Origin of the sequence: Wolbachia endosymbiont (group A) of Cydia strobilella (assembly GCF_964026745.1) — a bacterium.
Classification (GTDB): Bacteria; Pseudomonadota; Alphaproteobacteria; order Rickettsiales; family Anaplasmataceae; genus Wolbachia; species Wolbachia pipientis.
The window spans coordinates 807,402-865,072 of the sequence record NZ_OZ034694.1; the positions used below are offsets into that span (position 1 = coordinate 807,402).

Consider the following 57,671-nt stretch of genomic DNA (forward strand, 5'->3'; position numbering starts at 1 on the left):
AGTAAATAAACTCTTACCCGAAAATAGCGAGAATAAGCTTATATCAGCTATGCGTTATATACTCCTTGCTCCTGCAAAACATATACGCTCCTTTTTAGTCGTAGCTTCATCGCGAGTGTTTAACGCGGAAGCTAAAAAAGTAATATCAGTTGCTGCAGCAATTGAATTTGTTCATGCTTACTCTCTAATTCACGATGATTTACCGTGCATGGACAACAGTGATACTCGCAGAAGCCAGCTAAGCTGCCATAAAAAATTTGATGAAGCAACAGCAGTGCTTGCCGGAGATGCACTACTTACTCTGGCTTTTGAGGTATTATCTTCGTTAAATGAGAAACGCTGTGAGATCATAAAAGTTCTTTCTCAGGCAATAGGAATTAGGGGAATGGTGGGAGGACAGGCTTTAGATATTAACAGTGAGCATATAGATTTTAGCCCCCAACCCTCTGTCATTCAAGTAGCGGACACTGGGATCCAGAAGGCTTTGCCTACAAGCATTTCGTGCAAAAAGCCATGCGATAGTGGAGCTGAACATGAAATGGATTCCAGTGTCAGCTACTTGCATGACACCCTTTCTACCTTAAAACTACAACATTCGTACGGCTGTATGTATGACGCTGGAATGACGTCGGGCCAAGCTGATAAAATAAAAGAAATTCATTTGATGAAAACCGCAAAACTATTTGCAGCTTCATGTGAAATAGGTGCTATAATAGGGGGTGCTACAGACAAGCAACGTAAAGCGTTATATAACTATGGAATAAATCTAGGGCTTATCTTTCAAGCTAAGGATGATATTGAAGACTACGAACAAGATAAAACAAATAATCTTATGTCTGTGCTTGGTAAAAGTGAAGTAGAGGACTATATAGACGGCCTCTTTAAACAAGGCTTGGATAATTTGAGTGCGCTTTCAGGGGATACTAATTATTTATATGATTTATTGAATCAAGTAAAGAAAGATGGTTAGAAAAATTATATTACAAATGCTTATTTCCGTAGTAATGATTCTCACTTTAACTTCTGCTTTTGTGTTTACTATTGTCTATATAAACAAAGGTAAACCGGAAAAAAAGGACAAGCTTTATGAGATAAATGCCACGCATGGTGGTTTGATACAGACGATAGCACATTACCTAGTGAAGCCAATACTTGAATCAGCACTTGACCGCTATATTGAAAAGCATGGGCTGACAGAATATTTAGAAGAAATAACGCAGCAAAAGGAAGAAGATTCAATAAATTTTTATGAAATTACTGAAGGCAGTGGCAGCAAGGCTTTTTGTGGCCAGGAAGTCCTATTGCAAATATATAAAATTTCTAATAATAACTCAGCAACACTCCCTAGCAAAGTTTCTGATGTTACTTTGAAAATAGGTCAAGATGACCTAAAAGAAGTGAGTTTAGGGGTAATAGGTATGAAAGAAGGCGGAGAGCGTGTAGTTACTATTGCCAATGAGAACAAAATGAATTTTAATTCTTATTACGTCAAACTGATCGGAGTAAAGGATAAATATCCCGACTCAGTAAATAATCTGATGGTTTTTAATGACTTAATTAACAAGACTGGAAAACAAGTAAGGTGCGGTGATGAGATATCGGTTAAATATAGCGTAAAGGAGCATAATGGGGAATATATAGTCAAAGATCAAACAGTGCAATTTAGGGTTGGCGATAAAAAAATACCACTTGCTATAGAGCTTGGAGTTGTGGGAATGAGAGCTGGTAATAAAAGAACTATTCTTTCTCCGCCTGACCTTTTGACTATTACTGACGATATGTTAATAAAAGACATAGATTATGATGAAGAAAATATCTCAATAATTGACTTAAGCTTAGATGTTAAGCAAGAGGTCGCAGCACACCATTCTACTGTTGAAAAACAGCCTAAAGAATATAGCTGAAATTTTAGGTCTACTGGCTAATCTTCTGAACACTCTCTATACTACTTAAAGTAGGCTTTTCGTTTTTCCTAAAGTATAAACTTAGATAAATCAAGCTGCTTCGAAATTGACTCAAGTTTATCTTTTACATACTTGCTGTCTATAATGAATTTTTCGCTATTTTTCTCAGAAGCAATGAAACTTATTTCATCTAAAAGCTTCTCCATGACAGTGTGAAGCCTTCTTGCGCCTATATTTTCCACTTGCCTATTAACTGTAAACGCTATTTCAGCTATGGTTTTTATACCATCATCAGTGAACTCAAGTGTCACATTTTCTGTTTTCATTAAAGCTATGTACTGCTTTAACAAACTAGATTCTGGTTCCTTTAATATTCTTATTAAATCCTCTTGAGTAAGTGCCTTAAGTTCTACCCTGATCGGTAATCTGCCCTGCAATTCCGGTAAGAGGTCAGATGGTTTAGACTGATGAAAAGCACCAGATGCAATAAATAATATATAGTCTGTTTTTACATGGCCATACTTAGTTGTAACAGTTGTTCCTTCAAGTAATGGTAACAGATCGCGTTGCACTCCTTCTCTGTTTACTTCACCTTTTACTTCTGTACGCGCTGCAATTTTGTCTATTTCATCCAAAAATACTATACCGTCATTACTAACAAGATCAATGGCTTCTTTGATTATCTTATCTTCATCCATTAGCCTTTCACTTTCTTCATTAATTAATATTTCACGCGCTTCTTTTACCTTCACCGTAATAGTTTTTGTTTTTTTGCTCCCGTTAAACATCTTGCCCATTATTTCTGTTACATTCATCACACCAACTTGCCCACCTGGCATGCCTGGTATATCGAAAGTAGGTAACATACTCTTGCTCTCTCTGACGTTAATAGAAACTTCTCCGTCCTCAAACTCTTTATTCCTCAACCTTTCTCTAAAAATTTTTTTACTCTCTTCGGTTGCATTTTCGCCTACCATAGAGTTTACTATTGTTTTTTCAGCTAAAATTAAAGCCTTTTTAGCTAAGGCTTTACGGGCTTTCTCTTTAACTAAAACTATTGCTGCATCAACTAAATCGCGTATTATCGAATCAACGTCACGTCCAACGTACCCTATTTCAGTAAACTTCGTTGCCTCAATTTTTATGAACGGTGCACCGGCAAGTTTTGCTAAGCGACGAGCTATTTCAGTTTTACCAACCCCTGTATGACCGATCATCAATATATTCTTAGGTATGATTTCATCACGCAATGGAAATGGAACCTGATTGCGACGCCAACGATTTCTGAGCGCAATAGCAACAGCACGCTTTGCATCATCCTGTCCGATTATGAATCTGTCCAATTCTTTAACTATCTTCTGTGGTGGCAGGTCATCTAACAAAACTTGAGTGCTGTCATTAACTTGAACATCGCTGTCATTTGAATCAAAACCACTCTTAGTATCTTTATAGAGGTTATCTTTTTCATCGTAGGTGTCACTACTACAAGACCGCCCTTCTGAAAGGGTTATGGGCTGATTGGAAAAATTGGTGCATAAAGTTTTTTGCTTGGAAGACATATCACTCCTCTATCTTTTCAATAACTACATTATGATTTGTATAAACACATATATCGCCAGCTATCTTCATAGCCTTTTTCGCAATTTCCTCTATTGATATTCCTTTAATGTCAATTAAAGCTCTTGCTGCAGATAGAGCAAAATTTCCCCCAGAGCCAATAGCTGCGACTCCATCTTCAGGTTCAAGAACATCACCTGTTCCCGTAATTACTAATGAAATAGATTTATCTGCAACGATCATCATAGCTTCTAATTTCCTCAGATATTTATCCATTCTCCAGTCTTTTGCAAGTTCAACACATGCTCTCATTAATTGCCCTGGGTGCTTGTCAAGTTTAGATTCTAATCTTTCAAAAAGAGTAAATGCGTCGGCTGTTGCCCCGGCAAATCCAGCAACTACGGAATCACCAGAAAGACGCCTAACTTTTTTTGCTCCAGATTTTATAACAGTGTGGCCCAGTGAAACTTGTCCGTCACCTATTACTACTACACTTTTATCTTTTCTAATTGATAATATAGTAGTGCCATACATTTTATTGTTATCGTGTTGAATCATTTTTCTATCACTTTAAATAAGAATCTCATTATACTTTAATCTTTAGTCAAATTTACTAAATATGTTCAACTATAGCTTATAATATAATACCTTCCTTATAACATTTAAAGTGCAGATGCAAAACATAATTCACCCAGATTTGGAAAAAAGTATAAATAATTGGTTCGAAGCAAAATTTAATGGCCTTACATCGCCATTTTATAGCTCTATAGATCTTAGAAACTCTGGCTATAAAATCGTTCCAGTAGACGCTAATTTATTTCCTGCGGGGTTCAATAACTTAAGTGAAGAATCAAGAACGATGGCAGCAAGATTGATAAAAAGCTATTTTAAAAGACATCAATACAAAAAGGTTCTTATAATACCGGAAAATTATACACGCAATAAAATGTATATAGAAAACGTATTTGTTATAGAGAAAATACTACAACTCGCAGGTTTTGAGACTAGAATTGGCCTTTTATATAATGAAGTATACAATTTAATAGAACAGTATGAAACTGTTGTGAAAGAAAACTCTCTGCTAAAGACAACTTCAGGATTTGTGCCTGATGTTATTATACTGAACCGTGATATGACGAGCCACATTCCAGACACGCTGAAAGACGTAAAGCAAGATATAGTACCAAGCCCACTATACGGTTGGCATAGCAGGCAGAAATTTAAGTATTTTGAAATCTATCAAGAATTAGCATCTGAGTTTTGTGGCAAATTTAAAATAGACCCATGGCTAATTTCTGTGCTTACAGAGAGCTGTGATGGAGTTGATTTTGATGATGATTTGTCACTAGGAGCAGTAGCAACTAAAGTTGACCAAATATTATCTCTAGTGCAAAAAAAATACGAAGAATATAAAATAAAAACACAACCTTACGTTTTTATCAAAGCAAGCAATGGCACATATGGGATGGGCATTATAACAGCAACAAGTGGAGAGGAAATATTAAACCTCAATAAAAAAAAGCGTCATAAAATGAAAAAGATAAAAGAAGGAATAGCAATCAATAGCGTTATTATACAAGAAGGTGTACCAACCATTGACATGTTTAAAAGCAGTTCTGCAGAACCGCTAATATACTATATAGGAGATACTTCAACATGTTACTTATACCGATGTAATAGCAGAAAAGATGTATATTCTAGCTTGAATGCCACTGACTGTGAGTTTCATGATGTTAGCCAGGTTGTAGAAGGTAAAATTCTATCACTTTGGAGTATTGTTAGCAAATTAGCAGTACTAGCGTTGGCAGTAGAAATAAAATCTTTTCATCCCTAATTCTTATACCTCTACAGTGCTGTCATTAGAATGACCGTTTATATTATGAACATCATCAAGTTCAGTGGAAGGATCATCATTGACAGGTTGATTAAACAACTTATCAAGTTGAACTGCAAGAAATACTGCACTATATATTATGCTGACTGTTACGCTTAAGTTGAAATTATAGATTATACCACTACCCAAGTTTATTGGTATAGTTGGAGTTTCTATCCTTCTTAATATGAAGTTTAATAAACCTAACGACAAAGTTAATGTGCTGATAATAAGGTCCTTCTTACACTTAGCAGACTTTTCAGGATCCTTATTATCCAGATATTTCTTGCATGTATAATAATAGCTTATAGGTTCTGAAATGAACAAAAATAGGATCGTTGATGTTGAACTAATATAACTTGTTACATCTGCATTACCTCTAGCCAAAAAATGGATGACTTTCAACATCATCAATGCTTCTATGGTGCTGCTTGCAAGGTTAGCCGATTTACCCAAAATTTTTGCTAATTCTTTTTTACCCTTAGGGTCTTTATAATCTTTTACCAAATCCCGTAAGATAAATGCAGAATGGGCAATGTATAGGGTAGATGTCGGAAATTTCACCCATCGGGCAACATTCTTGATAAAGGAGATATTGGATCTATTATTGTCAATGAACTCGCAGCAAAATTGCAGTGAAATCTTACACAATAGGGCTGTTAAACCTGTTGTGATGCAGATTACCTTTCTGATATCATGATTATAAGCATCATGTACCTTTTGTGCGGGTGTGTTAGATTTCTTTTTTAGCTTGTTTAGCATAAAATAGTTAATAAAATAATAACTTTCTGTTATTCTATCACATAAAATCCTAAAAGAAAAGCCCTATGAATCAGGACTTTAAGGGAGATTTATGCACAAATCGGCTAAGCATTTTATAAACAAGGGATCGGTACTGAGAGTTGGCACACGAAAGTAATATCCATCCTTGATAATTGCTTTATATTCTATATCAAGTTCAACTAGAGTTTCTGAATGCTCAGAAACAAAAGATATAGGTGATAGAACTACAGGTACACCATCAGCTTTTGCGCGTAATAGCTCACTTTCAGTGCTTGGCTCTAGCCATTTTACAGGACCAATCTTACTCTGATAACATATTGACCAATCTAAGTTATTGATAGCTAACTTTTCTACTATTAACTCTACGCTTCTTTCTACCTGTGAAGCGTAAGGGTCGCCCTTTTTAATGATACTAAGAGGTAAGCTATGGGCTGAAAATAGGACTCTTGGTTTACCGATTTTGCTAGCCAATTTATAGTACTTAGCTATCAGATTAGCGTGAGCTTCAATAAAATCTTGGTTATCATAATAACGGTGAATCATTTTTGTATTGCATTTTAGGCCATACCGTTTAGCATTTTTTTGCCAATTCTCGATGGATGACAGAGTTGTGGTAGTTGAATATTGTGGATAAAGTGGCAACAGAATTACTTCGTCAGGATCAAATTGTTTTACACTTTTAACAACTTCGTCGGCAAAAGGGTGCCAGTAGCGCATGCAGATGAATACCTTGTATACATGGTTTCTATCTTCATTTAATTTTAGTTCTAAAGCATTAACTTGTGCTTTCGTATTATCCAAAATCGGCGATTTGCCTCCGATTTGCTCATATATTTCTCGTGCAGTATTTTCTCGTTTCGCAGATATAAACTTTGCTAAAAGAAACCGAAAGGGATTCGGTAGATTGATTATTCTCCTGTCATAAAAAAGGTTGAATAAAAAAGGACGAACCGCATTCAATGAATTAGGTCCGCCAAGGTTAAATAAGATAACTGCCTTTTTCACCTACGCACTACTACAACAAGTTACTTTTGGGGTGCCTATAAAATTAGCTACACACTCATCAAATTTAGTTATGGGCACTAAATTTCTTACACTTGCATACAATAAATGACCTGATCTCTGCAGGTTACTCTTGGTAGATGTGAAGCTCCAATCGAAAAATGTATCGACAAAAAGACTTGGTACCGTTTCAAGAAGTTCAACAGCAGCTAAAGATAGCATTATATAACTTTGCAGGACCTTCAAAAGAACCTTTAGAGGGAAAAGTAAAACTTTAACGAAAAGAGAGGTGCTACTCGTTTCATCCGGTGGTTGCTCTGAGTTAGGCGAATTATACTCGATGTGTTTTCTACTTTTATCGAAAATAGGGTAGATTATAGTATCTTTCTCAAATTCCTTATTCACTGTTTCTTTTGGGCAACCTGTTTGTTTTTCTAATAATTTTTCACGTAGATTAAAAGTTCTGACAATAAAACATGTGGCAATCATTAAGACAGCACAAGCAAGTGCACATTGTAAAAGACTTAAACCACCTACTATAGCCGGCAGTGCAAAACAAACAAGCGGTGCTATGATTATCATTTCAAGCAATGGAATAGTATTCCTTTTCATTGCAAAGGCAGCACCTTTTTTTAATTCTGTATTATGATGTGAACTATATTCCAAATAACTTAAAAAGGCCAAATTAAAAGTTAAAAATCCTTTTGTTCCACAAAAAAGTGATGACTTAAAGTTACTTACTAATTTTTTAGTAGTAGATTTAGCTTGTTTTTTAGTGGTAGGCTCAGCTTGTTTAGTAGTGTTATTTTTACAACATTCACCCATACAATACCTCCTTGATGGTTTATTCTTAACTATAAATAAAAAATCACTTTTATGAAATTAAAATTTATAATAAGATAAATCTATAAATATACTATTTTACTTAATATGAGGGAATAATATGGCAATTGAGAAGACACTTTCAATATTAAAACCTGATGCAGTAAAAAATAATATTACAGGCAATATAAATTCCTACATCGAACAATCTGGGCTGAAAATCACAGCACAAAAAATGATGTTACTAACAAAAAAACAAGCAGAGCTGTTTTATGAAATTCATAAAGATAGGCCTTTTTTTGGGGAATTAGTAGAGTTTATGACCTCTGGTTCTGTGGTAGTTCAAGTTTTAGTTGGTGAAAATGCAGTAAGTAAATACAGACAAATCATGGGAGCTACCGATCCAAAGCAGGCAGATAAAGGCACAATCAGGGGTGATTTTGCTGATGATATTAGTGAAAATAGAGTTCACGGCTCAGATAGTCTAGAAAATGCTCGTAAGGAGATAGCTTTCTTTTTTGCTGAATGTGAGTTGGTGTAGTCAACTCAGATTGGCGTCATCCAAGTAGCTGACAACATAGAAACGAAAAAACTTCCTTGACAAACCTCACCAGCCCCCTTATCATGAAACTGAAGCTATTGTATTTGCTTTCGCCAATCTGCAGATTAAAAGGTAAGGATTACTTAATGTATCGGCGTCTTATGTTCAATTTTTTGCAGTATATAGATACTGTATGTCTTTACAAAACTTCATCTACATCTAGGTTTTTATCTAAATAAGCTGAACGCGCTTATAAAGCGTTACAAGACATCAAAAAATGCCAATACTCGACAGAGATAGTAAAAGACTAGCTAACTCGGGGATTCTTTGTCTTTTTTTCTGCTTAGTAAATTTCTTAAACATTTGCAGCGTAAGTTAGTTGCAATTAAAAGCGGCTGAATCTCGCTTGTCAAGCGTTTAAAACATAAAAAACGCCAATATTTTAAAGCGGATAATAACCCCAGGGCTTCTTTTGCCTTTTTTTTCATTTGGTAAATTTCTTAATATTTATAGCTAAAGTAATTTAAAAGTCCGTGAAGGGTGTCATGCCAGTGCTTGACACTGGCATCCAGTTTTCCATATAATCTCATCAAAAATGTTTATTTTCTAGCTACTTTTATACTTATCAACCCAGTATGCTTACTTACAATTAAAATTTCTGGATCCCAGTGTCTGGGCACTGGGATGAAAGCTAGCCTGACAACCGTCATCCCGCTACTTGTTAGCGGGATCTAGAGATACCGAGAATGAATCGCGGTATGACGTAGGACTGCTGTCATTCCAGTCTGGAATCTAGTTCTTATTGTACATTTACTTGGTAGAGTTAAATTTCCTGGATCCAAGTAGTCGGCTACTCGGATGACAGGAGAAGGTACTGCCGTCATAAAGGAACCAGTGTCAGCTACTTGGATGATACCTTTTTTCTACTTAGTTTGGGTTATGCAAGAAGTCTATTATAATCAGGCTTTAAGTGTGCGGAAGTAATTTTTTTCGTTAAAGTAAAAAATTTTTTCTATAGCTGATCAAAGTGGGATCAAGAGAAACTTACCACTTTCTTTACAAAGGGTTTGATGTTACCATTTGACTGCCTATTCTGAATTTATTGAATGAACGTTAACATAAAGAATCTAGTTCATGCTTTCTCTAAATTGCCAAGTTTAGGGCCATCATCATCACGCAGGTTAGTTATACATTTACTCCAAAACAAAGAAAAAGTTATGCTACCACTTGCATCTTTGATTAAAGAGCTAGCAGATCTTATAATAGAGTGTGAAGTTTGCGGAAATCTAGATACTAAGTCACCTTGTTCTATTTGTACTAACCCAAAACGTGACACTAAGTTACTGTGTGTAGTAGAAGAATTAGGTGATCTATGGGCGTTTGAAAAAGGAAATATATATTCAGGTTTATACCATGTTTTGGGTGGCAGATTGTCTGCAATAAATGGCATAGGTCCAAAAGAACTCAACCTTGACACTATTCTGAAAAGAGTGACAGAGTCTAAAATTGAAGAGATAATTATCGCAATTAATCCGACATTAGAGGGCCAAGTTACTGCACAATATATAATTGAATTGCTAAAAAATTTGGATGTGAAAATATCACGCCTTGCTTGCGGCATACCAATGGGCGGAGAAATTGACTATCTTGATGAAGGAACGCTGAGGATAGCACTTACTTCAAGACAAGAATATGAGTTAAATATAAAATAAGACATGTGCTTAAAAAAACTTATATCGCTAATAACATTCAAAAAGAAAAAAATAGTGCCACCACTTAAAGTGGTGGCTTGGGAAAATGACCACCTAAACTATAAGCAATTTTCAGGTAAATTCAACACTATAATTAAAACAATTGATCAGTCTTTTACAATAATATCTTTGGAAGGATATGATGGATGGGGCAAGACGTTTTTTTTGAAAGAATGGGTAAAAGAGTTAAAACAGCAAAATGAAATTGCAGCTTATTATAGTGCATGGGATATCAATGCATTGGACCAACCACTGCCTTCTTTTTTAAATTTCCTATTTGAAGATTTATTTGTATCGTATAAAGTAAAAAGAAGTGTTATACAACAGTTCAAGAACATAAACCAAGAGCTATTTTCTCTAAACACACTAGGAAAGCTGATCAGTAAATCTCCACTTGCTATGCTTTCAGTATTTCTTGATGCTGCAAAAGAGGCTGATAAAAAAGACATAGGTTTTGTCTTGAGTGAATTAAGTCTTCTCCAAAGAAGAAAAGAGAGTACTAGAGATTTTAAAACACAGTTAGCGGATGTGGTTAATAAAATCAGAAAAGACAAAAACATTTATATAATGGTGGATAATCTTGATGTGTGCCGTCCTAAATTCGTTGTCGATTTTTTGGAATCTATAAAGTATATGCTTGATGTGGAGGGGCTGGTTTTCATTATTTCTGTAAGTAAAGATAAGAGTAATGTACAAAGAGCAATCAGCACAATACTTGGACCAAATTTTGACCTAAAATCTTTTACTGATCTCTCTTTACATTTGCCAAAACAACCGATAGAAAAATTTACAAAAGAACTATTTGAAAATATTAAATTACCGAAAAAGTCAAAAAATTTGATTGTAGATAGTTTTATATTTTATGCAGAAAGCCTGTCACTATCGTTAAAAACAATAGAATACTGCGTAAAAAAAATAAAGCTGTGTCTTCTGAATCACACAAGAGAAGAATTACCTGATCCGAATTTGTTTTCATTTTTGGTAATACTGCAATCGATAAATATTGATATATATGAGGAATTAGGTTTTTCATATCAAAGAGCATTGGAAAAAATTGAAAATGAATATAAATCTTTAGTTCTAAATGGTCAAGAAGAATGGGAAAAACTTAAAACCTCTCTAGAAACTGCTTTTGCAGAGAGGGAGTCAAAAATTAACAAAGCTATAAAGGATATACTATTTTGAAAAGATACCCTACCTTTACATATACAAAGATAGGGTAACATTTGATTAACGCCCTTTTACTATGTCATTACCTTGTTCAAACTTTCTGATTAATTCGCTTACATTGACATTAGATAATTTTTTACCTGCAGATTTGTCATTATGTGAAGCATCAGGTTTACGAAGGTCTTCCTTACTGTTACTCCTAGTAATATTACATCTAACAATGTTTGAATTATTAGACTTATCGCTTACATCTGAAATATTGCTTTTTTCACTACATGAAGACGAATTACTCGACATATTGCCTAAGCTAAAGAGCTTTTTACCTTGATAGATTGGATTCCAATCAAGTGGATTATAAGTTTTTTTGCTAGTCTCAACCTTTTGGTTATTTTGCTGTTTAGGAGAAAAACCAAGTTTTTCTCTTTCTTTCTTGCTTAGCGTTTTGAGAAATTTTACGGTTTCTAATTCATCAGTTGCTTGTACTTTATGTAAATCAAAGCTTTTTTGATGGTTATCCTGCTTAACATTTTCCATCATTTTATCTTTTATTGTTCTATCCTCATCATCAGAAGTGCTGCTACTAATATCACTGATACCACTATCCCCTGAATTGCGGCGTTGTTTGTTAGGAGTGCTATGAATGTTGTCTTCCATGAGTTTTTGCATTGTTGGGCCAAATGTTCTTCCAAGATTGCTACTCACTGTTTTATTACTATCATTTGCTTGAGAATGAGGTACATTTCGCTCAAAAATTGCTTTTATTCCAGCAAATTTAGCTTGGGAAGATTTCGGAGGAACAGGTGGGGCAACCATGCCTTTTGAGTTAATCTTTCCTTCATTTTTAGGAAAAATTTTTGGATTATTTTTTTCTACTGTAGTATTCATTTTTTTACCTCTAAACCTATTAACTAATAAAAGTATAAACTTAGAGGTATTAATTTTGTAATAACAATGCTAATAGATTACCGCAGTTTCAATAAGCATCACCAGAGGATTCTCTATATAATGCTTAAAGGCATTTAAAAACTTTGCTCCGAGTGCCCCATCAACTGCTCTATGGTCAACAGAGAGCGTTACTGTCATTATTTCTGCTATTTCTATTTTCTCATTCATAACAATTGGTTGTTTTTTAGATGCACCAACTGCCATAATGCAAGATTGCGGCGGATTGATTATAGCACTGAAGGCTTTTATACCAAACATCCCTAAGTTGGAGATAGTAAACCCTCCTCCTTGAAACTCTTCAGGTTTCAATTTTCCAGATCTTGCTCTGCTTACTAAATCTTTCACTTCTTTTGATATAGATAAAATACCCTTTTTATCAGCATTTTTTACTATAGGAGTAATTAGCCCATCTTCAAGTGCCACAGCGATTGAAATATCTATATTTGAATATCTCAGTATTTTATTATCTATCCACGAAGAATTTATATCAGGAAATTTTTTCATGCTGAAAGCTGCAGCTTTTATGATTAGATCATTAATTGTTACTTTATTGTTTTCATCTGCTGAGTTAATCTCGTTTTTTAACGATATTAACTTATCAACCTGGCAATCTACAGTTAAATAAAAATGTGGAACATTCTGTTTTGATTCAGTCAGGCGCTGTGCTATCACTTGGCGCATGTTGCTTACTTCAACTATGGTATCTTTCTCAGGACTTTCAGTATGTATACCACTGCCTAAAAACTCCAACACATCAGCCTTAATTATGCGACCATATGGTCCTGTACCTTTTAATTGCTGCACATTAACCCCTTCATTTTGAGCTATTTTCTTAGCTAATGGGCTTATTTTTGTTCTACCTTCTGCATAACCCTCTGTCATCTGAGTAGCTGACACTGGGATCCATTCTTCTTTTCTAGATCCCAGCGTCAAGCACTGGGATGACATTGAGGGGTTGGATTCCAGCGTCACGCGCTGGAATGACACCGAAGAATGACTTATTGGCTTTCCGTTTAAATCTTGGTGTTCTGATTTTTGATTATCAACAGCACTTTTTGTCACTTCCTTTTTAACTGCACTATTGATGGAAGTTGAAGTATAGTTGTTAAGTGCACTTTCATCTTCTCCTTCTTCCAGCATTAAAGCTATTGGTTGATTTACAGACACGCCACTTGTTCCTTCTGTTACTAAAATTTTTGCTATGACTCCTTCATCTATAGATTCAAACTCCATTATGGCTTTATCAGTCTCTATCTCAGCAATTACGTCGCCTACTTCAACTTTGTCTTGTTCTTTTTTATGCCACTTTACAATTTTTCCTCCAGTTTTGCTCATTGTCGGTGAAAGAGCAGGCATTAATATTTCTATAGGCATTGATTTTGCATTTAAAGATCTATTCAATTTTTAATTTACTCTTTATCTTATGTCAACCTAATCGTGAATTATGATGAATAAGTCTGTTACACTATCCCTCACGTTATCCCAGTGCGTGACACTGGGATCTTGGTTCAGTACTATTATCCTATTGTTTTTATTATTTAGCCATAGCTTGTTTGCTAACAACTTTGTTTCAACCAAATCAAATAAGATCAACATGAGAACGGGGCCAGGGTTTCACTATCCTGTAAAATGGATATACACTTGCAAAAATCTGCCCCTGAAAGTGATAGAAGAGTTTGAGAGTTGGAAAAAGGTCTGCGATATAGATGAAGACTGCGGATGGATAAAAGGCAATCTTCTTAGTGATAAGCGCTACGCGATTGTAAAAGAAGATACTTATGGATATCAAAAACAGAGTGTAGACAGCAAGATTACTATGAAAATAGACAAGTTTGTTGTGATGAAGATAGAAAAATGCAACGAAGAATGGTGCTTTCTTTCCACCCCAAAACGCAAAGCATGGGTACAAAAAAAACATATATATGGGGTTGATTAGGTTGACAAAAGATCTGAATTAACACTAGTTTCTGGGCCTTCTGTAGCATGCTCTTCAGATGAAGCAGAGGGTTCTTGAGGCTCTGGAGACTGTACAGGGCTATCACAGAAACTCCTTAACATCTCCTCAGCGGATGAATCTAAAATTTGTACAATAGACTTTTCACTCTGCTCTTTTAGCGATTGATCCACTCTAGAAATCAACTCAGAAAACTCGCTACCTGATTTTTCAGCTTCACTTTTTATTTTACTTTCTATGCTTGCAATATTACCTTGGTCAATTTCTTCTTTTGTTATGTTGAATGACTTTGCAACATCTTGATATCCAATCTTGCAATTTCCACAACCAATTATGCAAAAAGTAATAGAATCAGATATTTCGCTTGCAGCCCAATTATGTATAGTGTAAGCCAAATAATTGTCATGGTATTTAATGCTAAATTGTTGTTCTATTAACTCAGAAATTTTATTCTTTAGAGACATAAAGCACCCTCCTACATTCGTTATACCTTTTTGTTAAGATACAGCAATTACACCATTTACTACATGCTTTACTTTAATTAATTATTAAAACAAGAGCATCATTTCCAGAGCTATATCTTTTTACCTTGATAATTCTTTTTTGACTTCCTCTTTAATTATCCCACTTATATTCACGTTAAGATCCCCTACCCAAAAATCAGTCATAGTTTCAAGATCGTATAGATCCTCTATTACTTTTTTAATAGCAGCATTTATTTCTTCTTCGTCAAATTCCTTTATAATAGGTCTAATCTTCACATACCCTGGAGAGCCTTTACCATAAATTCCTTTGCTTTTATTAATGCAGCCACCTGCACCAGATCTACTGCTTCTCAAACCACTTCCACACTCTACTGTTTCGTACTTGATTTCACCATTTTCTATATATGCTATTTGATTGTCTTGTGTAGACTTCAGTTTATCTGCCTTTACAATTTTCTCCTCTAGCTTTAAATCTTGCTTATGAATTACTGTTTCCTCATAACCCTTACCACCGTATGTTCTATACTCACCTCCACCTGCAACAGTAATCAGTTGCTGGCAATGTTGCTTCTGCGAATTGCACATTTCTATGAAAACAGGTCCCCCGTCCTTATCTGAGAAGTTACTTTCCTGGTTACCCCCTCCCTCTGTGACTTGCACCTTAATTATAGGATAATTAGGATCGATTTTCAGTTTAGCTTTAATATAATCTCCTGGCATCCCTACTCTGCTTTCAGTAGAATGGCATTTTTGATTGTCACAGCCACTACCTTGTATATGACCTGCTTCACCACTTCCCCACGCTTCTATTTTAATACGATCAAATTTTATTGATAAGTCATCTGTATAAACATCTTTATTTTTATGATCATAGGATTTTTCATTATTTTTTTCAAGATCTGGTTTCTTATTTTTCAGATGTTCCTTGATTATCTCTTTTAATTTTTCTTTTAATTTCTTTTTGAGACCTTCTAAATCGAACCTACACAATTTATCAGCGTAAAAAACCTCTGTTCTGTTTGCTTTAATCAGTTGATCTTTTAATTGTGTACACTTTCGTACTTCATTTTTTTCATCTCTTAATACTTTACCATCCTTATCTTTACAATCCACTTCCTCATACCTTAAGTAGAATGGCTTATCATCTTCATTTTTATTCAAATATTGTTTTGAACGGCTACACTTTCCATCAAAGCAGATGCAACCATCATCACCTTGCTCACATCCTTCTTTATGCTCTACATCCGTCAATTTGTATACTACTTTCAGTCCTTCACCAGATTTTAATTTTTCGTCTATTTTGCTATCTTTCTTCACACAATAACTGCATTCTTCCTTCTTCTGCTCATTTTCATCAGGGAAGAAAACATACTCTTGCTTATTAAATATTATTTTATCCAACCTCTCTTGAGTTTCTTTCAAAGGGCAAACTATTTCCTTGCTTGGAAGATAATAGAACTGATTTGATTCCTTGGAGTAAACAGCATTGTATTTAGTATATCTTGTTCCCATTAATTTTAGTGGTATTATTTTATTTTCTCTTTTAAGAACAAACTCCTCTGGTTCTGGCTGCCATCCAGAAAGACAAAGCATTTTACTGTTAGAATTTCCTTTATACTTTACTTCTATTTCCGGCTGCCCAGAGTTATTAAATTCACATTGAATAGATTTGTCTTTTAACTTTTTCTCAAAATCATTAAAACTATAAAAACTTCCGCCTTTAGAACATTTAATTTGCACATCAGGAACATAGCCATATTCTTTCAGAACTTTAAATTGTTGCGGATTACTTTCTAATATACCTTCTATAATATTATCAATATTACTATCAGTTGTTTTTGCTACTATTGCTGGTTTTACTACTTTTAAAGATAGGGGGCCAATGTTTATAGGATGGTTGAGGTCAGTATTAACATTAAAAGTACAGGAACCATTACTATAGGTTCCATGTGCTTTAGCACAAGTGCTCTCACTCATCTTCATTTCTACTTTCAATGTATTTGCATTTACTATCTCCACTATCTCAGGTTCTGGAGCAGGTGGTGCCGGGAAACAGCGGACGAACTGTGGATTTTTTTTGTCTATACTTTGAGTTCCATGGTATTCAGCGCAGAGCTGGCCCTTTTTTCTATAGGTTTTGAAGTAATAGTGAGTATCCTTATCTGTAACAGTATATGAGTGATTTGGAATGTTCTCATTATTTGAAACAACGTGTGGAAAACCTAACTCTTTTCTTTCCTCCAGTCCGCTAATTATCACCCCAACTCTTGGATCGAAGTAATCATTATCTTCATTTGTTATAGGAACAATTCTAACTTGTGGAGGTGACATTGCAAGTTGTTCACAAAATGGAGGGGGGCCAGGTGCAAGTGGAACAGGAGCACATTTTACTGCCGTTTGGTAGCAGGTATAACAGACTTTTTCCATCTCCCCAGGACGGAAAATATTCTCACCCGAAAATACTCTAGAACCCCATGAAGAAATTCCTGACATACAAGCCCCTTTTTGACTGCAAGCACATATTTTAGGAGAGTTAGCGAATCTTCTTTTTTCCTCATCAGTAACACCGTCTGCCCATTCCCATTTAAGACCCCGAGCAATTTCTTCTCCAGCTTTTGTTTTATCTCCTTCCCAGTCGATAAAAGCTGCAGCAGAAACTCCAGCTCCTGTACCTTGCGTTCCATATATCTGGCGGCAGGATTCCCCACTTTGTAAGTCATAACAATAACTTTGTCCATCATAAGCACATACTCTAATTTTGGGATTAAAGTAACCATCAACTCCTTGATCTTTTATTGCTTGCACCTTAATTTCCTTTACCCAATCTCCACCAACTATTGCTTCCCACCAAGTATTACTTGCTACAAATGTTGGACAATCAGCATATCCTTGATACGAAAGACCAAGTATCAAAAAAAATATCAATAAGAAATTAAGCCTTACACTTCTCATAAAATACCGGTAACCACTCATTAACTTCTTCTCCTTTTTCTTTTATTGCCTCATACATATACTTTATAGTCTCTTTGTTAGCTGAAAGTACATGTATTTCTTGCATATCCTTCAAATCCAGATTTAAGGTTACTAATCCTTTGTACTGTTTTATCAAAAATAAACCTTCCTGTGTTGGCGTCTGCAGAATTATATTCAGCTCCTCTTTCGATAGAGAAAATGCCTTCATGTATAATCTATTTGCATTGACGTTCGGCATCAAGATTCTTGTATCAACATGTTTATCTAAATATTGAGTAAATTTGCTAGCAAATGCGAGATTTAAATTCTCAGTACTTAGGATTACTACAACATTTAGTTCCGTCATTCTTTGCATCCAGTTATCAAACTCTTTCTCTGTAGGAAAAATATTACTTATCTCCCATGCTTCATCCAAAACAAGTATTGCAGGCGAGCCATCACATTTTGCCTCAAAAGAATATAAAAAATAGTAAAGTATCACGGACATACATTCCTTTTGTTTTGTAAGGTTTGCGGTGTTGAGAGATATAATTTTTGTTTCCCAGTCAATATCTGATTCATCACCATCTTGAAATAAGTAAGCAAAGTCACCATCGTCACACCATCTACTTATCTTACCCCCAAGGAGCAAGAGCACCTCAGAAATTTGTGAAATAGAACGTGATTCCTTGGGTATAGCAAATATAGAATCCACAATTTTTCTTATCTTTTCTTCTACGTCCACCAAGCTCGTATCGGCTACCATTCTTCTGATCAGTTCAACCAACATATTGCGATTGGAAGCACTATCTTCAATGTTTAGTGGATTAAATTTTAGGCTTTTGTCCTTATATTTTGGATCGATTATGTAATATTTACCACTCACTGCTTTAGTAAAAATTATTGATTTTCCAGTGTTATCCAATATGACAATTCTTGGGTTAAACTTTCTTGATTCTGATAATAGAAAATTAATGAGTGAAGTTCTGCCTGAATTTGGAGCTCCGAGTATCGTAGTATGGCCATTATTTCTTTTTCCATGAAAATTAAAGAAGTAAGGATTTCCTTTTTTTGAAAAAAAAATCATTACCGCTTCTTTCCACCTTCTTCCTTTTAATGTACCTGACGTAAAATCGTGCAGCATAGCAAAGCTGCAAGCGTATTTTGTTAAGATATTTTTCGGTTGCGTAATAAAAGCAAAATTGCCTGGAAGTTGTGCCCAAAAATGACTTTCCATATGTAAATCAGTTCTAAACATCATGAAGCCAACTAATGACATTATAGAAGATAAATCACTAATACTTTCAGCTAACTTATTCCTATCATCTGCAAATATTGTAAAAATAATTTTCTGTTGGCAGAAGTCTATACTAGAGGTCTTTTCAAGCTCTATTATTTCTTCAATTCCTGAACTTTTAAGTAAGGTATTATCCTCACTAATTTGCAGCATGTTGATTTGTTTTTTAAATTCTTTTATTGCTTTGTTATTACTAGTAAATATCATTATTTCTGTAATGATAAATTCAGATTCAAGCTGCAAGCATCTATCTATATTACCTAAAGAGATTTCCCGGTATTCTTTTATGCTGAAAATAGAGCCAAATTTCTGTTGATTTTCAAATATTGTTTGAAACGTATTGAAACCAAAAGCTATTTTAAAATTTCTAATATATTGCGACAGGTCCCTTTCATGTATTGGATAATCTTTGTGCGTTAATGTAACAATATAGTGGAGAAATTCTATCATTTCAGAATATATTTTACCTTCACTAAACCTTAGACTCAGTTTTTTAGCTCCAAAAGGTCCTAAATCATTTTGAATTACGTCAGTTATCTTTTGCAACTCCTGATGGCTTTCTTGTAAAGACAACTTATGCTTATTCTTTATTCTATTGAAAAAAAACGAATTATTAGTATGCTTGCCAAAATCGCTAAACAATATTACAATGTATAGTTCATTTATATACTGTAATTTACTATCAGTTAGTTTATTAAACCACGTTGAATGTAGGTTGTCAGAGAAGTCTTCAGTTTTATTCCATTTCAAGCTCAGTTTATTGCGCTTTCTAACGGTATGAATCCAAACGGTAAAACACAGGCTATTAATATTTTTTGATATGCTTTTTCTAATTTCAGTTCTGAGGTCTCTGTAGTTATCAACAGAAGAATAATCTTCTAACTTGATTATTTTTAACAATTCTCCCTGTTTTGTTAGTATGGTTTCTTCATCGTAATGACAAGCATAAGGAACAAAATCTAAATCAATGCTTTCTAGTAATGCTAAGTTGTTCTTTTTTTTAAGCTTAGAGTTAACTGTTGGTACTTTTAACTGCATATGCGTATTCAATAAAGATAATTAAAAAAGATAAAAATACTATCTTAATTTTTATCTTTTTTTTCGCTATCGGATTGTAATTTTATATCTTTTGCAAAGTTAAATTTTTCTTTTAAGTAGTCTGTTGCCTTTTCTGTACTACCGAACATCAGGACCAGTACACCAAACATTATCATAAAAAAGATTAGACCTCTGAACACTACTGCAAGTATCACTGCAGCTATACACAACCCTATGATTGTTGAAGGACTCATATTTTCTACAGTATCTTTAACTGAAAATGAAGAAATAAAATTTTTTACCGTTTCTTGTATACCCTTTAATTCATCACTCGCCGAACTTGCTTCGCTAGAATATGATGCAAAAATGAAACTTAATAAGGCTATAAAAACCAAAACTTTATTCAATTGAATGCGCATCAACTAAATACCTTTTAAACATTTCTTAAATATAACAACTTTTATATCAATAGGCAAGAACTGAATTCACTTATCCACTACAAGTAACACATATTTAATTTTTACAGACGTGAACATGCTGTAAGCTCTTTATCATCAACAAGAGGACTCACATTAATGGATGTTAATTTACTTGATAGGAAGTTTGAATGCAATTCAGCTACTGCTGCTATAGCAAACACTGCAGCCATAGCAAGTAGTCCTGCTCCTATCAATCCTGATGTCATTGCTCCTGCAACAATGCACCCTATTGTGGAGAGAGCACAACCTGCTACAAGTGCAACGTGAAGATTTCTGTTATTGGGTTGGTTTTTAAGTAGGATATCTTTCTTAACTTGATCTGGATTTGCTTGACCATCTGAGTTTTCATTTTCTTGCATTTTTGGCTCTTTTTTTACAGTCTGCTCTGGCTGCACTTGAGTCTCGTTTTCTTTTGGGGATTCCAAATTTGATTCTAATAACTCAGTTTTTTCTCCACCCTCTGGTTGTAAGCCATTATCTTCTTCAACAGAGCTCAATGTTGAGTTTAAACTTTCCTCAGATGAAGTGCTTGCTATTGATGTTAAACTGTTTTTTCTACTATTTATTGGTGATATCGAGTTTTTTTCACTCAGTCCAGGTGAGTTTATTCCACTATCTGAACCACTACCGTTACCAAGCTTAGGAGTTTTTATATTCTTCTTTAATTGCTCCATAACTTTACTATATTTTCTAGATACCTCTTTCGGAATATCTAATTGGCCAAGTATTTTAGTATCACCACTTTTTTTCTCAGCTACATTCAAGGGTGTTTCTTGTGTGTTGTTTTGCTCTTCAATATGTCCTAGCTGCATTTGATCTTCAATATTTTCTTCAACAGCATTTGGTATTGAGCTTACACTGCTGCTCCTGTTAGTAATATCCAAAATTGTTTTTACTATTTTTCCTCTTTTTGTTTGTGGTCTTTGTGATTGTTCTATTCCATTGCCAAATACTATAGATACAGCTAGTGCTTTTGATTTTATTACTTCATCTTTCAATACAGGAAGAAAGTTTTTGATATAATACTTATAATGTTTTTGATATTCCTCTTGTTTTTCCGGTGATTTTTCTAATTCAATTCGTTCTCTCAGCGATTTTTCTAATTTAGTTAATACCTCAGGGTCAGCCTCTTTCTTGAATAACTCTATGCATTCTTTCAGAGTTCTGTCTTTTTCAGATTGTGGGCTTGGATGTTTGTGCTCTTTTTTTGTTACCTTTTTGTATATAGTGTTGTGCAATTGTTGGTTAATATCTCCTGTATTATTCTGAGATTTTTTTAAAGGACTTAGCATAACATTCCTCCATACATAATAAAATGTATAGATACCTTTTTAGCGTTAATTTTACATTAAAACTGGGCAATTATGCCATATATGGATAATTTGCTTATTGTGAGGTCGCTTAACTATTTGCTTTCTGGGCTTTCTACTTCTACAGATTTGCTCTCAATATAATTGTTTGCCTGTTGAACTAACATATTCACTACTTCTTTTACAGGCTTTTCCTTATCAACCATGCCAACACTTTGGCCAGCCATTAAAGATCCCGTTTCAACATCTCCATCAATTACTGCTCTTCTTAAAGCTCCAGCCCAGAATTTTTCTATTTCAAGCTGCCCATCTTCTTTTGAGATCTGTCCCTTTTGGTATTCATCAATAACTTCTTTTTGACGCTTCATAAAGTCATCGCTTGCTTTGTTGGCTATAGCTCTTACTGGAATTACAGGAAAATCAGCACTTATCTGTACAGAAGGTATTGCATTACGTGCGGCCGATTTAATAAACACTTCCTTAAAATTTTTGTGGGCAATTGACTCATTAGTGCAGACAAATAATGTACCTATTTGACAGCCACTTGCTCCCATTTCCAGGTAATTAACTATCATTTCACCTCTTCCTATTCCACCTGCAACAAACACTGGTATTTGTTCATTTTTAAAATGAGGCAATATCTCTTGTGCAAGAACAGAAGTGCTAACTGGACCTATATGCCCACCTGCTTCCATTCCTTCTATTATTAATGCATCTACTCCCATTTTTACTAACCTTTTCGCAAGGCTTAATGCTGGTGCAAAGCACATAACTTTAATGCCTGCACCCTTGATTTTTTCTATATTAGGCTTTGTTGGCAGTCCACCGGCAAGCACTATATGGCTCACTTTCGTTTCAATACACACATCTATCAACTCACTCAACTTTGGGTGCATAGTAATTAGATTTACACCAAATGGCTTGTTAGTTAATTGCTGCGTCTCTATGATTTCTTTTTTTAGCAAGTCTGGAAACATTGCACCACATGCAATCACACCAAAACCACCAGCGTTTGAGATTGCTGAGACCAAGTTTCTCTCTGAAACCCAGCTCATAGCACCACCCATTATAGCAAACTCACTGCCAAGAAAATCTGTTCCTTTTTTCCAGAGGCTACTTAACATATAACCTATATCATACGTTTAAAAATGTTTTGTTTATCTATAAATGTGTGTTTTAAGGCGCCAAGTATATGTAAGATTATAAAGAGTACCATAAAATATGCAAGCATCGAATGTAGCTCGTTAGCCGTGTTAGCTAGGTCTTTGTTTTGATTAATCAACAAAGGGATATGAAAAAAATATTTGATCTGTTTGCCAGAAGCAGAAGACATGACATAGCCAGATAGTGGCATTAGCACCATCAAAGAATATAAACCAAAGTGTACTGCTTTACTTATATTGATTACAAACCGAGAAAAATTTGCTGGAAGTGGTGGAACATAAGTAAAGACGCGAAAAAATATGCGTACTATGATTAATCCAAGAATAGTGATACCGCAAGCCTTATGAATAGCGTATATGTTGAACTTAATTTCATTGCTAAGTGGCAGGCTTTTCATATAAAGTCCAGAACAAAGCATACCGATAATAAAAACAGCCATCAACCAATGGATAACTCTTAAACCTAGGCTATATTTATCGTCTTCCATTTTGATTACCCTAAAGTAGCATTTATATAATAGAAAAACTATTTTTCAATCAAAATCATTAAAGCAATTTAGATTTACCGACAATGTAGCTATACAAATTCGACCCAGCCGGAAGTCAAGGGCACCTAAATCAAGAAACGGATTAAACGAAAAACTTACTTGACAAACTCCGCCAGCCTCCTTATCATGAAACTGAAGCTATTTATTTATCTTCGCAATCTGTGCAGGTTAATGACAAAAAACTTAGGGTATTTGGCGTCTCATGTTTAATTTTTCGCACTACGTGCATCGCATGTCTTTAAAAATTTTTAGGTTTTTACCTATATAAGCCGAAACGCGCTTACAAAGCGTTTAAGACAGCAAAAAACGTCAAATTGACAAGGGAGAATTTGAATGCTAGCTACTACGGGGTTTCTTTGCCTTTTTTCCTGCTTAGTAAATTTCTTAAACACTTGCGGTGTAGGTTAGTTGCAAGTTAAAAGCAGCTAAATCGCTCTTAATCAAGCGTTTTAGAATAAAAAAAACGCCGATATTTTAGTACATAGTGAATAGCCAACCACCACGGGGCTTCTTTTGCCTTTTTTTTCGTTTGGTAAATTTCTTAATATTTATAGCTAACATGAAGCTAAGTACGAACTTTGTTAAACACAACAAATGGTGTCATTCCAGTGCTCCTGTGATGTCATTCCAGCGCGTGACGCTGGAATCCAGGAATTTTATTAAGTTGGTGAGCATAAAAATAGCTGTTTTACGTTAAAATACAATGTTTTGATGATTATGGAAAGGATGGATTCCAGTGTCAAGCACTGGAATGACACCATAGGGGCACTGCCATCATAAAGGAACCAGTGTCAGCTACTTAAATGACATCATAGGGGCGCTGGGATGACACCCTGACAATCGTCATCCCGCTGCTTGTTAGCGGGATCTAGAGATACCGCGAATGAATCGCGGTATGACGGTTCGTGGTGGCATGACGATAAGGTTCCAGTGTCAAGCGTTTGGCATGCAAATTTCCTTAAACGTTCGTAAGCTTAAAACTTTACTTTAGATCAAACTGCTGTATAGTGGCTTTATAGCTTTAGTTTTACAATGAATATACCCAGTATAGAAAATTGTGATCTTCACAATAAAACCGTCTTACTCAGAGTTGACTTCAATGTTCCTATAAAAGATGGAGAAATTCGTGATGTCACTCGTATTTTGAGAGCATTGCCTACTATTCAGTATTTAGTGAATGCGAGTGCAAAGATTATTATTATATCACATTTTGGACGCCCAAAGGCCAGAGACAATAATCTGTCGCTAAAAAATGTAATTGACACTTTATCGCAGTTACTAAATAAAAAAGTGAAATTCATTGACGATTGCGTTGGTGAAAAAGTACAAAGAGCAGTAAGTGTTATGGATGCAGGAGATATAATATTACTAGAGAATCTAAGATTTTATAAAGAGGAAGAGCAAAGTGACTCAAATTTTGCCAAACAACTAGCATCTCTAGCGGATATATATGTAAATGATGCATTTTCTTGCTCTCACAGAGCTCACGCTTCTATTTCACGCATTACAGAATTTTTACCCTCTTATGCAGGGTTTTGCTTGCAAGATGAGCTAAAGTATCTTGAAAAAGCTGTATCGTTTAAAGCTAAACCTATTACTGCGATAGTTGGGGGAGCTAAAATATCAACTAAAATAAAAGTGCTTATGAAGCTAACAGAAAAGGTTAATTACCTAGTTCTAGGTGGTGCAATAGCCAATAATTTTTTGTCATTTAGCAAAGTAAATATAGGGAAATCTTTCTTTCAAAATGGTGTTGACGACCTTCTGCATAATATTCTTGAAACAGCAAATAAAAACAATTGCAAAATAGTTGTGCCAGAAGACGTTCTGGTTGCAGTAAACTCTGATTACAGCACTAGTATTTCAAGAAGAACTGAGTCCATTTTGGACGGTGATATAATTTTGGATATCGGACCACAAACTTTGAGTACAATAAGCAGTATAATAGCAAGCAGTAAGACTCTGCTGTGGAATGGACCTATTGGTGTTTTTGAACATTCAGCTTTTGCAAATGGTACAATAGGGGTAATGAAAATCGTAAGTGACTTAACGCACAAAGGAAAGTTAACCAGCATAATAGGGGGAGGCGATAGTCTATCTGCAATAAGCGCTGCAGGCCTTACCGATAAGGATTTTACATATGTTTCCACTGGTGGAGGAGCATTTTTAGATTGGTTAAGTGGCGATGAAATGCCGGGAGTTGCTGCTCTGCAAAAACGATTAGATTAAAACTTTTTTAAATTATTTCTTATAGGCTAGCTTTTTTGTGAACGTGATTATGTCGAAGACAGTTAAACTAATTTTGTGTTTAATAATACCAATAATAGGATTTATTTTTTATATTAAGGATCATTATTTTCACACCGGCTATGTAGAAGAAAATGTTGAAGTCAATTTTGAACCATTTTTCAGTTCACAACCAGCCACCGTTTCAGAATTAACTGACTTCGATAGAGGAGTGTTGAAAGTTTGTGGAGATTGGGGAGCACATCCAGATAAAGAAGATTTCAAAATTTTACTTAGTTGTCCGCAGCATCAAGAAGTAGTGAAAGGAATATATAAGTGATTACGCCAGATGCGGATTTGGAGTTACTTAAAGATGAACTGGCTAACATTTGGTTTACAAATAGTGGAAGTGAAAAAGAAACTATAGGGTTTGGACATATTTTTTGTGGTGAGCCAAACGATAAATTAGGTGGTATGCATTTTGTAGGTAGATATGTTGAAGCTCAAGAGGATAAATGGGCAGTTGGAATCCTGTGCAATGAATCAGATATTAAGCCGCCAGTTTATACATTTGGAATGAAATATTTAGGTAAGGATGGGGAAGTGAAAGTTAAATGCCCAAATGGATACGCATATAACCTTCATGCTGATAATTTCTGCAACTAAGGCGTTTAAGGAATTAGGAAAGGATGGAATGTGCCTGTATAAAATGGAAGATGACGATTATCAATCAGTGTTTGTAAGAAAGAATGATGCTATACTCACGTTCTATCCCGACTTAACACCAAAATGTGATGATAAGAGTACTTATTGTAGTTGCAGTAAATCTTAATTTCAAAACCAATAGGGTGAACAAATGATAAAAATGTTATAGGGTGTAGCAAATCCAAATGAGTTAAAATTTTGATTAAAGGGTTTTGTGAATAATAATGAAGAAGGGCATTATTCGTCTAATAAAAGCAATTCAATACTCTTGTGAAGGAATAAAATCAGCTTTTATATCAGAAATTGCGTTCAGACAGGAGTTACTGCTTTTTATAGTATGTGTCTCAGTTTTGTTTGTTTTGGATGTAAGTAATCTAGAACGTGCAGTAATGATAAGCAGCCTATTCCTGGTGTTAATTGTGGAAATTGTTAACACTGCTTTTGAAACGACAATTGAGCGTATTTCCAGTGAACAACACATACTTTCAAAAAAGGTGAAAGATCTAGGTAGTGCAGCAGTTTTTCTTTCATTAATTAACTTCCTGATAACATGGATGATAATATTGATAGGTTAATACGAATGTTATTAAGATATGTTGTCAAACTCACCAATTAAAGTTTTTATATCTTGCGGTAAATCAGAGACAAATTCCATGTATTCCTTACTTTTTGGGTGGTATAAGCCCAGTGTATAAGCATGTAGTGCTTGTCTATTGAAATTACGAATGAAACTAGAGTTTTTAGCATATTTTGTGCTTTTACTACTATTTTTTCCATAAACTTGATCACCAACTATGGAATGTCCTATGTGGCTCATGTGGACTCGAATTTGGTGTGTTCTGCCTGTCTCTAAAGTGCATTTAACGAGGCTTACTTGTCCTATAACTTTTTGCACTAAATAGTGAGTGATTGCTAATTTGCCTGTGATTTTTGTTACACACATCATTTCTTTATTACCGCGTTTGGGAGCAATGTTAGTTTTTATCGTGCCTTGCTGAGAAGATAATGTTCCCCAAACTACTGCTAAGTATTCCCGCTTTATTTTGCGATTCGATAACAATTCAGACAAAAAACCATGGGCTTCTTCATTTTTTGCAATTACCATCAGCCCACTAGTATCTTTATCGAGTCTATGAACAATTCCTGGTCTTACATGGCTGTAAGGGATTTTACCAAGGTGAGCGATAACTGCGTTCAAAAGCGTATCATTGTTTGTCCCAGCACCTGGGTGCACTGTTAATCCACTCTGTTTACTCAGAACTATAATGTCCTCATCTTCATAGATGATATCAAGTTTTATGTCATAATTAGGCTCAATTGATGTGGATATGTCAGGTTGAACGAGATGCACCACATACTCTTCATCTGGTTTTACTATGTGGTCATTATTAATTATCGGTGTGCCAAGTAATTTCACCTGCTCATTTTGTATCAATCTTTGCGCTTTGCTGCGTGATATGTTGCATTTTTCAGCTATATAGGTGTCTAACCTTAATTTCTCTTTATCATTATTAACACTTAAGGTTACTTCTAAGTGGTCTATAACAACTACCCCGCGCGAGCTACTGCAAATGCTGCTTGAATATTTTGATCTACAAAATCAACTTTTGTACTAGGAAGATCACCTTGTTTTTTAATATGGCAAATTGTTTGAGAGCCATCTTTCCAGTGAATTATTATTTTATTATCAAAATTTCGTAATGTTGCCTCAACCTTTTTTTCTTTATTATCTTTTTCTTCCAGCTTAATAGATTCTAATAAATAATATAAGAATTCACTTGGTTTACCGTTGATTTTTTCTTTCCATTCATCTGTTTTTTCTTGTTCAGATTTTTTTTGCTCTAACTTTTCCTTCTTTTGCTGCAGCTTATTTTGTTCTGCTTCCAGCTCTAACTTTCTAACTGTGTCACGTAGTTCTTTGACTTTATTTTCTAATACTAATAATTTATTAGTATTATTTCCATTGTTAGCTTCTAAATCAGGCGTACTTGGTTGAGCTTGCTTCTTTTTTATTTCTTCTAATTCATTCCTTACTACGTTTAATTGCTTCTTCAATTCCGTTTTTTCCTTTTCTGTATCCTCTTTTAACTTTTTTAGCATGCTAAGGAACTCGTTATTATTAGACTGCGTAGTTGATTGAAGCCAGCCTACAAAGCGGCTTGGTTCAAATCGTTCAATTTTATCTTCAGCAATTTTAATAGCATTCTCTAACCTAGAAAAAGTACCTTCAATATCTAGTGAATGTGCTTTTTTTGTCAATTCTTTAGTGTTGTTTAAAACTTCTGAAATTTCTGCATGTAGCCAATCTAAATCTTTTTTGATGTCTTCTCTGATTTTTTTTAGGTGATCAAGCGTTTCTTTAATGTTAATATTTGCAGGCTTTAAAAGACTATTATCAAGTAAATCGCAAGCTTTTTTAAGGTTACTGTCAAATGAGTTGCAAAGCGGACTAAGTAGTTTTTTCATTAGAGATATTAGTTCATTTTCCCTTTTACCAAGCTTATTTTCTACTACTGATACAACCATGCCCTTTCCAGACCAGTATGGAAATAGAAGACCTAAAGAACTGTGTTTTCTAATAGTATGATTTTCATGATCCACGCTATTACTTATTAGATTGCTAAGTGTTGATATGATGCATAAAAGAATAGCGACTAATAAAGCTATTAATATTATTGGAGCATGAATGGATTGTGATATTGCTGAAACTACTATAATAGTACCAAATACATATGATCCAGTAAACAAGAGAATCCTATTTCTATTTTCTGCTTCTATATCTTCTAGTATTTCTCTCTGCGTCTTAGAATTTGGTAAAACTATTGAAAGCTTTTTCCTCTTACGATCTAAATTTGTTACAATTTCAATTTTTTCGGCTTCTTGAACAATCTGGCTGTACTGTTCATCAACTTGATAGTTTCCTATTTTTTTATCTATTTCATTCTCTTTTATTTTTTGTGTATTTATAAAGTTTATAACAGCAGTAAATAAGAGAACTATAAGAGGAATAAAGGCAAGAGGTGCTGGCGTGAACGCAAACCCAGCAATACTTACTGTAACAGGCTGAATAGAAAAGGCAGTAAATGCTATAAGAGTAGCAATGGTACTTGCTATCGATATAGTACCAGAATACTTTCTTATAGAGCTCAAAATTCTACTGGGCTGGTCAGAAAGTTTTCTAAATCCTAAAAAATCAAAATAGTCTTTGAAAGGATCTTGAGTGTCTGTAACCATAACATTTTTCTAGTTTAAACTTATTTAGGTATACATTAACCAAACCTTAAAATCAAGTTTCTTAATTTTTCAACATGTGCCAAGGCCTATTGGAGCGCACTGTATTAATCTTTACGTAACGATTTGTTAACCAAACAGAATGTGTGCCATACGTTTCTAGATCAGCATGTTTAATAATTTTAGTGTTGCAAGCTGAATAGTCGAACTCACTTAATTGAATTATTAAATCAACTTTATCACAATTTTCTGAAATATCTTCTTTTTTATAAGCAAGTAGCACTGATTTATTATTTCCTTTATTATATATACAATCATAATCTTCACACTGTAGCCTTTTATTTGAATTGTTATATTTAGTATGATTCAAAATTTGGTTCTGCCCATTTTGTTTCGCCCATGTTTTGACAACAAAGTTCCTATTTTTTCTGGTGAGAGAATATAGTAAGTTATCACTTTCTTTTACAGCAACATTATCAGCACTGATTAGGATGTCGGGGGTTTTATATGCGGTGCTAAAGCAAATACCCAGCACAATAAAGAAAATTCCGAAGAAGCGCCAATTTCTTTCCCACAAGCACAGCCACAATAACCCAAATGTTATTATAATAATTGATGAGGCAGGAAAAGTACGAATGGGAATAACCAAATACTGAAGACTAGCGATAGCGTTTGTTATATACAAAATACTGTCAATTGGGTGCTCTATAAATGGTGCTATAATCCATTCAACACCCAAAGGAATCAACAAAACATAGATTATTCCAAGTGGAATAATAATTAATGTAACTATTGGTATAGCAACTAAATTTGTGATAATGCCACTAATTGAAAAATAATTAAAATTGTATATCGTGTACGGAACAGTTGCTAAACTTGCTATTACTGAGCTGATCATTATCGATACAAAATATTTCATTATTTTTGTTTTGAACAATCTATTAGCATTAATTTGATAACTGGCAACCAGTGCCAAAACAGCAGAAAATGACATCTGAAAGCCAGGCTTTAAAATTGCTTCTGGTTCTACTGAAAGTATCACTGAAGCAGCAAACGCAATTGCTATTAACCCTCGATATTTTCTCTCTATCATTGTTGCAACGAGTACTAAAATCACCATAATGTAGGCACGCTGAGCAGAAATTTGCATACCGGTAATCAATAAATAAAACGTGGTTGGCAAGATAGTAAGGAATGCAGATATTTTCTTGGTGTTATACTTAAGAGTCAAAGTTTCAGATATTGCGAATAAATTACGAAACACTACAAAAAACAGACCAGCAACGAATGATAAATGCAAACCAGATATGGCAAACAAATGTGCTATACCTGAATCTCGTATCGCGTCCATAGTTTTTTGATCTATGCCATCTTTTTTACCGATCAGTAATGCAGAGATTATATCCGCATGTGGTTTCTTGATATTTTGCTGCAGGTTTTCATAAATGTATTGACGGAAAGATTCTATATATTCTTGAAATTTCCTTGCTTCAGCCTTTTTGTGCAGGGCTATTTTGCTTGTTGCAAAGCCTGTTGCACTTATTTTCTGGTAATATGCTATTCTTGCAAAATCGTATGCATACTCCGAGGGCGCAATCTTTAGAGGGAAGAGTTTTGCTGATAATTTTACTTGATCGCCTATTTTAATGCCTTTTTCCACTTTGGTTCTAACTGATATTCTGATGTTATCTAGAGCTCTATCCGGTGTCATTCCAGCGCGTGACGCTGGAATCCATATCTTTTTTTTCTGGATCCCAGTATCAAGTACTGGGATGACAAAAGGGGGCGCTGGGATGACAGGAGAGGATTTTGAGATAGTAGGGGATTTTTCAACAGAAAGCAGAAATTGTTTATATGAGCCCCTGTCGTTAATATCCTTCACTGTGGCAACGATATCTTTTACATATCTCTCTTTATCAAGAATTTGAGTATCAACTAAAGCTGTTCTTAATTTACTAGCTGTAAATCCTATGAGCACTGCAATTAAAGCGATACACAATATCGCGTACCTTTTATACAATATTGCAATCAAAATTAGTGTGGGTAAAAGCAAAAGAAAAATAGATATGCAGCTTGGTTCAAAACTTAGGGAAAAATAGGTTAGAATTCCTACACACTGAAAAACAGGAAACCACAGTATCAAGTTATATTGTTCATTGCGCAGATTGTTACGTATATAACTAACTATTATGTCAAGAAAAGTTAATAAGTGTGTCGATATTTGCATGTGGTGAAATTTTATTTTTCTTTTTTCATTATTTGTATATATAATAACTAAATAAGCAACGACGCGGGATGGAGCAGCTCGGTAGCTCGTCAGGCTCATAACCTGAAGGTCGTAGGTTCAAATCCTACTCCCGCAACCATTTTTAAGGATATAGTTGTTCCACTTTCCAATCGCTTCCCTCAACAAGAGTGTATCTAAATCTAATATGCTTCCTATATTCACCTTCTTGCCAAAATTCAATTACTTTTGGGATTACGCAAAATCCCACCCAAAAATCAGGACGAGAAACTTGTGTATTGTGAAATTCTTTTTCCTTCAATTTTATAGCTTGCTCAAAATCTTGCCAATCTTTCAGAATGCTCGATTGTTTTGAGCACCATGCGCTAATTTGACTACCCAGCGCTCGAGAAGAGAAGTATTTGTCAGTTCTTTCATCGTTTAGAAGTTTAACCTCTCCTTCAATTCGCACTTGCCTAGCAAATTCTATCCAATGAAACACTAACGCAGCTTTGGGGTTCTCAGTCAATTCTTTCCCTTTTTTACTGTTTACGTTAGTGAAAAACACAAAACCTTCTTTGCTATATTCCTTTAGTAATACCACTCTTGCAGATGGAATACAGTCTTTGCTACAAGTTGCTAGCGTCATTGCAGTTGGTTGTTCACACGGAGAATTAAGTACTGCTTTGTACCACTTTGAAAACAAATCAAATGGATCTTTTTCAAGTGAAAATATCATATCAAAAAATAAAATCTTAATTCTGGCACGCGTTGCAAAAATAAGTGCTACGGCCATTTTGTCGTATAAGTGTTATGATATTATTGCAAATCTTGCAAGGTTTTTGAACTTTACCATATACGTAAAAGTTATTTTGAAAGTATCCAGCAGATCCAGATGGCTGTGCATAATCTTTCAGTGTTGAACCACCTGCAGCAATTGCATCACTCAGAGTATTTTTTATTTCAGCAGCAAGTTTTTCGCACTCTCTATAGGTCAAGTTTTTTGCTGACCTGAGTGGTGATATACGGGCTCTAAACAAGCTCTCAGAAGCATATATGTTGCCTACGCCAACTATTGATTTATTGTCCATTAACGCTGATTTGATATTCACTTTTTTGTTTTTCAGCAACTCCTGTAAATAGTCTCCACTGAATTCATCCGTGAGGGGCTCTATTCCAAAATCGCTAAAAAAATCCGTTTCTTGTTCTTCATTTAAAACGATAACTAATCCAAATCTTCTTGGGTCATTAAAAATTATTGAAGTATTGTCAGAAAATAAAAATACCACGTGATCATGCTTATTCCGCATTTGATCGTGGTCAGCATATATAAGCTTTCCGCTCATGCCAAGATGTATGATTACAGCCATACTATCTGTATTCCAGATTATATACTTACCTCTACGCTTGATATCGTTTATAACTTTGCCCTTTAGCAAATCATCAATATTTTTTGTTATTGGTACACGCAAATTCCAATTATTTACTGTAACACTGCTTATTTGCTTGTTTTTAATTTTATCAAGCAAAAAATTAGAGATTACTTCCACTTCCGGTAGTTCTGGCATCTTGTCTACTCTGTTGCTGTTTTTTTCTTTTTACAATATTTTGCTTTAAAGCTTTTGCCAATCTTTTTCTCTCTTCTTCTTTTTCCTTATTTTTTTTTATGTTATTCATTATCATAATACGTGAACTTGCCGTTGTAGCTCAGGTGGTAGAGTACGTCATTGGTAATGACGAGGTCCCAAGTTCGAATCTTGGTAACGGCACACTGATTATACTTATAATATTGCATAACTTGTAAGCAAGGCTTAAAAGAAAGTTAAAGAGGTAAGTTGTCATGCTTTTTCCATATCCTTTCTACCTTCTTGTTTTTGAGTAGCTCTAATGCTTTATAAAAGTGATACCTTGTTTTACTTGGCACTATAATGTCATCAATGTATCCATGTGATGCAGCAAAAAATGGATTAGCGAACTTTTCTTTGTATTCTTTGATTAACGTTTGCTGATCTTTTTCGTGTCGAAATATAATCTCAACTGCACTTTCAGGGCCCATCACAGCTATTTCAGCAGTTGGCCAGGCATAATTTATATCACCTTTTAGATGTTTCGAATTCATAACAATGTATGCACCACCATACGCTTTTCTAGTGATAAGGCTAATTTTCGGCACGGTCGCTTCAGCGTAAGCGTAAAGCAGTTTCGCTCCGTGTTGTATTATATTATTGTATTCTTGATTTGTACCCGGCAGAAATCCTGGAACATCAATAAGTGTGATGATGGGAATGTTAAATGCGTCACAGAATCTTACAAACCTCGCAGCTTTTCTTGAAGAATCAATATCCAAACATCCTGCAAGGTGCATAGGTTGATTTGCAACAATACCAACAGTGTTTCCTCCAATTCTACCAAAACCAATTATGATATTACGAGCAAAATCAGGTTTTAACTCAAAAAATTTCCTTCCATCACAAACTTTTTCAATAAGTTCATACATATCATAAGGAGTATTAGGATTGCTAGGAATCAGAGTATTTAAAGATTCATCAATATCATTAACTGAATCACAGGTTGATTTAGGTTTCGGTGATTCTTGATTATTTGCTGGTAAGAAAGTAAAGAATTCACGCATTTTTAGCAGCATTTCAACATCATTATTGAATGCAAAATCCGCTACTCCTGTTTTGCTTGTATGAATTTTTGCTCCACCGAGGTCTTCGAAACTTACATCTTCGTAGGTAACCTTTTTTACTACATCTGGCCCGGTTATAAACATATATGAACTGTTTTTCACCATGAAAGTAAAGTCAGTTAATGCTGGGGAATAAACTGCACCTCCTGCACATGGGCCCATAATTAAAGAAATTTGTGGTATAACACCCGATGCATTTACGTTTCTTTGAAAAATTTCTCCATAACCAGCAAGAGAATTTACTCCTTCCTGAATTCTGGCTCCACCAGAATCATTTAGTCCGATAATTGGAACTCTGGCATTAATTGCCATATCCATAATTTTGCATATTTTTTTTGCATGTGACGCACCAAGTGAACCACCAAAGACAGTAAAATCCTGAGAATAAACAAAAACTTTTCTGCCATAAATAGTACCATGACCAATCACTACCCCATCACCTAAAAAATTAGCATTTTGCATGCCAAAATCATTTGCATGATGTTTTACGAATTTATCGTATTCTGCAAAAGAACTTTCATCGAGCAATATACTGAGCCTTTCTCTAGCAGTTAATTTCCCTTTTTCATGTTGTTTGGTAATCCTGTCAGAACCGCCTCCTTTTTCAGCTTCTAGTGCTTTGGTTTTTAGATTTTCTAGTATTTTAAAGTCTTGCATACAATAAAGTAGTTTTCAAATTAGTTGTAGACTTTATTAAGTTTACAAACCCTACTAACTATACACATACACTATTGCTATATGCAACAATGTATGTATGATAATTGTTAATGCTCTGGTGATTCATGGTCACTACTTTGAAAATGTTGCGATGTGTCAACACTTTTCATATTAGAAAGAGGTGGACTAACTGCACTGCTTTTCGTTTGTGCAAAACTTTTAGCAGCTTCAACAACCTTGCTTATACGAGGTTCTTTTTCTAGCTCTTTTAGGTACTTTGAGAAGATTTCACAACTTTTGTCATCCATATGTACCATTATTTTACCAAAACTTTCAGCTTTTTCAGAAGATAAAATCATTTCGATCTTTTCATCGCCTACCCTAAAGGTCATTTTTACTTTGCCTTGCATATCATGATATTGCCAGCTTTTTATTCAGATTAGATTATCTCCTTCTCCTATTCGCAATGCACCATATTCTAAGTCCTTAAATTCCGGGGAGTTCATAAATTTTGCAGGAGTGATCACACTTTTTTCTGGACACTGTACATAATAAAATTTATTATCTCTTTCTACTACAATTCCTTTTTTTTTGTCATTTTCAATACTATCACTTACAATTTGTTTTAGACGTGACAAATATTCGCCGCGTTCTTTCAGTATATCTTCTGGCAATAATCTCCGAACTTCTTGGCTCACATCAGTGCCTGTTGAAACTAGATTAAACATTTCTAACATAAGAGGCCGTAGTTTTTCTTTTCCAGTCTCAGTAACATTTTTATCTTGCTCCATGAGGTGGTATAAGATCAGTATCGAATAATCTATTATTGATGACTTTTTTCTCCTTGGAATACATCAACACTAAACATGACCTTGTGCTTTTTTGCATCGTCTATAGATTTTTGAAGTCTCTTTGCTATGTTTTCGATAGCTTCATCATTAGGTAAGTGTTCAGGCAATGGCGTCAACTTAAGGAAAAATATCAGCGATAGTGTATAAAATTTCTCTCTAAATTTTTTATCATTAAATTATCCAAAGAGTGCAAGGGACAGCACTTTTGTTTCTATTTTATTGCAACAAAAAAGTTTAAAATGTGTCTTTTTTAGGTGAGGCATGCAAAAAGGAAAAGATCTTATCTTACAAATTAAAAATGCAATATACTCGAAAACTTTTCAGAAAATCCATTGTGTTGAGTTTTACACGAACAAGAAAACTTCCTTTTTCGACAGTATTTTCTATGATTTTAAAGTTAGTTAAAAAAAGTTTGGGAATAGAATGTGAACTTATGGAGCCATTGACATGTACCCTCAAAGCAAGCTTTTTCTAAAGCAAGATATAAGATTTGCCATACAGGCTTTCAAGAATCTAAGCATCCAAACAGCCTATCAGGATGAACCTGAGTTGGAGAGGCTATAGACTTATTGCAGCAGATGGTTCTGGTATGAGATTACCCAGCTCTGGGGAAATTGTATCCGAGTTTGAACCAAATGGAACAACAGGCACCATTGGCAATTTGTTTGTTGATTTGTGTACTTCATTGATTTGCAGTGCTCGTCTTGCAGCTTGGAATATAGGTGAACAAACGTTGGCGGCAGAGCAATTACCCGAAGTTATCACTCAAATGCGTTTATTAAATCAAGAGAAATTATTATTTATCTATGATCGTCTTCAGTAAAATTCATTCAGCAGCATTATAATTTGGAAGTAGATTTTATTTTTCGCTTGCAAAAAAGAAATTATAGTAAGCTATGGGAACGCTGGCGAATTAGATTTTGATTTTATATTAGAAAATGAAAAGCTAAAAAATAAAATGAAAGGACAGAAAGTAAGAGTTATAGTGCTGACATTAGCCAACTGAGAAACAGAGTTTTTGACCGAGACTTTGGAGCAAAGCTTATGTGTTAAGGTGGCACATAGAGAAGTGCTATAAACGACTCAAAGTAGGAGCAGAGTTAGAGAATTTTTCTGGAGAGGCTGTATTACAAGAATTTTGGGCAAACTTGGTCATGTGCAATATATTATCGCTTCATATATGTGATGCACAAGGGCCTTGGAACCCAGATCAAATTACTGAGTATCGTTTAAATTTTTCAGTTTTATTTAGTGTAATGAGACAGAAACTCTATCAGGTACTTATTGCGCCAAAAAACTTTCAAGCCCTTTTTAAGTATACGCGCTAAAGTTAAAATCCGACCGGGACAGCCGCAATAAAGTAGATAAGCCTAAACGCCATCATGTCTTTAGGAGAGTTTGCTAATGAAAGTTCTTAAGTTGACGCCATTGGCTGAACGGATACGGAATGACACCATCCTTTTTTCTGGATTCCAGACTGGAATGACACCTCTGGACACTTCCGTCGTAAAGGAACCAGTGTCAGCTACTCGGATGACACCTTTTTTCTACTTAGTTTGGGTTATGCAAGAAGTCTAATGAAGTGAAAATAAATTTATTTACCAAAATAGAGTTGCCTTGGTCTACAGATCTTAGTTTCTTTATCATTTATCATTTCATACCACTGAGTAACCCAACCAGTGGTTCTTGCAAGTGCAAAAATAGGCGTGAACATATTTGAGGGGATATCAATAGCATTCATTATTATACCTGAGTAAAAATCAACATTTGGATATAACTTACGCACGATAAAATATTCATCCTTTAAAGCTATTTCTTCAAGTTTTTTTGCAATTTTAAGCAGTTCATTATTTTGTTCTAGTTTACTTAGAACCTCATGGCAAGCGCCTTTCAATATACGCGCGCGCGGATCATAATTTTTATAAACACGATGTCCAAATCCCATCAATTTAAATGGATCTTTATCATCTTTAGCTTTTTCGATGAATTTATCTATATCTCCACTTTGCTCTATCTCTTTTAGCATATTTATAACTGCCTCATTAGCTCCACCATGTGCTGGTCCCCAAAGTGTAGCAACTCCTGCAGAGAGGCTTGCAAACAGATTAGAACCAGCCGATCCCACCAATCTGACAGCCGCCGTAGAAGCATTCTGTTCATGATCAGCATGGAGAGTAAATATTTTATCCAGAGCTTTTGCAAAAAGGGCGCTTTTATCATTATCAACAGCATCGCCAAATATCATCTTTAAGAAATTTTCACTGTAACTTAATTCATTGTTAGCATTTATGAATTCCTGATTGTTGATATGCCTATAAATCATTGCAATAATTGTGGAAACTTGCGCTATTGCAGAAATTCCAAAATCTAGGTCTTCACCATTGACATTGTTGCCATGCTTTTCATGATAAGATGCTGACAAACTTGCAAAACATGCAACTAAGATTGACATAGGGTGAGCAGTTTTTGGAAATGCTTTAATTACATTTGTAACTTGCTCTGATACTTTGGATGATTCTTGTATTTTGAGAAGAAATTTTTTGTGTTGCTCTGAACTGGGTAATTCACCATAGAGCAATAAATAAATCACAGCAGTAAAATTATTATTCTCTGCCAAATCAGCTATATTATGTCCCCTATATTTAAGAACTCCTTCATCTCCATCAATGAATGTAATTGTAGAAGAGCATGAAGCTGTAGAAACAAACCCTGGATCGTAAGTGAATAATCCTGTCATCTTATATAAATCCTTGATATTTAACACATCAGGACCTGTTGTTCCGCTTAATACAGGTAGCTCGATTTTTAATCCATTACTTAGTTCTAATAGCACTTTTTTATCCATCACTTAAGCTACTTAAATTTTATACAGAATATACAAACTGAGGAGTATATATTAATACAGTTAACTTTACATTAACCGTATTAAGCGGTCATCAATGCTTTTACTTTTGCATTTAAGCGACTTATTTTACGCGCAGCAGTATTCCTATGAATAACACCTTTATTCACACACTTGTGTAAATTAGATTCAGCATTCCGAAATGCCAGAACAACATTTTCTTTGTCGCCAGACTTGATTATATCAACCAATTTTCTAATAGAGGTGCGAGTTTTACTTTTCCGCATCTTATTTATTAAAGTGCGCTTTGCTATTACCTTTATCATTTTTTTAGCACTCTTATGATTTGCCATATATTAATACCTAAAATACTGTACTTTTCTTTTAATTATAAAGTTTTTTTGTTAATTTGCAATATCAGTTTTTCCTATGGTTAATCTACTGCTTCTCTCTTCAATAATTTTTTCTAAACTTTGCAAGAATTCATTTTTGTTTAACCCAGGATATATTGGGGGCAATATTTCTATTACTGCCTTTCCGGGATTCTTTCTCAGAGAAAGTATGCTTTTTGGCCAAAACAAACCAGTGTTTAAAGCAACCGGTAACACAGGAACAGATAATACGCTATATAAAGCAGCAATACCTGGTTGATATTTTATATTTTGGTTTATAGTTGTTCTTGTACCTTCAGGAAATATTATTATGCTTCTATTTTCTTTTATACGCATTTTTGCTAGTTTGATTATATGGCGTATAGAACTGATACCATCTGAACGGTTAATAAAAATCATTTTCAGCGCTATAAGATGCAAACCAATGAATGGAATCCATTTCAATTCACGTTTTAAAATAAAAACCGCTTTTCTAAATAGTAGTATAAAAATAAATGTTTCAAATGGAGATTGGTGTTTAGATGCAATGATAAAAGGTTGCTTAGGGATGTTTTCCATTCCCCTCACTTCATATTTAATGCCACATAATAAACGCAGCATGAATAATACAACTCTCACCGAACAGACGAGGAAAATGGTTATTACACACTCAGAAAAGAAAATTACAGGGAGAGTAATGAAAGTATAGAATACCTCCCATAATATAAGAAAGAAATTAAACAATAAACTTGAAATCACAAACTCACATAAATTTATTTAAATTTAACTTTATTACAAATTAAAAACAATAAATTTAATTATTGATCATCTGAGTAATAGGATGCGAATCAGCTAATTTGTCCTTTAACTTTTCGTTAGCAATATGAGTATATATTTGTGTTGTAGAAAGGTTAGTATGGCCAAGAACTTTCTGTATCAACACAATATTTGCTCCGCTATTTAGTAGATGGGTAGCAAAAGAATGCCTAATCACGTGTGGAGAGATCTTATTTTCATCAATATTGCATTTTCTTGCCAACTCCTTCATTAATTGACCGACCCTCTGCCTTGTAATTGGTTTATTAGGTTTATCACCTGGGAATAGCCAATCGGATTCCTTTTCTTTAGAGATCAGATTATCACGAACTGATAAATAATTTCTAAGGCTCTGCAATGCTTGTTCATTAAAAAGAATTTGCCTCTCTCTACCACTTTTTCCTTTTATTATTATATAGCATTCTTTGTTATTACTGTTTATTAAATGTGACACTTCACATAATTTCATACTAATTAGTTCAGAAACACGCATTCCAGAAGAGTAAAGGATATCTAAAATCGCACATAGCCTTTTACTGCTTATCTCTTTATTCGATTCGCTTGCTGATTTTCTCACTGTGTCCATTAGCAAAAATATTTCTTCGACACTTAAATACTTAGGCAAAGGACGAGAAACTTTTGGATTCTTTAATTCAGCATCATTAGCCGGCGCTGGATTAAAATCTATTATTCCGTCATTAAATAGACACTTGTAAAAATTTTTCATAGCGGATATTTTTCTTGATATAGAGCTACTTTTATATTTTTTTTGTGTACATAAAGATTTCACATAATCTTTAATATTGGTTTTGTTTACACCAACCAAGGTAGTGCTGCTTTCTAATAAAAATTCTTCAAACTGGTGTAAATCAGAACGATAACTTTCCAGGGTATTTTGTGTAGCGGACCTCTCTGAAGCCAAAGCATCTATGTAATATGTTATGTAAAGATTTTCTTTTTTATTTTGCGACTGTTTATTTTTCATTATCAGCTCCTATATTTATTTCTTTGGCTATAATTTGATTAGAAGTGTTCCCTGTGTTTCTTATGAGAAAATATGAGACAAATAAAGCATTTATCAATAGAGTGAACATCACAAACTTTTGCTTTAACCTTTTTTTTAAATTTAATCTTGCTCTTATCATAGTTAAATTATAACGTCAAATCTATAAAAAACACCTTATAAAGTGAGCTCTACTATAATATAAAATACTTCTTAGCTGTATCTATCTATATTTATTATAACATAACATTTATTATAATTCTAACATAGACAGGTGGAGATTTCAATTACGTGAGTGTTATGGGTGTTAATAAATTTTTAATATACACAATGAGTATTTTACAAAAGAAGAAATCAAATGGCATCTTTTTTTAATAAAGTGCTAATAAAAGGAATGGTCACGTTTGACCCTATAGATTCATTATCTATCTTCTCTATAATTTTGTCAATGCTATAGAAAGAACGTTCTATTCTTGCTAAAATATAATTAATCACTTTTAAATCAATTTTTAACTGTTTATCTGAAAATCGTTTTATTAGCATAATTCTTAATAATTCCTCGCTTGCAGGCAAAATTTTTACGCTGATAGTTGATAATATTCGAGAACTTAAATCTCTTAATTTGAAGTTAAGCTTTTTTGGTGAAATTGAAGAAGTGATTAGCAGCCTCTTGTCGTTTTCTTTCATGTAATTGTAACAATGTAGTAACATTGCTTCATCTTTAATGTTTTGTACGTCTTCTAAAATAAAAGCATCGCTATACCTAATCTCGCTTACGAAGTTATTCACATTGATAAAGATAGCATCGTTTATTGATTGCCAAATATGAGCAAGATGAGTTTTACCGGAGCTTTTAGGTCCAAAAAGAATCAGACATTTCCAAGATAAATCATTAACTACCGAATTATATACGTGCTTATTTTCATCTAAGATGATGTAATTTTGCCGACTATAATCAGCTCGATTATTGTCAAATAAATTTAATTGCACGTTAAGCCTCTTACGTAACCTCTTTCTGGTAGTAATTTTTGCGCAAAAATTTACTTACGCTCCTAAAATATCTCAGGTATTCTGGGCTCATTTCTCCTCTTACCATAAATTGATTATGCAAAAGGTCTGTTAGCCGTTTTTATAAAGCTCACTTTTAAAATATTTATTGATTGCATATTCTACTGATACATTGAACATTGCTATTATTGGAATAAAAAGTAATATACCTATAAATCCAAAATATGAAGCGCATATAGTAATTCCCAGAATAATTACAGTTGGATGTATATGAACTTTTTTTCCTATTAATAAAGGAACTAATACGTTTGAATCTATTAATTGTCCAACACCAAATAATAGCAAAACGGCAGCACTTTCAAACCATCCACTAAATTGAGTGATAGCGCTCAAAAACCCAATAATGGTATATAATAATGGCCCTACGTAAGGTATGAACGTTAACATTCCTGATAAAATTCCAATAACAATAGAGTGTTCCAATCCGATTATGCTCAGGCTCACAGAGTAAAAGACCATCATGACAATACATACATTTACCTGCCCCTTTAGATAATTAGATATAATGAAATCCACTTTGGAAAAATAATCTGCAATTTTTCCTCTGTAAGGAATAGGGATTAATTTACTAGCTTTTTCTATAATTAAAGGCCAATCACGTAATATATAGAAAAACACTACAGGAGTAATCACCATTAATGATACCGTGTTAAAGCTTGAACTTAACACTTGGATTATAAAGTTACTAGCAATATCAAGAGCATTCATGAAATAAGATACATAGTTGCTGTAATTTTCTGCTAGATTTTTAGATAAATGATCAAATAAGCTATCCTCGATTTTTATATTAAGAAATTCTAATACAGAGGGGATTACTTTAAGCTTTAATGAAGGCACTTTACTCACTAAGAAATTTAATATTGAAGTAATTTGAACATATATAATAGGTAAAACAAATGTTATGACTAGTATAAAAGCTATTAATAAAATAAGTATTATAAAAATTACAGAACATGAACGCGGTATTCTATACTTTTCAAACTTAATTACTAGCGGATTAAACAAATATGCAATAATAATAGATATTAAACATGGAAAAATCATAGGACGCATCAGGAATAACATCCCTATTATAAAAAGCAGTATGAAACAAATAGTTATATGACGTTTTTGCATGTGTTTAGCATAGCTAATTTACTGAAAAATATGCAATTTATTTTTCCTATGTTGAAAGTATTTTACGATTTGTAATACTATCATTTTTTACTAAAATTTAGTTGTTTAATCCGCAGGCAAAGATAGATTTTGAGCTCTCTAAATATCTCTTTTGCTATTATAATTATGCTAGTTAATAGGGGAAGTAACTTTTATATGATGTCAGAAATTTTATTTTTCGGAAAGAATCTTGGATAGAGAGGAAAGCTTCTACAAAAAGAAATATGTGCGCTAAGAAATACAAAATAGCAGCATTAATAGTTGCAGCGGGAGTAGGCAGTAGATGCAATTCTACGATTCCTAAGCAATATATAAAACTGGCAGGTAAATCTGTTTTATTTCATACAATTAAAAGATTTCTGACTAACCAATATATAGATCACATAAGAATAGCAATTAATAGAGACCATGAAAATTTCTATGAGAAAGCTATATCGCCAATTACAGATACTAAATTACTAAGCCCTGTATACGGAGGAGAAAGTAGGCAAAGTTCAGTTAAACTAGGGCTTGAAAGCTTACAAAAAATTAACCCAGATTTTGTAGTTATACACGATGCTTGTAGGCCTTTTGTGTCAGATGTTCTGATAGATAACTTGGTTGAATCTATGATTAATGATCAATATACAGGAGTAGTTCCAGCAATAGAAGTTGAAGACACTATGTCATTGGTGAGTAATAGTTTTATTGAATCTACGATTTCGAGAGGAAAGCTCAGAGCCATACAAACCCCTCAAATTTTTAATTTCAAAGAATTATTATCATGCCATCAATCAGTCAAAGAATTTACTGACGATTCATCACTAATGGTAGAGCACAAAAAACATGTTGCGATTATTAAAGGTGAGAAAAGCAATTTTAAGTTAACCACAAAAGAGGATATCAATATGGCAAAGCTTCTTTTTGAAGAGCCAAAATTTCGTGTCGGAGCCGGTTATGATATACATAAGTTCATTAAAGTTCAAAATGGTGCTGAAAGCTTTATAAAAATTTGCGGTGTGAAAATTGAACACAACATGGCAATAGAAGCGCACTCTGATGGTGATGTTGCAATACATGCAATCGTTGATGCAATACTCGGAGCACTGGGATGTGGCGACATAGGAGAGCACTTTCCTCCTAGTTCCTCTGAATGGAAAGATTGCAATTCATCTCACTTTCTTGACTTTGCTGCTAAAAAAGCAAAGGAAAAAGGGTACAGCGTGTCTAATTTAGATATTACTATAGTTTGTGAAGAGCCTAAAATATCGCCTTACAAAGTAGAAATGAAGAAATTCATATCAAAAGCATTAGAAATTGATGATGAATTTGTAAATATCAAAGCAACCACTGCAGAGAAATTAGGTTATATTGGAAGAAATGAAGGAATAGCAGTGCATGCTTCTGTGTTATTGCATACAAACTTTTATTGGGAATAGAAACGAAAAAACTTACTTGACACCCTTCGCCAGCCCCCTTATCATGAAACTGAAGCTATTTATTTATCTTCTCTGTACAGATTAAATGACAAAAAAACTCACGTATCTGGCGTCCCATGTTTAATTTTTTGCACTATGTGCACCTTATGTCTTTATAAAATTTCTAGGTTTTTACCTAATATAAGCTGAAATGCGCTTATAAAGCATTTAAAACATCAAAAAACGCCGATTTAAAAAATGGATAGTGAATAACTAGCTACCCTAGGGTTTCTTTTGCCTTTTTTTCTGTTTAGTAAATTTCTTAATGTTTATAATTTAGATTAGTTGCGGCTTAAAAGCAACTAAATCGCGGTTATTAAGCGTTTAGAATAAAAAAACGCCATACTTGAAAGTATAATGTAAGTAATTAGCCAACCACGGGGCTTCTTTTGCCTTTTTTTTATTTGGTAAATTTCTTAATATTTATGGCTAAACGACAATCGTCATCCCGCTACTTGTTAGCGGGATCTAGAGATACCGCGGCGGCATGACGTAGGACTGCTGTCATTCAAGTAGCTGACGCTGGAACCCAGCCTTGCTGTAATCTCATCAAGAACGTTGTGTTTTAACATAAGATCAGCCACTTTTATGCTTACCAACTTAATAAAATTCCTGGATCCAAGTAGTCAGGCTACTCGAATGACACCTTCATAAAGTGAAATGAGATCCCGCTAACAAGCAGCGGGATGACGAGAAAGGGGCTACTCGGATGACACCCTCATAAAGTAAAATGAGATCCCGCTAACAAGCAGCGGAATGACGGGAAAAGAGGTGCTGGGATGACACCTTCACAAAGTGAAATGAGATCCCGCTAACAAGCAGCGGGATGACGGGAAAAGAGGTGCTAGAATGACACCGTTTACTATGTAACATCTCATCATATCACAATGTTCGTACAGTTGTGGCGGTATGACGTAGAAAAACTGTTAACTTAAATCTATATTGACATGTCCCATTTTACGCTTATCCCTAACCTCTTTTTTCCCATATATGGTTAAACTAGCTTTTTCGTTGCTCAAATACTTATGAGAATCATATATATCATTACCTATTATATTTTTCGTCATACAAGGAAAGCGTAATACTACTTCCTGCATAGGTAGCCCGCATATTATCCTAATTAGCTGTTCAAATTGACTAACGTTACATGCATCCAAGCTCCAGTGGCAAGAATTGTGAGGTCTGGGAGCTAGTTCATTAACTAACAATTCGTTATCCTTAGTAACAAAAAATTCAATAGCCAGAATTCCTATTACATCAAGCGCATTTGCTATTTTCTTTGCAGCTCGTTGTACCTCTTGAGTTAATTTACTATCTATTTTAGCTGGCACTGTTGAAGTATCAAGTATTCCATCAACGTGGTAATTTTCTGCTATAGGAAAAAAAGCTACTTTACCGTTTTTATCTCTTGCAACGACTATTGAAACCTCTTTCAGTAAATCAACACTTGCTTCAAGAATGTACTCTGTATTCCAATCAAAGGAAGCAAATTGCTTCACTTCAGAATCATTCTCAAGCACATATTGCCCTTTTCCATCATAACCCATTTCTGTTGTTTTCAGCCTTGTTGGATAGCCAAAAGCTCTACTGTTTTTCAGTAGCTCATTATAATTTTGTATACTTTTGTATTCAGCAGTTTTTATACTCAAGCTTCTAATGAAATCTTTCTCTCTAAGCCTATTTTGCGCAATGTGTAACGCTTTTTTACCCGGATAAAAATTTACATCGATATCAATTGCACTACATGGAATATTTTCAGACTCAATAGTGACCAAATCCACACTCTGTGCAAAAGATTCAAGCGCTTTCTTATCAGAGAAATCTGCTATTGTGAAATCATCAGCAACAGAGCAAGCCGGATCGTCTTTAGCACTGGCAAAAACATGTGTTTTTTGTCCAAGTTTTGTTGCAGCGATAGCAGTCATTTTACCTAATTGTCCACCACCTATTATTCCTATTACTTTTTTGCTAAGCGCATCTGGTTCATTCATACTATAAATTGATATTTCCTAATTAGAGTATACTTGAAAAATCTATGAAAAAAGTATATAATTAGGATACTATCTTTTTATCATGAATATTCTATAATGATTCTAGAATACACACTAACTACCAACTTTGTTGAAGTTACAGTTTTACCAATTTATATTGAAGAGCAATCCATTCCTTATGAAAATTGCTATGTATGGATGTATAACGTTAAGATAAAAAACAAAAGCCAATCAACTATTCAATTGTTAAGTCGTCATTGGCAAATAATAGATTATAAGGGAAAAGTAAATGAAATTGCCGGAGTTGGTGTTATCGGAGAACAGCCTGTGATAAAATCTGGAGAGGTATTTAAATACACAAGTGGAACATACTTAAATGTACCGTCAGGAATAATGCAGGGTAAGTATGAATTTCTGAATGAAGAAAGCATAAAAGTTTTTGAGGTTATGATACCACCCTTTTCTTTGGATAGTCCATACGTCAAAACTAGACCCCATTAACTATCAAAATAGTTTATTTGTAACCAGACTGCATTCTGTGATTTTTAGCAAAGCACGATCTTTCATTTGAGCTTTCTTCAATTTAAAATAAATACAGAAACTAGCTATCTTCAAAAATATGGTTGAATAATTGTTAATAATAGTGTATAATTATTAATATTTTCAAGCATTTTTGCCATGGCTCTTTCAAAATTTCTCGATCCTCGCAATGATTTGTGTTTCAAAAAAATCTTTGGAACGGAAAAAAATAAGAATATCCTGATCCACTTTTTGAACGATATTTTAGGGTTTACTGAGATAAATGCAATACAAGAAGTTGAGTTTCTTAGCACTATTATGGATCCCGAAGTTGCCTCTGATAAACAAAGTATTGTTGATGTTCTCTGCAAGGATTCTCACGGAAATAGATATATAGCAGAAATGCAGCTCGCTAGAGACAAGGGCTTCGAAAAACGCGCTCAATTATATGCCGCTAAAGCCTACTCAAGACAATTAGATAAATCTGGCAACTACATTGATTTAAAGAAAGTCTTCTTTATTGCTATATCAAATTGTAACTTACTTCCTGAAGAAGTTGATTATATTTCTACTCACAATATACGTGATATAAAAACTAACGGCCATTACTTAAAAGATTTTCAGTTTGTCTTTATTGAGTTGCCTAAATTCGCAAAAAATAAAGTAGAGCAGTTAGAAAGTATAGTAGAAAGGTGGTGTTTCTTTTTTAAATATGCAGAAGAAACAACAGAAGAGGACTTAAAAGAGATAGCAGAAAAAGCACCAATAATAAAGCTGGCGTATGATGAGTTAGACAAGTTTCGTTGGAACGAAAAAGATTTAGTAGCCTATGAAGAAAGGATAATGGATCTACGCAAAGAAGAAGCCATTCTTGAATACAGACTTGATCTTGCTACTGAAAAAGGCAAAAAAATTGGTAAAGAGGAAGGGAAAATTGAAGGGAAAATTGAAGTCGCAAAAGCAATGCTGGCTAATAATGTTGATGTCAACACTATTGTCAAGTTTACTGGCCTTTCTATTAGTGAGATTGAAGAATTAAGTGGAAATCTATGAACGGTTACGTTTATTTTTTATCCTTATCATCAAGTGTAAATAAGGTTATTGTAGAGATTAAGCCTATTATAACTATTATTAACGAAAATGGGGCAGCTTCTCTATAGCGCTCATCGCTTACAAGTTCATATATTCTAGTTGATATAGTTTCAAAATTAAATGGTCTTATAATAAGTGTTGCTGTGAGCTCTTTGATAGTATCCATAAATACGAGCAAAAATCCCGATAATATACTCTTCTTGATGAGAGGGATATGAACATTCAAACATGTGGAAATAGGTCCATGACCCATAGTATATGCAGTCCACTCAATTTCATTTGGTGTTTTTTTGAGCCCTGACTCTACCGCCTTGAAAGATATAGCAAAAAAACGAAATAAATATGAGTAAACTAATGCGCCAATAGTTCCTACCAAGCTAATTTCCACAATATATTGAGTAATGAAAGAGGATATTCTGCTTAAAAATATTATTATGCTAATTGCGATAATTGCATTTGGAATTGCGTAGCCTAAAGAAATGAGACGTGCTACATTATTGATTACCTTATTTTTACGCGCCGTATATCCAATAATTATTGCAATGCTAATTGAGATTAGTGCAGTGATGAATGATAAACTAACGCTATTTGCTATTATGTTATAGAATCTTGCTTCATATATGAAAAACCCCTTCTCTATGCTCCAATATATGAGCGGAATCATTGGCAAAATAAAACCTATTAATATCGGCAATACACACATAAGATAAGCAAAGATCAATGGTATAGTGCCACTTATACTCCGTTTGTTGTGATAATCTGAATTGGTATTGATTGAAGAGTAGGATATTCCTTTTTTTTGTAGTTTTTTTTCGATAGCTATTAGTGTTGCAACGAAAATCAACTCTGCAACTGCTAAAACAGTAGTTGAATATTTGTCATGCAGTAAAAACCAGGTGCGATATATTCCTGTTGTGAAAGTATCGATAGCAAGAAACTGTGGTGTGCCGAAATCTGTAATTACTTCCATTAGTACCAAAGACAACCCAGCTATAATTGATGGGCGTATGGAGGGTATGATGACAGAAAACAGGCTCTTCAATGAGGAGAACCCAAGTGTTGACGCAATAGTGACTGAGTTACTAACATTCTTTAGACTTGAGCGGACTAACATATAAACGTATGGATATAGGCTGAATCCCATTACTAATATTCCACCACCTAGGGATTTTATTTCAGGAAACCAATAGTCACCTTTGCTCCACTCTAAAATGTCTCTTAATGAGCTCTGCACCGGACCTGAAAACTCTAGTGTATTTACATAGACGAACGCTACTATATATCCAGGAATCGATATTGGAAAGAATAAAGCAATCTCAAAAATTTTACTTCCAGGAAATGAAAAAAATGTGGTGAGCCAAGCTGGAATTACTCCAAATATGAAAGATATTCCCCCTACTCCTACCATCAAAATTAACGTACTCAGTATATATTCAGGAAAAAGTGTACTGATTACCCATTCGGAATTCGCTGAATCTGTAAATAAGATTGATATTAACGATAGTATAGGACAGACGAATAATATACTTACTAAAAATAAGAATACATTTTTAAATACTCTTAAAAACATTAATTTGAATCTATATTTTATATTAAAATGTTATATGTAAAAACTGAAGATATCCAGTAATTAACAGCCGTACTATTGAATATCTTTATAATTTTGTATATCATGTTTTTAGTTGATAAGTGAATAATCATGAGCTTCGTCATTGCAACTTTCTATCATTTTGTAGAACTTTCTAATTATTATGACATGAAAGACGAAATAAAAGCTGCATGCGACAACATTGAATTAAAGGGTACTATACTCCTTGCAGAAGAGGGTGTTAATGCAACAATATCTGGTGAAAGAAACGCAATTGATAAAATATTCGATTTTCTACGTTCTGATTATAGGCTAAGGGACCTTACATGGAAAGAGAGTGCAGCAGAATATCAACCATTTAGCAAGATGAAGGTAAAATTAAAAAGAGAGATTGTGAATCTTGGTGTAAGCAATCTTGATATTTCCCTTAAGGGTAAATATGTTGATCCAGAGCATTGGGATGATTTTACTTCTCAACCTGACGTTTTAGTAATAGATACACGAAACGAGTATGAAGTGAAATTAGGCAAGTTTAAGAATGCAATTAATCCACACACACAATGTTTCCGTGAGTTTCCTCAGTGGACAGAGTCATTTTCTGAGAGTAAAGACCTGAAAGTGGCTATGTACTGCACTGGTGGGATTAGATGCGAAAAATCTACAGCATATATGAAAAGCCTTGGATTTAGTGATGTTTACCATCTTAAAGGCGGCATTCTTTCTTACCTTGAAAAAACTTATAATAAAAATGGTAATTGGAAAGGAGAATGTTTTGTTTTTGATGATAGAATTGCTGTTGATAACTCACTTACTCCAAGCAACACAATAAAATGCATATTCTGCTCAAATCAAGTTTCAACTGATAAACTGAAATCAGTTCCACGTGGCCAGGTGGTTTGTTTCAACTGTAAACTTTAGCATTAGAAAAAAGCTCCTGTACTAGAATTTAACACGGATCTTCAACAACTCCTTCGTGGTTGCATATTGTTTAATTCAGTGCTTTCAAGATATGTACTCACAGCATAACCCACCCCAGCTCCGAGTAACGCGCCAACCACAGCAGATGCAATAAACGCTGCAACAGAAACACCAACAGGAGTTAAAGCAGCAGCCCCTAAACAATATGCTGCAACTAGACCAATAACTAAACCAACTGTTGCTCCACAAATATAGTATTTGCTACTGCTTTTAAGTTTTTCTTGCGAGTTTGATACCTCATCCTGCAATTTTACGTTTGCACCTTTACCGCTAATCTTGTAACCAATTATATTAAGTGAAGGAAGATTTTTTTTGAGTTTATCTAATTCTTTTGCAACTTCATTGCTAATCTTGCAACCAATTAAATTGAGTAAAGTAAGATTTGTAAGTTTGGTTAATTCTTTTGCAACTTCAACACCAATATTGCACCCAGCTAAATGAAGTGAAGTAAGATTTGTAAGTTTGGTTAATTCTTTTGCAACTCCAACACTAATCTTGCACTTACCTAAATCAAGTGAAGTAAGATTTTTGAGCTTAGCTAATTCTTTTACAATTTCAACACTAATCTCGCACCCAGCTAAATGAAGTGAAGTAAGATTTGTAAGTTTGGTTAATTCTTTTGCAACTCCAACACTAATCTTGCACTTACCTAAATGAAGTGAAGTAAGATTTGTAAGTTTGGCTAATTCTTTTGCATCTTTAACACTAATCTTGTGCCCAGCTAAATTAAGTGAAGTAAGATTTGTGAACTTAGCTGATTCTCCTGCAGCTTCAACACTAATCTTGCACTCACTTAAATCAAGTGAAGTAAGATTTATAAGCTTAGCTAATTCTCTTGCAACTTCAACACTAATCTTGCACTTACCTAAATGAAGTGAAGTAAGATTTGTAAGTTTGGTTAATTCTTTTGCAACTCCAACACTAATCTTGCACTTACCTAAATCAAGTGAAGTAAGATTTATAAGCTTAGCTAATTCTCTTGCAACTTCAACACTAATCTTGCACTTACCTAAATGAAGTGAAGTAAGATTTTTGAGCTCAGCTAATTCTTTTACAATTTCAACACTAATCTTGCACTCAGTTAAATCAAGTCTTGTGATATTTGGTATGCCTACTAACTTACTTACATCCGTGTAATCTAACCTACATAAAGCTGGAGTGTCGCCCTGTGTGTAAAATATCATTTATCCCACCGCATTATTAGAGTATATTTTAACTTTACCTAATATTTCAATAAAAGTCTACTTCTTACCCTTAATCAATTCTAAAGCCTTCTCCAGATCTATACTCTCAATATCTGCACTCTTGCCCAAAGCAACATTTGTTTTACCGCATTTTATATAGAATCCGTACCTACCGTTGCAGATAAAAACTTCTTTTCCCTTTTCATTAACCCCGAGAGATTTTAACTCTTTGCGTGGACTGTTTGCAATAATTTGTACAACTTCGCTCAATTCTGTATTCAGCACCTCTTTGGAGCTTTTCTTAAGAGAAAAGTATCTACCATCATAGAAAATATAGTATCCAAATCGTCCAAGGCCTATTTTTACTTCCTTTCCGGTTTCAGGGTGTTCTCCGATTACTTTTGGCAAGGAAAGTAACTGAGTAGCGGTGCTCAGATCAATATCATTAACATTTATATCTTTTGGTATAGAAACCGCCTTTTTCTTTTCTGACTCATTATTAAACTGCAGGTAAAGCCCAAAAGGACCTTTTTTAATTACTACCTCTTGTCCTGTTATATCATCTATACCTAAACTTTTTGGATATTCTGAATTGTCGTTACTGCCCGTAATTTCTTTTGTATGGTTGCATTCAGGATAGTTAGAACATCCAAGGAACACCCCGGCTTTTCCAAAGTTCAATTTCAATATGCCACCTAAGCAATCAGGACATTTCGTATTCACCTCTTTTTTTCCTTCTTCTGAACAAAACCAATCGATTACCAAATCGTGAATGCCGCTGAAAACTTCATCATGCGTCATTTGCTTGACAGAGTTTACATGACCAAAAAATGGCACCCAAAAGTGGCCTAATTCTTTTTTCCAATCTGCATGTCCATTTGAAATTAAATCAAGCTTCTCTTCCATTTGTGCTGTGAAATCATACTCTACACAACGCTGAAAAAAAGTTTCTAAAAATATAGTAACGATTTTACCGCGGCTGCTTGGAATAAACCTTTTGCTATCCAATGAAACGTACTCACGATCTTGTAATACCGAAATAATTGTTGCATAAGTTGATGGTCGACCTATACCGATTTCTTCCATTTTTTTTACGATACTTGCTTCACTATAACGAGGTGGCGGTTGAGTGAAATGTTGTTTTGGCTCAACTGAAATCAGCTTACACGCTTCTCCTTCCTTCATGGCAGGTAGCAGGCCTTCATTTTCGGCTTCTATGTTATCTTGGTAGACTCTATAAAAACCATCAAAGAATATACTTGATCCACTTGCTCGCAGAATTACTTTCTGGTCAGTAGAACTAATTTCGACTACCACTTGATCAAGAATCGCCGACTCCATTTGACTTGCAATGGTCCTTTTCCAGATTAAATCATACAATTTAAATTGCTCTGGCGTTAAGTAATCCTTAATACTACCCGGCGTTCTATTGATATCAGTTGGACGAATTGCTTCATGTGCTTCTTGAGCATTTTTGACCTTTTTTACATATTTACGAGGAGACTGCGGTAAATATTTATCACCATATAATGACTTAATTGACCCTCTAATTGAGTTTATAGCCTCATCTGCAATATGAAACCCATCTGTACGCATGTAAGTTATCAACCCTACAGTTTCACCACCAATATCGATACCTTCATATAAATTTTGCGCTATGCGCATAACACTTTTCACATTAAAATACAGTTTATTCACTGCATCTTGCTGAAGACTTGAAGTAATAAACGGAGGAAGCGGGTTTCTTTTAACTTGCTTGCGTTCTACTGTGCTTACAGCATATTGCCTTGATTCAATCTCCCTGACTAAGTTCTTTGCTTCTTCTTCATTCTTAATATCAAATTTTTCTAGCTTTTTATTGTCATAGTGGCTTAGCATAGCAAAAAAAGCCTCATCTTTGCTATTTTGCATTTCTGCTTTTATGCTCCAATACTCCTGTGTTATAAATTTACTAATTTCATCTTCTCGTTCGCATATAATCTTTAATGCAACAGACTGCACTCGCCCTGCAGACTTGCTTCCCGACAATTTTGTCCACAGCAGTGGTGACAAACTAAATCCAACTAGATAATCCAAAGCTCTACGTGCTTGTTGTGCACGCACTAAATCCATATTAATTTCACGTGGATTTTTTATTGCTTCTTGTACTGCTCTTTTTGTTATCTCATTAAAGACTACTCTATAAATGTTGTTTTCATTACTGATTGCTTTCTTTTCTTTTAATGTCTCTATCACATGCCAAGCCATTGCTTCCCCTTCTCTGTCTGGGTCTGTTGCAAGATATATATCTGATGTTTTGCTTGCGGCTTTTACTAATTCTTTTATATACTTTTCTGCTTTTTCAATGGTTTCATACTTTATAGCAAAATCATTATCCGGATCGACAGAACCGTTTTTTGCTGGAAGATCTCTCACATGTCCAAAGGATGCAGCTACTTTGAACTCTTTACTCAAATATTTACCTATTGTCTTTGCTTTCGCAGGTGATTCAACTATTAATAATGCCATATTGTTAATTATTTTAGTACTTAAAGATAATATGTTGAGAAATATACAATGAAAAGTAAAAAAATATTTTAATGGTTCTTGTGAATTTTACGAACCGGGTTGTGGGACCTTTTCAGAAAACCCTTGGACGTTGCTATTTTTAAGTGACTTTGAAGGCTCATTACAATAGTATATGATCGCAGCAGCAACGAGAAGCTAGATTCCAGTGTCAGCTACTTGCATGACAAAAAAAGGAGCGCTGGGATGACATCCTCCCTTGTGGAAATTGCTCTCAAATCACAATGCCCGTACAGCCGTAACCCTAGAGGTACTGTTTCTCACCCACTGCAAATATTGCACGGTACTGTCCACTTGGTCGTCGTGGCGCGTTTCTGGAAACATTAAAATTTCATACTCAAAATCATTTAGCCATACTGCTTGATGCGGCAAAATAATCCTGCCAGACTCTATCATCGGAGCAATCCGGTGGAATCGAGTGAGCTTACCATCATGTGGCACTATTTCGATAATGGGCAAATGACTGTTTGCCTTCAGCTCTTGTGCTAATTGCTGACCACTTGTTTTGGCTTCGATCAAAATCGCGTGTGGTGACCATCTTGCAGCTAGTGATAAAACTTGTTCTTTAAGCTTTGGATACTCAAGCTTTGCGCGATATACGTCGAGTAAATAGAATTTATTATCTATTTTTGCCCAGGTGGTGCAGACACTAAAGTTGCTCATGTTACTTGTTGAAACCGCAGTATCCCAACTTTGTGTTATATGCGAGAGATTATCAGGAAATTTTTTATAGCGTTTCAGAGGTTGTCCGGAAACAAGTAAAAGGCTATAATATCTGAAATTTTAGTACGGGGTAAAGATGAGAAAAAAGTATCCAACAGATCTAAGCGAAAGGGAATGGGCAAGAATAGAAAAACACTTCAGAGTATCATACAAGAAAGGAGGAAGGCCGCCAAAGTATAGCAAAAGAGAAATATTAGAAGCAATTTTCTATGTATTGCGTACAGGGTGTCAATGGCGGTATTTACCAAATGATTTTCCGCTATGGAAGACTGTGTATGAGCAGTTCAGGCAATGGAAGAAGCAGGGAATTTTTGAGAAAATGAATTATGAAATTACAAAATATAGTAGAAGAAAAATAGGAAGGAATGAGCAGCCGAGTGCCTGTATAGTAGATAGTCAATCTGTAAAGACTACAGAAAAGGGGGGATCAAAGGCTATGATGGAAGTAAAAAAGTAAAGAGTAGAAAAAGGCATATAATTACAGACACTCAGGGTTTTATACTAGGTTGTTACGTAGGTGCTGCTAACGAAAATGATAGAGATGGTATTAAAATAGCATTAAACAATATGAGAACAAAATATACTAAAGTTAAAAAAATGTGGGCTGACATGGGATACCAAGGAAGAAATTTAAAGAATCACATAAAGGAAGAATATGACATAGATATTGAAATTGTTAAAAGGCCTCCATGTAGATTTTGGGTGCACAAAGATACGCCACCTGAGCTACTACCAACAAGAGAACAAGGGTTTAAAGTACAGCCAAGAAGATGGGTTGTAGAAAGGACTTTTGCTTGGGTTAATAGGAATAGAAGGCTATCGAAGGAGTATGATTTACTCACAACATCCACTGAGAATTTCATATACCTAGCTATGAGTAGGGTTATGTTAAAGAGGGAATATGCTTGAATTTACTAGTTTCCGGACAACCTCTTAATGAGGTGTGAGTAATGATTGATATAGCTTCTATTGGTGTAAGTACAGTTATTGATCAGAATTATAGAAGAAAAGCACAATTATGTTTATCAGGATTATTTGTAACTGTGTCAATAGCAACTGTTACCTGGTTTATTTTCCCTGCGTCACAAAATGTATTAGCTCCGTTTTTACTTCCGGCTATGTTCTTGCTCTTCACTTTATCGATGGGTTATTACATGTTCATATTTAGTTGTGAAGAAAAATCTTTGGTAAAGAATGTTCTTGGTATGGTTGAACCGGCTGAATCGGTAAAGAGAGTGCATTGCCAAGAAAATATTAAGTCCTTATTAGCAGAAGTGAGAAGTACTACGAAAGATAGGTTTCGTAACGTGCTTGTTAATCTTTGTTTTGAAGATCGTAGTAAAGCACACAAACTTGCATTATATGTGAAAGAAATTGACGATATTGTGTCTTCAATAAAAAATAAAGACCTCTTAGACCATTTTGATCAATTTTTTACTATTACTGAAGTAAGCAATAAAAAAAATAGAAGTGAATTAATGAACCTCGCAAGGGCATATAAGATGATAAGTGAAGAAGATCCAGACAAAATACAGGATTTTTTAGCTACTCAAACGATCAATCACCTTAATACCACCTTCAATAATCAAGCAACTAAAGAAATCACAGTTACAGATCCAATGCATCCACTATTTGGCAGAACTTTTCCCATATCATCTGTAAGCTCAAAAGCCCACAATGGTGGCAATGTGTTTGTTACTTATCGTAACTACATCATTCTACGTATTCCGTTTTCTGCTACTGACTTAGTTAGTAAGCAAGATTTTATCATCAGCAAGTTAACATTGGCTTCATTATACGAGTTTGTTTCTTTAGCAAAGGAGTATAAATTATGCCATGTAAACCACATCAAGTGTGGCAGAAAATGCCGCAAAGTTTCAAGTCAGAAATTTTAGAAAATATATTATTAGAATCCAAAGAGGTTATCTATGAGTACATCAGAACTAATCACAGCACAACACCTAGCACGCGAAGCAATAATTTACATCAGACAATCAACACCTCATCAAGCACTGAGCAATCAAGAAAGCTTGGAGTTACAGTATGCACTGAAACAAAGAGCAATTGACCTTGGGTGGAAAGCTGATAATATTGTAGTCATTGATAGTGATCTAGGTTTAACTGGTGCTAGTGCTGAAAAGCGTGAAGGATTTAAAGAA

The 57,671-nt window shown here is 34.4% G+C and carries 57 protein-coding genes, 2 tRNA genes and 2 pseudogenes (2 of these 61 cut by a window edge); 24 read left to right on the top strand and 37 right to left on the bottom strand.

Annotated features, from left to right (window positions below):
* Together AAGD76_RS03975 and AAGD76_RS03980 are read left to right on the top strand one after the other, a co-directional pair.
* On the top strand, positions 1-970 hold the 3' portion of the coding sequence (locus AAGD76_RS03975) for a polyprenyl synthetase family protein (RefSeq protein WP_010082029.1). The gene continues 38 nt to the left of window position 1, outside the view; only the last 970 of its 1,008 coding nucleotides appear in the window; its start codon lies beyond the left edge, outside the window; its stop codon occupies positions 968-970.
* Positions 963-1,904, top strand: a complete 942-nt coding sequence (locus AAGD76_RS03980) for an FKBP-type peptidyl-prolyl cis-trans isomerase (RefSeq protein ID WP_341820403.1) — start codon at positions 963-965, stop codon at positions 1,902-1,904. Before AAGD76_RS03975 ends, AAGD76_RS03980 begins: the two co-directional genes overlap by 8 nt.
* Positions 1,905-1,972: 68 nt before the next feature.
* On the opposite strand, the gene hslU is transcribed toward AAGD76_RS03980, so the two are convergent.
* Together hslU and hslV are read right to left on the bottom strand one after the other, a co-directional pair.
* Positions 1,973-3,463 (bottom strand): ATP-dependent protease ATPase subunit HslU, encoded by a 1,491-nt coding sequence (gene hslU / locus AAGD76_RS03985; protein WP_006280200.1) that lies wholly within the window; start codon positions 3,461-3,463, stop codon positions 1,973-1,975.
* A 1-nt stretch (position 3,464) separates the two neighbouring features.
* Complete coding sequence (hslV, locus tag AAGD76_RS03990; RefSeq protein ID WP_341820404.1) at positions 3,465-4,019, bottom strand: ATP-dependent protease subunit HslV; 555 nt, start codon at positions 4,017-4,019, stop codon at positions 3,465-3,467.
* A gap of 115 nt (positions 4,020-4,134) precedes the next feature.
* Between hslV and gshA the strand changes: the two genes are divergently transcribed.
* Positions 4,135-5,295: a glutamate--cysteine ligase gene (gene gshA, locus AAGD76_RS03995; RefSeq protein WP_010963085.1), complete on the top strand. Its 1,161-nt coding sequence runs from the start codon at positions 4,135-4,137 to the stop codon at positions 5,293-5,295.
* Positions 5,296-5,298: 3 nt separating this feature from the next.
* On the opposite strand, the gene AAGD76_RS04000 is transcribed toward gshA, so the two are convergent.
* The 3 genes from AAGD76_RS04000 to AAGD76_RS04010 all read right to left on the bottom strand — a co-directional run bounded on the left by AAGD76_RS04000 (position 5,299) and on the right by AAGD76_RS04010 (position 7,944).
* Positions 5,299-6,096: a hypothetical protein gene (locus tag AAGD76_RS04000; RefSeq protein ID WP_209472377.1), complete on the bottom strand. Its 798-nt coding sequence runs from the start codon at positions 6,094-6,096 to the stop codon at positions 5,299-5,301.
* Between the two features lie 78 nt (positions 6,097-6,174).
* Complete coding sequence (gene hemH, locus AAGD76_RS04005; RefSeq protein ID WP_209472379.1) at positions 6,175-7,122, bottom strand: ferrochelatase; 948 nt, start codon at positions 7,120-7,122, stop codon at positions 6,175-6,177.
* Positions 7,123-7,944, bottom strand: a complete 822-nt coding sequence (locus tag AAGD76_RS04010) for a hypothetical protein (protein WP_341820405.1) — start codon at positions 7,942-7,944, stop codon at positions 7,123-7,125.
* Between the two features lie 118 nt (positions 7,945-8,062).
* Between AAGD76_RS04010 and ndk the strand changes: the two genes are divergently transcribed.
* On the top strand, positions 8,063-8,482 hold the full coding sequence (ndk, locus tag AAGD76_RS04015) for a nucleoside-diphosphate kinase (protein ID WP_015589428.1): 420 nt from the start codon (positions 8,063-8,065) through the stop codon (positions 8,480-8,482).
* A gap of 599 nt (positions 8,483-9,081) precedes the next feature.
* Here ndk and AAGD76_RS04020 read toward each other — a convergent pair.
* Together AAGD76_RS04020 and AAGD76_RS04025 are read right to left on the bottom strand one after the other, a co-directional pair.
* Positions 9,082-9,192, bottom strand: coding sequence for a WPE palindromic element domain-containing protein (locus AAGD76_RS04020; RefSeq protein ID WP_341820406.1), 111 nt, complete (start codon positions 9,190-9,192; stop codon positions 9,082-9,084).
* Positions 9,193-9,213: 21 nt separating this feature from the next.
* Positions 9,214-9,366 carry a hypothetical protein gene (locus tag AAGD76_RS04025; protein WP_156517965.1) on the bottom strand — a complete coding sequence of 51 codons (153 nt, stop codon included), beginning with the start codon at positions 9,364-9,366 and terminating at the stop codon, positions 9,214-9,216.
* A gap of 222 nt (positions 9,367-9,588) precedes the next feature.
* Here AAGD76_RS04025 and recR point away from each other — a divergent pair, with 222 nt between their 5' ends.
* Together recR and AAGD76_RS04035 are read left to right on the top strand one after the other, a co-directional pair.
* Positions 9,589-10,194, top strand: a complete 606-nt coding sequence (gene recR, locus AAGD76_RS04030; protein ID WP_010963080.1) for a recombination mediator RecR — start codon at positions 9,589-9,591, stop codon at positions 10,192-10,194.
* Between the two features lie 3 nt (positions 10,195-10,197).
* Positions 10,198-11,418, top strand: coding sequence for a P-loop NTPase fold protein (locus AAGD76_RS04035; protein WP_253303549.1), 1,221 nt, complete (start codon positions 10,198-10,200; stop codon positions 11,416-11,418).
* 45 nt (positions 11,419-11,463) lie between these two features.
* On the opposite strand, the gene AAGD76_RS04040 is transcribed toward AAGD76_RS04035, so the two are convergent.
* Both AAGD76_RS04040 and AAGD76_RS04045 read right to left on the bottom strand, forming a co-directional pair.
* A complete protein-coding gene (locus AAGD76_RS04040) occupies positions 11,464-12,288 on the bottom strand; it encodes a hypothetical protein (RefSeq protein WP_341820407.1) in 825 nt (274 codons plus the stop codon).
* 69 nt (positions 12,289-12,357) lie between these two features.
* A complete protein-coding gene (locus AAGD76_RS04045; RefSeq protein ID WP_264707396.1) occupies positions 12,358-13,722 on the bottom strand; it encodes a pyruvate dehydrogenase complex dihydrolipoamide acetyltransferase in 1,365 nt (454 codons plus the stop codon).
* A 70-nt stretch (positions 13,723-13,792) separates the two neighbouring features.
* On the opposite strand from AAGD76_RS04045, the gene AAGD76_RS04050 reads away from it, so the two are divergent.
* Positions 13,793-14,284 carry an SH3 domain-containing protein gene (locus tag AAGD76_RS04050; protein ID WP_007551030.1) on the top strand — a complete coding sequence of 164 codons (492 nt, stop codon included), beginning with the start codon at positions 13,793-13,795 and terminating at the stop codon, positions 14,282-14,284.
* Here AAGD76_RS04050 and AAGD76_RS04055 read toward each other — a convergent pair.
* From AAGD76_RS04055 to AAGD76_RS04085, 7 genes are all read right to left on the bottom strand, one after another.
* A complete protein-coding gene (locus AAGD76_RS04055) occupies positions 14,281-14,766 on the bottom strand; it encodes a hypothetical protein (RefSeq protein ID WP_010082090.1) in 486 nt (161 codons plus the stop codon). The genes AAGD76_RS04050 and AAGD76_RS04055 overlap by 4 nt on opposite strands.
* 120 nt (positions 14,767-14,886) lie before the next feature.
* Positions 14,887-17,739 carry a hypothetical protein gene (locus AAGD76_RS04060; RefSeq protein WP_341820408.1) on the bottom strand — a complete coding sequence of 951 codons (2,853 nt, stop codon included), beginning with the start codon at positions 17,737-17,739 and terminating at the stop codon, positions 14,887-14,889.
* Positions 17,720-20,074, bottom strand: a complete 2,355-nt coding sequence (locus AAGD76_RS04065; RefSeq protein ID WP_341820409.1) for a type VI secretion protein — start codon at positions 20,072-20,074, stop codon at positions 17,720-17,722. The genes AAGD76_RS04060 and AAGD76_RS04065 overlap by 20 nt, the downstream gene beginning before the upstream one ends.
* A 44-nt stretch (positions 20,075-20,118) precedes the next feature.
* A complete protein-coding gene (locus AAGD76_RS04070; RefSeq protein ID WP_022626145.1) occupies positions 20,119-20,493 on the bottom strand; it encodes a hypothetical protein in 375 nt (124 codons plus the stop codon).
* A gap of 101 nt (positions 20,494-20,594) precedes the next feature.
* Positions 20,595-21,845, bottom strand: coding sequence for a hypothetical protein (locus tag AAGD76_RS04075; RefSeq protein WP_341820410.1), 1,251 nt, complete (start codon positions 21,843-21,845; stop codon positions 20,595-20,597).
* Between the two features lie 113 nt (positions 21,846-21,958).
* Positions 21,959-22,987 (bottom strand): NAD(P)H-dependent flavin oxidoreductase, encoded by a 1,029-nt coding sequence (locus tag AAGD76_RS04080; protein ID WP_264374031.1) that lies wholly within the window; start codon positions 22,985-22,987, stop codon positions 21,959-21,961.
* Positions 22,988-22,992: 5 nt separating this feature from the next.
* The gene (locus AAGD76_RS04085) at positions 22,993-23,514 is read right to left on the bottom strand and encodes a cytochrome b (protein WP_010082022.1); all 522 of its coding nucleotides are present in this window, start codon (positions 23,512-23,514) and stop codon (positions 22,993-22,995) included.
* Positions 23,515-24,133: 619 nt separating this feature from the next.
* On the opposite strand from AAGD76_RS04085, the gene AAGD76_RS04090 reads away from it, so the two are divergent.
* The 6 genes from AAGD76_RS04090 (at position 24,134) to AAGD76_RS04115 (ending at position 27,080) form a co-directional block, all read left to right on the top strand.
* Positions 24,134-24,271, top strand: a complete 138-nt coding sequence (locus AAGD76_RS04090; protein WP_213863637.1) for a hypothetical protein — start codon at positions 24,134-24,136, stop codon at positions 24,269-24,271.
* Between the two features lie 335 nt (positions 24,272-24,606).
* Positions 24,607-25,803 carry a phosphoglycerate kinase gene (locus tag AAGD76_RS04095; RefSeq protein WP_341820411.1) on the top strand — a complete coding sequence of 399 codons (1,197 nt, stop codon included), beginning with the start codon at positions 24,607-24,609 and terminating at the stop codon, positions 25,801-25,803.
* 37 nt (positions 25,804-25,840) lie between these two features.
* A complete protein-coding gene (locus AAGD76_RS04100) occupies positions 25,841-26,140 on the top strand; it encodes a hypothetical protein (RefSeq protein WP_007549045.1) in 300 nt (99 codons plus the stop codon).
* Positions 26,137-26,466: an EndoU domain-containing protein gene (locus AAGD76_RS04105; protein WP_010082007.1), complete on the top strand. Its 330-nt coding sequence runs from the start codon at positions 26,137-26,139 to the stop codon at positions 26,464-26,466. Before AAGD76_RS04100 ends, AAGD76_RS04105 begins: the two co-directional genes overlap by 4 nt.
* 28 nt (positions 26,467-26,494) lie before the next feature.
* Positions 26,495-26,632: a hypothetical protein gene (locus AAGD76_RS04110; RefSeq protein WP_341820412.1), complete on the top strand. Its 138-nt coding sequence runs from the start codon at positions 26,495-26,497 to the stop codon at positions 26,630-26,632.
* A 97-nt stretch (positions 26,633-26,729) separates the two neighbouring features.
* On the top strand, positions 26,730-27,080 hold the full coding sequence (locus AAGD76_RS04115; RefSeq protein ID WP_155969239.1) for a diacylglycerol kinase: 351 nt from the start codon (positions 26,730-26,732) through the stop codon (positions 27,078-27,080).
* An 11-nt stretch (positions 27,081-27,091) separates the two neighbouring features.
* Here the strand turns inward: AAGD76_RS04115 and AAGD76_RS04120 are convergent, their stop codons facing one another.
* From AAGD76_RS04120 to AAGD76_RS04130, 3 genes are all read right to left on the bottom strand, one after another.
* Entirely contained in the window at positions 27,092-28,048 is a 957-nt protein-coding gene (locus AAGD76_RS04120; protein WP_341820563.1) for an RluA family pseudouridine synthase, read from the bottom strand.
* A gap of 5 nt (positions 28,049-28,053) precedes the next feature.
* Positions 28,054-29,739, bottom strand: a complete 1,686-nt coding sequence (locus AAGD76_RS04125; RefSeq protein ID WP_341820413.1) for a hypothetical protein — start codon at positions 29,737-29,739, stop codon at positions 28,054-28,056.
* 61 nt (positions 29,740-29,800) lie between these two features.
* Positions 29,801-31,963: a ComEC/Rec2 family competence protein gene (locus AAGD76_RS04130; RefSeq protein WP_341820414.1), complete on the bottom strand. Its 2,163-nt coding sequence runs from the start codon at positions 31,961-31,963 to the stop codon at positions 29,801-29,803.
* A gap of 62 nt (positions 31,964-32,025) precedes the next feature.
* Between AAGD76_RS04130 and AAGD76_RS04135 the strand changes: the two genes are divergently transcribed.
* Positions 32,026-32,102, top strand: a tRNA-Met gene (locus tag AAGD76_RS04135).
* Positions 32,103-32,105: 3 nt separating this feature from the next.
* Here AAGD76_RS04135 and pdxH read toward each other — a convergent pair.
* From pdxH to AAGD76_RS04150, 3 genes are read right to left on the bottom strand one after another with little or no spacing between them, the layout of a single operon-like run.
* Positions 32,106-32,699: a pyridoxamine 5'-phosphate oxidase gene (pdxH, locus tag AAGD76_RS04140; protein ID WP_022626142.1), complete on the bottom strand. Its 594-nt coding sequence runs from the start codon at positions 32,697-32,699 to the stop codon at positions 32,106-32,108.
* 16 nt (positions 32,700-32,715) lie between these two features.
* Entirely contained in the window at positions 32,716-33,528 is an 813-nt protein-coding gene (gene mutM / locus AAGD76_RS04145) for a bifunctional DNA-formamidopyrimidine glycosylase/DNA-(apurinic or apyrimidinic site) lyase (protein WP_341820415.1), read from the bottom strand.
* Entirely contained in the window at positions 33,494-33,637 is a 144-nt protein-coding gene (locus tag AAGD76_RS04150; protein WP_341820416.1) for a hypothetical protein, read from the bottom strand. The genes mutM and AAGD76_RS04150 overlap by 35 nt, the downstream gene beginning before the upstream one ends.
* 19 nt (positions 33,638-33,656) lie before the next feature.
* Between AAGD76_RS04150 and AAGD76_RS04155 the strand changes: the two genes are divergently transcribed.
* A tRNA-Thr gene (locus AAGD76_RS04155) sits at positions 33,657-33,729 on the top strand.
* A gap of 53 nt (positions 33,730-33,782) precedes the next feature.
* Here the strand turns inward: AAGD76_RS04155 and AAGD76_RS04160 are convergent.
* From AAGD76_RS04160 to AAGD76_RS04170, 3 genes are all read right to left on the bottom strand, one after another.
* Positions 33,783-35,309, bottom strand: coding sequence for an acyl-CoA carboxylase subunit beta (locus AAGD76_RS04160; RefSeq protein ID WP_341820417.1), 1,527 nt, complete (start codon positions 35,307-35,309; stop codon positions 33,783-33,785).
* Between the two features lie 107 nt (positions 35,310-35,416).
* Positions 35,417-35,719: a hypothetical protein gene (locus AAGD76_RS04165; protein ID WP_231115838.1), complete on the bottom strand. Its 303-nt coding sequence runs from the start codon at positions 35,717-35,719 to the stop codon at positions 35,417-35,419.
* A gap of 24 nt (positions 35,720-35,743) precedes the next feature.
* Positions 35,744-36,100, bottom strand: a complete 357-nt coding sequence (locus AAGD76_RS04170) for a hypothetical protein (RefSeq protein ID WP_223823154.1) — start codon at positions 36,098-36,100, stop codon at positions 35,744-35,746.
* A gap of 321 nt (positions 36,101-36,421) precedes the next feature.
* On the opposite strand from AAGD76_RS04170, the pseudogene AAGD76_RS04175 reads away from it, so the two are divergent.
* Positions 36,422-37,565 (top strand): annotated as a pseudogene (locus tag AAGD76_RS04175) (transposase).
* Entirely contained in the window at positions 37,565-37,738 is a 174-nt protein-coding gene (locus tag AAGD76_RS04180) for a hypothetical protein (protein WP_179943778.1), read from the top strand. The pseudogene AAGD76_RS04175 and the gene AAGD76_RS04180 overlap by 1 nt, the downstream one beginning before the upstream one ends.
* A gap of 16 nt (positions 37,739-37,754) precedes the next feature.
* On the opposite strand, the gene AAGD76_RS04185 is transcribed toward AAGD76_RS04180, so the two are convergent.
* The 7 genes from AAGD76_RS04185 to AAGD76_RS04215 form a co-directional block, all read right to left on the bottom strand.
* Entirely contained in the window at positions 37,755-39,005 is a 1,251-nt protein-coding gene (locus tag AAGD76_RS04185; RefSeq protein WP_015589409.1) for a citrate synthase, read from the bottom strand.
* 80 nt (positions 39,006-39,085) lie between these two features.
* Positions 39,086-39,355 carry a 30S ribosomal protein S20 gene (rpsT, locus tag AAGD76_RS04190; RefSeq protein ID WP_012673338.1) on the bottom strand — a complete coding sequence of 90 codons (270 nt, stop codon included), beginning with the start codon at positions 39,353-39,355 and terminating at the stop codon, positions 39,086-39,088.
* Between the two features lie 51 nt (positions 39,356-39,406).
* Positions 39,407-39,994, bottom strand: a complete 588-nt coding sequence (locus AAGD76_RS04195; protein ID WP_010081980.1) for a lysophospholipid acyltransferase family protein — start codon at positions 39,992-39,994, stop codon at positions 39,407-39,409.
* 193 nt (positions 39,995-40,187) lie between these two features.
* A complete protein-coding gene (locus AAGD76_RS04200; protein ID WP_341820418.1) occupies positions 40,188-41,174 on the bottom strand; it encodes a tyrosine recombinase in 987 nt (328 codons plus the stop codon).
* Positions 41,164-41,334, bottom strand: coding sequence for a hypothetical protein (locus tag AAGD76_RS04205; RefSeq protein ID WP_341820419.1), 171 nt, complete (start codon positions 41,332-41,334; stop codon positions 41,164-41,166). Before AAGD76_RS04205 ends, AAGD76_RS04200 begins: the two co-directional genes overlap by 11 nt.
* Before the next feature lie 212 nt (positions 41,335-41,546).
* On the bottom strand, positions 41,547-42,182 hold the full coding sequence (locus tag AAGD76_RS04210; protein ID WP_341820420.1) for a DnaA ATPase domain-containing protein: 636 nt from the start codon (positions 42,180-42,182) through the stop codon (positions 41,547-41,549).
* A 129-nt stretch (positions 42,183-42,311) separates the two neighbouring features.
* Positions 42,312-43,376 (bottom strand): AI-2E family transporter, encoded by a 1,065-nt coding sequence (locus AAGD76_RS04215; protein ID WP_341820421.1) that lies wholly within the window; start codon positions 43,374-43,376, stop codon positions 42,312-42,314.
* Between the two features lie 263 nt (positions 43,377-43,639).
* Here AAGD76_RS04215 and AAGD76_RS04220 point away from each other — a divergent pair, with 263 nt between their 5' ends.
* Positions 43,640-44,833, top strand: coding sequence for a bifunctional 2-C-methyl-D-erythritol 4-phosphate cytidylyltransferase/2-C-methyl-D-erythritol 2,4-cyclodiphosphate synthase (locus AAGD76_RS04220; protein WP_341820422.1), 1,194 nt, complete (start codon positions 43,640-43,642; stop codon positions 44,831-44,833).
* Positions 44,834-45,798: 965 nt separating this feature from the next.
* Here the strand turns inward: AAGD76_RS04220 and AAGD76_RS04225 are convergent.
* On the bottom strand, positions 45,799-46,863 hold the full coding sequence (locus tag AAGD76_RS04225; RefSeq protein ID WP_341820423.1) for a 5-(carboxyamino)imidazole ribonucleotide synthase: 1,065 nt from the start codon (positions 46,861-46,863) through the stop codon (positions 45,799-45,801).
* A 99-nt stretch (positions 46,864-46,962) separates the two neighbouring features.
* Between AAGD76_RS04225 and apaG the strand changes: the two genes are divergently transcribed.
* Both apaG and AAGD76_RS04235 read left to right on the top strand, forming a co-directional pair.
* Complete coding sequence (apaG, locus tag AAGD76_RS04230) at positions 46,963-47,364, top strand: Co2+/Mg2+ efflux protein ApaG (RefSeq protein WP_341820564.1); 402 nt, start codon at positions 46,963-46,965, stop codon at positions 47,362-47,364.
* A 177-nt stretch (positions 47,365-47,541) separates the two neighbouring features.
* On the top strand, positions 47,542-48,435 hold the full coding sequence (locus AAGD76_RS04235) for an Rpn family recombination-promoting nuclease/putative transposase (protein WP_264374022.1): 894 nt from the start codon (positions 47,542-47,544) through the stop codon (positions 48,433-48,435).
* A gap of 10 nt (positions 48,436-48,445) precedes the next feature.
* Here AAGD76_RS04235 and AAGD76_RS04240 read toward each other — a convergent pair whose 3' ends face one another.
* On the bottom strand, positions 48,446-50,044 hold the full coding sequence (locus tag AAGD76_RS04240; RefSeq protein ID WP_341820424.1) for an iron ABC transporter permease: 1,599 nt from the start codon (positions 50,042-50,044) through the stop codon (positions 48,446-48,448).
* A gap of 129 nt (positions 50,045-50,173) precedes the next feature.
* Here AAGD76_RS04240 and AAGD76_RS04245 point away from each other — a divergent pair, with 129 nt between their 5' ends.
* On the top strand, positions 50,174-50,980 hold the full coding sequence (locus AAGD76_RS04245; RefSeq protein WP_341820425.1) for a rhodanese-related sulfurtransferase: 807 nt from the start codon (positions 50,174-50,176) through the stop codon (positions 50,978-50,980).
* A gap of 41 nt (positions 50,981-51,021) precedes the next feature.
* On the opposite strand, the gene AAGD76_RS04250 is transcribed toward AAGD76_RS04245, so the two are convergent.
* From AAGD76_RS04250 to terL, 3 genes and pseudogenes are all read right to left on the bottom strand, one after another.
* Positions 51,022-52,224 carry a hypothetical protein gene (locus tag AAGD76_RS04250; RefSeq protein WP_341820426.1) on the bottom strand — a complete coding sequence of 401 codons (1,203 nt, stop codon included), beginning with the start codon at positions 52,222-52,224 and terminating at the stop codon, positions 51,022-51,024.
* 57 nt (positions 52,225-52,281) lie between these two features.
* The gene (topA, locus tag AAGD76_RS04255) at positions 52,282-54,732 is read right to left on the bottom strand and encodes a type I DNA topoisomerase (protein WP_341820427.1); all 2,451 of its coding nucleotides are present in this window, start codon (positions 54,730-54,732) and stop codon (positions 52,282-52,284) included.
* Between the two features lie 276 nt (positions 54,733-55,008).
* Positions 55,009-55,533 (bottom strand): annotated as a pseudogene (gene terL, locus AAGD76_RS04260) (phage terminase large subunit); the annotation flags it as partial.
* A gap of 55 nt (positions 55,534-55,588) precedes the next feature.
* On the opposite strand from terL, the gene AAGD76_RS04265 reads away from it, so the two are divergent.
* The 3 genes from AAGD76_RS04265 to AAGD76_RS04275 all read left to right on the top strand — a co-directional run.
* Positions 55,589-56,421 (top strand): IS5-like element ISWpi1 family transposase gene (locus tag AAGD76_RS04265; RefSeq protein WP_341820157.1). Its coding sequence is split into 2 segments (ribosomal slippage): positions 55,589-55,958 and positions 55,958-56,421, totalling 834 coding nucleotides; the frame shifts between segments, so codons are not numbered across the junction.
* Positions 56,422-56,462: 41 nt separating this feature from the next.
* A complete protein-coding gene (locus AAGD76_RS04270; RefSeq protein ID WP_341820428.1) occupies positions 56,463-57,407 on the top strand; it encodes a hypothetical protein in 945 nt (314 codons plus the stop codon).
* A 33-nt stretch (positions 57,408-57,440) separates the two neighbouring features.
* Positions 57,441-57,671 carry the beginning of a recombinase family protein gene (locus AAGD76_RS04275; RefSeq protein WP_341820429.1) on the top strand. It continues 1,824 nt past the right edge of the window, so the window shows 231 of its 2,055 coding nt (coding positions 1-231); its start codon is at positions 57,441-57,443; the stop codon falls past the right edge of the window.

Coding starts and splice junctions, on each gene's coding strand:
- AAGD76_RS04075 (WP_341820410.1), bottom strand. CDS start 21,845: ATGCTAAGTCCTTTAAAAAAATCTCAGAATAATACAGGAGATATTAAC.
- AAGD76_RS04045 (WP_264707396.1), bottom strand. CDS start 13,722: ATGCCTATAGAAATATTAATGCCTGCTCTTTCACCGACAATGAGCAAA.
- AAGD76_RS04125 (WP_341820413.1), bottom strand. CDS start 29,739: ATGGTTACAGACACTCAAGATCCTTTCAAAGACTATTTTGATTTTTTA.
- ndk (WP_015589428.1), top strand. CDS start 8,063: ATGGCAATTGAGAAGACACTTTCAATATTAAAACCTGATGCAGTAAAA.
- AAGD76_RS04220 (WP_341820422.1), top strand. CDS start 43,640: ATGTGCGCTAAGAAATACAAAATAGCAGCATTAATAGTTGCAGCGGGA.
- AAGD76_RS04090 (WP_213863637.1), top strand. CDS start 24,134: ATGAAGCTAAGTACGAACTTTGTTAAACACAACAAATGGTGTCATTCC.
- hslV (WP_341820404.1), bottom strand. CDS start 4,019: ATGATTCAACACGATAACAATAAAATGTATGGCACTACTATATTATCA.
- AAGD76_RS04060 (WP_341820408.1), bottom strand. CDS start 17,739: ATGAGAAGTGTAAGGCTTAATTTCTTATTGATATTTTTTTTGATACTT.
- AAGD76_RS04180 (WP_179943778.1), top strand. CDS start 37,565: ATGAAAGTTCTTAAGTTGACGCCATTGGCTGAACGGATACGGAATGAC.
- AAGD76_RS04195 (WP_010081980.1), bottom strand. CDS start 39,994: ATGCTGCGTTTATTATGTGGCATTAAATATGAAGTGAGGGGAATGGAA.
- AAGD76_RS04025 (WP_156517965.1), bottom strand. CDS start 9,366: ATGACGGCAGTACCTTCTCCTGTCATCCGAGTAGCCGACTACTTGGAT.
- AAGD76_RS04095 (WP_341820411.1), top strand. CDS start 24,607: ATGAATATACCCAGTATAGAAAATTGTGATCTTCACAATAAAACCGTC.
- AAGD76_RS04020 (WP_341820406.1), bottom strand. CDS start 9,192: ATGACGGTTGTCAGGCTAGCTTTCATCCCAGTGCCCAGACACTGGGAT.
- AAGD76_RS04050 (WP_007551030.1), top strand. CDS start 13,793: ATGATGAATAAGTCTGTTACACTATCCCTCACGTTATCCCAGTGCGTG.
- AAGD76_RS04055 (WP_010082090.1), bottom strand. CDS start 14,766: ATGTCTCTAAAGAATAAAATTTCTGAGTTAATAGAACAACAATTTAGC.
- AAGD76_RS04150 (WP_341820416.1), bottom strand. CDS start 33,637: ATGAATAACATAAAAAAAAATAAGGAAAAAGAAGAAGAGAGAAAAAGA.
- AAGD76_RS04160 (WP_341820417.1), bottom strand. CDS start 35,309: ATGCAAGACTTTAAAATACTAGAAAATCTAAAAACCAAAGCACTAGAA.
- AAGD76_RS04215 (WP_341820421.1), bottom strand. CDS start 43,376: ATGCAAAAACGTCATATAACTATTTGTTTCATACTGCTTTTTATAATA.
- rpsT (WP_012673338.1), bottom strand. CDS start 39,355: ATGGCAAATCATAAGAGTGCTAAAAAAATGATAAAGGTAATAGCAAAG.
- AAGD76_RS04080 (WP_264374031.1), bottom strand. CDS start 22,987: ATGTTAAGTAGCCTCTGGAAAAAAGGAACAGATTTTCTTGGCAGTGAG.
- recR (WP_010963080.1), top strand. CDS start 9,589: ATGAACGTTAACATAAAGAATCTAGTTCATGCTTTCTCTAAATTGCCA.
- AAGD76_RS04245 (WP_341820425.1), top strand. CDS start 50,174: ATGAGCTTCGTCATTGCAACTTTCTATCATTTTGTAGAACTTTCTAAT.
- pdxH (WP_022626142.1), bottom strand. CDS start 32,699: ATGATATTTTCACTTGAAAAAGATCCATTTGATTTGTTTTCAAAGTGG.
- AAGD76_RS04110 (WP_341820412.1), top strand. CDS start 26,495: ATGTGCCTGTATAAAATGGAAGATGACGATTATCAATCAGTGTTTGTA.
- AAGD76_RS04205 (WP_341820419.1), bottom strand. CDS start 41,334: ATGATAAGAGCAAGATTAAATTTAAAAAAAAGGTTAAAGCAAAAGTTT.
- AAGD76_RS04185 (WP_015589409.1), bottom strand. CDS start 39,005: ATGGATAAAAAAGTGCTATTAGAACTAAGTAATGGATTAAAAATCGAG.
- AAGD76_RS04115 (WP_155969239.1), top strand. CDS start 26,730: ATGAAGAAGGGCATTATTCGTCTAATAAAAGCAATTCAATACTCTTGT.
- AAGD76_RS04170 (WP_223823154.1), bottom strand. CDS start 36,100: ATGGAGCAAGATAAAAATGTTACTGAGACTGGAAAAGAAAAACTACGG.
- topA (WP_341820427.1), bottom strand. CDS start 54,732: ATGGCATTATTAATAGTTGAATCACCTGCGAAAGCAAAGACAATAGGT.
- AAGD76_RS04250 (WP_341820426.1), bottom strand. CDS start 52,224: ATGATATTTTACACACAGGGCGACACTCCAGCTTTATGTAGGTTAGAT.
- mutM (WP_341820415.1), bottom strand. CDS start 33,528: ATGCCAGAACTACCGGAAGTGGAAGTAATCTCTAATTTTTTGCTTGAT.
- AAGD76_RS04000 (WP_209472377.1), bottom strand. CDS start 6,096: ATGCTAAACAAGCTAAAAAAGAAATCTAACACACCCGCACAAAAGGTA.
- AAGD76_RS04130 (WP_341820414.1), bottom strand. CDS start 31,963: ATGCAAATATCGACACACTTATTAACTTTTCTTGACATAATAGTTAGT.
- AAGD76_RS04165 (WP_231115838.1), bottom strand. CDS start 35,719: ATGCAAGGCAAAGTAAAAATGACCTTTAGGGTAGGCGATGAAAAGATC.
- AAGD76_RS04270 (WP_341820428.1), top strand. CDS start 56,463: ATGATTGATATAGCTTCTATTGGTGTAAGTACAGTTATTGATCAGAAT.
- AAGD76_RS04225 (WP_341820423.1), bottom strand. CDS start 46,863: ATGAATGAACCAGATGCGCTTAGCAAAAAAGTAATAGGAATAATAGGT.
- AAGD76_RS04010 (WP_341820405.1), bottom strand. CDS start 7,944: ATGGGTGAATGTTGTAAAAATAACACTACTAAACAAGCTGAGCCTACC.
- hslU (WP_006280200.1), bottom strand. CDS start 3,463: ATGTCTTCCAAGCAAAAAACTTTATGCACCAATTTTTCCAATCAGCCC.
- AAGD76_RS04235 (WP_264374022.1), top strand. CDS start 47,542: ATGGCTCTTTCAAAATTTCTCGATCCTCGCAATGATTTGTGTTTCAAA.
- AAGD76_RS03980 (WP_341820403.1), top strand. CDS start 963: ATGGTTAGAAAAATTATATTACAAATGCTTATTTCCGTAGTAATGATT.
- AAGD76_RS04040 (WP_341820407.1), bottom strand. CDS start 12,288: ATGAATACTACAGTAGAAAAAAATAATCCAAAAATTTTTCCTAAAAAT.
- AAGD76_RS04085 (WP_010082022.1), bottom strand. CDS start 23,514: ATGGAAGACGATAAATATAGCCTAGGTTTAAGAGTTATCCATTGGTTG.
- AAGD76_RS04070 (WP_022626145.1), bottom strand. CDS start 20,493: ATGCGCATTCAATTGAATAAAGTTTTGGTTTTTATAGCCTTATTAAGT.
- AAGD76_RS04240 (WP_341820424.1), bottom strand. CDS start 50,044: ATGTTTTTAAGAGTATTTAAAAATGTATTCTTATTTTTAGTAAGTATA.
- AAGD76_RS04065 (WP_341820409.1), bottom strand. CDS start 20,074: ATGCAGTTAAAAGTACCAACAGTTAACTCTAAGCTTAAAAAAAAGAAC.
- AAGD76_RS04200 (WP_341820418.1), bottom strand. CDS start 41,174: ATGAAAAATAAACAGTCGCAAAATAAAAAAGAAAATCTTTACATAACA.
- gshA (WP_010963085.1), top strand. CDS start 4,135: ATGCAAAACATAATTCACCCAGATTTGGAAAAAAGTATAAATAATTGG.
- AAGD76_RS04035 (WP_253303549.1), top strand. CDS start 10,198: ATGTGCTTAAAAAAACTTATATCGCTAATAACATTCAAAAAGAAAAAA.